General features: G+C 74.4%; 47 protein-coding genes and 1 riboswitch (2 of these 48 only partly in view). Of the genes, 27 read left to right on the forward strand and 20 right to left on the reverse strand.

Annotated elements, in window-relative coordinates:
• The 6 genes from FJQ57_RS04955 to FJQ57_RS04980 form a co-directional block, all read right to left on the reverse strand.
• A protein-coding gene (locus FJQ57_RS04955) for an acyltransferase family protein (protein WP_139978073.1) crosses the window boundary here: on the reverse strand, positions 1-303 show its start. 1,944 nt of this gene lie to the left of the window's left edge; the window shows 303 of its 2,247 coding nt (coding positions 1-303); the start codon lies at positions 301-303; the stop codon falls past the left edge of the window.
• A 71-nt stretch (positions 304-374) separates the two neighbouring features.
• A complete protein-coding gene (locus FJQ57_RS04960) occupies positions 375-2,123 on the reverse strand; it encodes an ABC transporter ATP-binding protein (protein WP_246081587.1) in 1,749 nt (582 codons plus the stop codon).
• Positions 2,120-3,838 (reverse strand): ABC transporter ATP-binding protein, encoded by a 1,719-nt coding sequence (locus FJQ57_RS04965; protein WP_211348747.1) that lies wholly within the window; start codon positions 3,836-3,838, stop codon positions 2,120-2,122. Before FJQ57_RS04965 ends, FJQ57_RS04960 begins: the two co-directional genes overlap by 4 nt.
• Before the next feature lie 70 nt (positions 3,839-3,908).
• Complete coding sequence (locus FJQ57_RS04970) at positions 3,909-4,448, reverse strand: YbaK/EbsC family protein (RefSeq protein WP_139978074.1); 540 nt, start codon at positions 4,446-4,448, stop codon at positions 3,909-3,911.
• Entirely contained in the window at positions 4,445-4,747 is a 303-nt protein-coding gene (locus FJQ57_RS04975) for a hypothetical protein (protein WP_139978075.1), read from the reverse strand. The genes FJQ57_RS04970 and FJQ57_RS04975 overlap by 4 nt, the downstream gene beginning before the upstream one ends.
• Positions 4,747-5,916: a PspC domain-containing protein gene (locus FJQ57_RS04980; protein WP_170219275.1), complete on the reverse strand. Its 1,170-nt coding sequence runs from the start codon at positions 5,914-5,916 to the stop codon at positions 4,747-4,749. Before FJQ57_RS04980 ends, FJQ57_RS04975 begins: the two co-directional genes overlap by 1 nt.
• Positions 5,917-6,074: 158 nt before the next feature.
• Between FJQ57_RS04980 and FJQ57_RS04985 the strand changes: the two genes are divergently transcribed.
• From FJQ57_RS04985 to FJQ57_RS04995, 3 genes are read left to right on the forward strand one after another with little or no spacing between them, the layout of a single operon-like run.
• Positions 6,075-7,364: an ATP-binding protein gene (locus FJQ57_RS04985; RefSeq protein ID WP_139978077.1), complete on the forward strand. Its 1,290-nt coding sequence runs from the start codon at positions 6,075-6,077 to the stop codon at positions 7,362-7,364.
• Complete coding sequence (locus FJQ57_RS04990; RefSeq protein WP_139978078.1) at positions 7,361-8,011, forward strand: LuxR C-terminal-related transcriptional regulator; 651 nt, start codon at positions 7,361-7,363, stop codon at positions 8,009-8,011. Before FJQ57_RS04985 ends, FJQ57_RS04990 begins: the two co-directional genes overlap by 4 nt.
• Positions 8,008-8,892, forward strand: a complete 885-nt coding sequence (locus FJQ57_RS04995; protein ID WP_170219276.1) for a M15 family metallopeptidase — start codon at positions 8,008-8,010, stop codon at positions 8,890-8,892. Before FJQ57_RS04990 ends, FJQ57_RS04995 begins: the two co-directional genes overlap by 4 nt.
• On the opposite strand, the gene FJQ57_RS05000 is transcribed toward FJQ57_RS04995, so the two are convergent.
• Positions 8,873-9,976, reverse strand: a complete 1,104-nt coding sequence (locus FJQ57_RS05000; protein WP_139978079.1) for a DNA glycosylase AlkZ-like family protein — start codon at positions 9,974-9,976, stop codon at positions 8,873-8,875. The genes FJQ57_RS04995 and FJQ57_RS05000 overlap by 20 nt on opposite strands.
• Before the next feature lie 36 nt (positions 9,977-10,012).
• Between FJQ57_RS05000 and FJQ57_RS05005 the strand changes: the two genes are divergently transcribed.
• Positions 10,013-10,369, forward strand: coding sequence for a hypothetical protein (locus tag FJQ57_RS05005; RefSeq protein ID WP_139978080.1), 357 nt, complete (start codon positions 10,013-10,015; stop codon positions 10,367-10,369).
• Positions 10,370-10,445: 76 nt separating this feature from the next.
• Positions 10,446-12,878, forward strand: a complete 2,433-nt coding sequence (gene pcrA / locus FJQ57_RS05010) for a DNA helicase PcrA (protein ID WP_139978081.1) — start codon at positions 10,446-10,448, stop codon at positions 12,876-12,878.
• A gap of 447 nt (positions 12,879-13,325) precedes the next feature.
• On the opposite strand, the gene FJQ57_RS05015 is transcribed toward pcrA, so the two are convergent.
• Positions 13,326-14,285, reverse strand: coding sequence for a M23 family metallopeptidase (locus FJQ57_RS05015; RefSeq protein WP_170219277.1), 960 nt, complete (start codon positions 14,283-14,285; stop codon positions 13,326-13,328).
• A 450-nt stretch (positions 14,286-14,735) separates the two neighbouring features.
• Between FJQ57_RS05015 and sucC the strand changes: the two genes are divergently transcribed.
• Both sucC and sucD read left to right on the forward strand, forming a co-directional pair.
• Positions 14,736-15,902: an ADP-forming succinate--CoA ligase subunit beta gene (gene sucC, locus FJQ57_RS05020; protein ID WP_139978083.1), complete on the forward strand. Its 1,167-nt coding sequence runs from the start codon at positions 14,736-14,738 to the stop codon at positions 15,900-15,902.
• 38 nt (positions 15,903-15,940) lie between these two features.
• Complete coding sequence (sucD, locus tag FJQ57_RS05025) at positions 15,941-16,834, forward strand: succinate--CoA ligase subunit alpha (protein WP_139978084.1); 894 nt, start codon at positions 15,941-15,943, stop codon at positions 16,832-16,834.
• A 75-nt stretch (positions 16,835-16,909) separates the two neighbouring features.
• On the opposite strand, the gene FJQ57_RS05030 is transcribed toward sucD, so the two are convergent.
• Both FJQ57_RS05030 and FJQ57_RS05035 read right to left on the reverse strand, forming a co-directional pair.
• Positions 16,910-18,202, reverse strand: coding sequence for a hypothetical protein (locus FJQ57_RS05030; protein WP_139978085.1), 1,293 nt, complete (start codon positions 18,200-18,202; stop codon positions 16,910-16,912).
• A 69-nt stretch (positions 18,203-18,271) separates the two neighbouring features.
• Positions 18,272-20,140, reverse strand: coding sequence for a SigE family RNA polymerase sigma factor (locus FJQ57_RS05035; protein ID WP_139978086.1), 1,869 nt, complete (start codon positions 20,138-20,140; stop codon positions 18,272-18,274).
• A 102-nt stretch (positions 20,141-20,242) separates the two neighbouring features.
• On the opposite strand from FJQ57_RS05035, the gene FJQ57_RS05040 reads away from it, so the two are divergent.
• The 6 genes from FJQ57_RS05040 to FJQ57_RS05065 all read left to right on the forward strand — a co-directional run bounded on the left by FJQ57_RS05040 (position 20,243) and on the right by FJQ57_RS05065 (position 27,274).
• On the forward strand, positions 20,243-21,514 hold the full coding sequence (locus FJQ57_RS05040; protein ID WP_139978087.1) for a cell division protein PerM: 1,272 nt from the start codon (positions 20,243-20,245) through the stop codon (positions 21,512-21,514).
• A gap of 171 nt (positions 21,515-21,685) precedes the next feature.
• Complete coding sequence (gene purN / locus FJQ57_RS05045) at positions 21,686-22,294, forward strand: phosphoribosylglycinamide formyltransferase (RefSeq protein ID WP_139979053.1); 609 nt, start codon at positions 21,686-21,688, stop codon at positions 22,292-22,294.
• Between the two features lie 5 nt (positions 22,295-22,299).
• A riboswitch (ZMP/ZTP riboswitch) is annotated at positions 22,300-22,376 on the forward strand.
• A gap of 17 nt (positions 22,377-22,393) precedes the next feature.
• Positions 22,394-23,965 (forward strand): bifunctional phosphoribosylaminoimidazolecarboxamide formyltransferase/IMP cyclohydrolase, encoded by a 1,572-nt coding sequence (purH, locus tag FJQ57_RS05050; RefSeq protein ID WP_139978088.1) that lies wholly within the window; start codon positions 22,394-22,396, stop codon positions 23,963-23,965.
• Positions 23,966-24,735: 770 nt separating this feature from the next.
• Positions 24,736-25,977 (forward strand): MFS transporter, encoded by a 1,242-nt coding sequence (locus FJQ57_RS05055; protein WP_139978089.1) that lies wholly within the window; start codon positions 24,736-24,738, stop codon positions 25,975-25,977.
• Positions 25,978-26,012: 35 nt separating this feature from the next.
• A complete protein-coding gene (locus FJQ57_RS05060; protein WP_139978090.1) occupies positions 26,013-26,858 on the forward strand; it encodes a bifunctional methylenetetrahydrofolate dehydrogenase/methenyltetrahydrofolate cyclohydrolase in 846 nt (281 codons plus the stop codon).
• Between the two features lie 5 nt (positions 26,859-26,863).
• Positions 26,864-27,274 carry a DUF3017 domain-containing protein gene (locus tag FJQ57_RS05065; RefSeq protein ID WP_139978091.1) on the forward strand — a complete coding sequence of 137 codons (411 nt, stop codon included), beginning with the start codon at positions 26,864-26,866 and terminating at the stop codon, positions 27,272-27,274.
• A 97-nt stretch (positions 27,275-27,371) separates the two neighbouring features.
• Here FJQ57_RS05065 and FJQ57_RS05070 read toward each other — a convergent pair whose 3' ends face one another.
• On the reverse strand, positions 27,372-28,358 hold the full coding sequence (locus FJQ57_RS05070) for a malate dehydrogenase (protein ID WP_139978092.1): 987 nt from the start codon (positions 28,356-28,358) through the stop codon (positions 27,372-27,374).
• Between the two features lie 77 nt (positions 28,359-28,435).
• Here FJQ57_RS05070 and FJQ57_RS05075 point away from each other — a divergent pair, with 77 nt between their 5' ends.
• On the forward strand, positions 28,436-29,053 hold the full coding sequence (locus FJQ57_RS05075) for a hypothetical protein (protein ID WP_139978093.1): 618 nt from the start codon (positions 28,436-28,438) through the stop codon (positions 29,051-29,053).
• Positions 29,054-29,078: 25 nt separating this feature from the next.
• On the opposite strand, the gene FJQ57_RS22260 is transcribed toward FJQ57_RS05075, so the two are convergent.
• Positions 29,079-30,236 (reverse strand): MIP/aquaporin family protein, encoded by a 1,158-nt coding sequence (locus FJQ57_RS22260; RefSeq protein ID WP_170219278.1) that lies wholly within the window; start codon positions 30,234-30,236, stop codon positions 29,079-29,081.
• Positions 30,237-30,409: 173 nt separating this feature from the next.
• On the opposite strand from FJQ57_RS22260, the gene FJQ57_RS05085 reads away from it, so the two are divergent.
• From FJQ57_RS05085 to FJQ57_RS05095, 3 genes are all read left to right on the forward strand, one after another.
• Positions 30,410-32,608 (forward strand): NADP-dependent isocitrate dehydrogenase, encoded by a 2,199-nt coding sequence (locus FJQ57_RS05085; RefSeq protein WP_139978094.1) that lies wholly within the window; start codon positions 30,410-30,412, stop codon positions 32,606-32,608.
• Between the two features lie 183 nt (positions 32,609-32,791).
• Positions 32,792-36,355: an ATP-binding cassette domain-containing protein gene (locus tag FJQ57_RS05090; RefSeq protein WP_139978095.1), complete on the forward strand. Its 3,564-nt coding sequence runs from the start codon at positions 32,792-32,794 to the stop codon at positions 36,353-36,355.
• Positions 36,356-36,604: 249 nt separating this feature from the next.
• Positions 36,605-37,024, forward strand: coding sequence for a hypothetical protein (locus tag FJQ57_RS05095; RefSeq protein ID WP_139978096.1), 420 nt, complete (start codon positions 36,605-36,607; stop codon positions 37,022-37,024).
• On the opposite strand, the gene FJQ57_RS05100 is transcribed toward FJQ57_RS05095, so the two are convergent.
• Complete coding sequence (locus tag FJQ57_RS05100; RefSeq protein ID WP_139978097.1) at positions 37,008-37,715, reverse strand: SDR family NAD(P)-dependent oxidoreductase; 708 nt, start codon at positions 37,713-37,715, stop codon at positions 37,008-37,010. The two genes, FJQ57_RS05095 and FJQ57_RS05100, sit on opposite strands and share 17 nt — an antisense overlap.
• Before the next feature lie 106 nt (positions 37,716-37,821).
• Between FJQ57_RS05100 and FJQ57_RS05105 the strand changes: the two genes are divergently transcribed.
• Together FJQ57_RS05105 and FJQ57_RS05110 are read left to right on the forward strand one after the other, a co-directional pair.
• A complete protein-coding gene (locus FJQ57_RS05105; protein ID WP_139978098.1) occupies positions 37,822-38,286 on the forward strand; it encodes an SRPBCC family protein in 465 nt (154 codons plus the stop codon).
• A gap of 120 nt (positions 38,287-38,406) precedes the next feature.
• On the forward strand, positions 38,407-39,660 hold the full coding sequence (locus tag FJQ57_RS05110) for an MFS transporter (RefSeq protein WP_139978099.1): 1,254 nt from the start codon (positions 38,407-38,409) through the stop codon (positions 39,658-39,660).
• Here the strand turns inward: FJQ57_RS05110 and FJQ57_RS05115 are convergent.
• Together FJQ57_RS05115 and FJQ57_RS05120 are read right to left on the reverse strand one after the other, a co-directional pair.
• The gene (locus FJQ57_RS05115; protein ID WP_139978100.1) at positions 39,609-40,730 is read right to left on the reverse strand and encodes a GNAT family N-acetyltransferase; all 1,122 of its coding nucleotides are present in this window, start codon (positions 40,728-40,730) and stop codon (positions 39,609-39,611) included. The two genes, FJQ57_RS05110 and FJQ57_RS05115, sit on opposite strands and share 52 nt — an antisense overlap.
• Complete coding sequence (locus tag FJQ57_RS05120) at positions 40,727-41,485, reverse strand: maleylpyruvate isomerase N-terminal domain-containing protein (RefSeq protein WP_246081588.1); 759 nt, start codon at positions 41,483-41,485, stop codon at positions 40,727-40,729. The genes FJQ57_RS05115 and FJQ57_RS05120 overlap by 4 nt, the downstream gene beginning before the upstream one ends.
• Before the next feature lie 43 nt (positions 41,486-41,528).
• Here FJQ57_RS05120 and trpS point away from each other — a divergent pair, with 43 nt between their 5' ends.
• From trpS to FJQ57_RS05135, 3 genes are read left to right on the forward strand one after another with little or no spacing between them, the layout of a single operon-like run.
• Positions 41,529-42,596: a tryptophan--tRNA ligase gene (gene trpS / locus FJQ57_RS05125; RefSeq protein WP_139978101.1), complete on the forward strand. Its 1,068-nt coding sequence runs from the start codon at positions 41,529-41,531 to the stop codon at positions 42,594-42,596.
• Positions 42,597-42,606: 10 nt separating this feature from the next.
• A complete protein-coding gene (locus tag FJQ57_RS05130; RefSeq protein WP_139978102.1) occupies positions 42,607-43,122 on the forward strand; it encodes a 2'-5' RNA ligase family protein in 516 nt (171 codons plus the stop codon).
• Position 43,123: 1 nt separating this feature from the next.
• On the forward strand, positions 43,124-44,131 hold the full coding sequence (locus FJQ57_RS05135; protein ID WP_139978103.1) for a YihY/virulence factor BrkB family protein: 1,008 nt from the start codon (positions 43,124-43,126) through the stop codon (positions 44,129-44,131).
• A gap of 14 nt (positions 44,132-44,145) precedes the next feature.
• On the opposite strand, the gene FJQ57_RS05140 is transcribed toward FJQ57_RS05135, so the two are convergent.
• Positions 44,146-44,706 (reverse strand): isochorismatase family protein, encoded by a 561-nt coding sequence (locus FJQ57_RS05140; protein WP_139978104.1) that lies wholly within the window; start codon positions 44,704-44,706, stop codon positions 44,146-44,148.
• Positions 44,707-44,724: 18 nt separating this feature from the next.
• Here FJQ57_RS05140 and FJQ57_RS05145 point away from each other — a divergent pair, with 18 nt between their 5' ends.
• Positions 44,725-45,738 carry a helix-turn-helix transcriptional regulator gene (locus tag FJQ57_RS05145; protein ID WP_170219279.1) on the forward strand — a complete coding sequence of 338 codons (1,014 nt, stop codon included), beginning with the start codon at positions 44,725-44,727 and terminating at the stop codon, positions 45,736-45,738.
• Here the strand turns inward: FJQ57_RS05145 and FJQ57_RS05150 are convergent.
• The 4 genes from FJQ57_RS05150 to FJQ57_RS05165 all read right to left on the reverse strand — a co-directional run bounded on the left by FJQ57_RS05150 (position 45,708) and on the right by FJQ57_RS05165 (position 50,378).
• A complete protein-coding gene (locus FJQ57_RS05150) occupies positions 45,708-46,451 on the reverse strand; it encodes a succinate dehydrogenase/fumarate reductase iron-sulfur subunit (RefSeq protein WP_139978106.1) in 744 nt (247 codons plus the stop codon). The genes FJQ57_RS05145 and FJQ57_RS05150 overlap by 31 nt on opposite strands.
• Positions 46,451-48,475, reverse strand: a complete 2,025-nt coding sequence (locus FJQ57_RS05155; RefSeq protein WP_139978107.1) for a fumarate reductase/succinate dehydrogenase flavoprotein subunit — start codon at positions 48,473-48,475, stop codon at positions 46,451-46,453. The genes FJQ57_RS05150 and FJQ57_RS05155 overlap by 1 nt, the downstream gene beginning before the upstream one ends.
• Positions 48,476-48,487: 12 nt before the next feature.
• Positions 48,488-49,228, reverse strand: coding sequence for a succinate dehydrogenase cytochrome b subunit (locus FJQ57_RS05160; protein WP_246081589.1), 741 nt, complete (start codon positions 49,226-49,228; stop codon positions 48,488-48,490).
• A 94-nt stretch (positions 49,229-49,322) separates the two neighbouring features.
• Positions 49,323-50,378, reverse strand: a complete 1,056-nt coding sequence (locus FJQ57_RS05165; protein ID WP_139978108.1) for a glycosyltransferase — start codon at positions 50,376-50,378, stop codon at positions 49,323-49,325.
• Positions 50,379-50,504: 126 nt separating this feature from the next.
• On the opposite strand from FJQ57_RS05165, the gene FJQ57_RS05170 reads away from it, so the two are divergent.
• The 4 genes from FJQ57_RS05170 to FJQ57_RS05185 form a co-directional block, all read left to right on the forward strand.
• On the forward strand, positions 50,505-52,220 hold the full coding sequence (locus FJQ57_RS05170; protein WP_139978109.1) for a methylmalonyl-CoA mutase family protein: 1,716 nt from the start codon (positions 50,505-50,507) through the stop codon (positions 52,218-52,220).
• Positions 52,217-54,391, forward strand: coding sequence for a methylmalonyl-CoA mutase (scpA, locus tag FJQ57_RS05175; RefSeq protein WP_139978110.1), 2,175 nt, complete (start codon positions 52,217-52,219; stop codon positions 54,389-54,391). Before FJQ57_RS05170 ends, scpA begins: the two co-directional genes overlap by 4 nt.
• Positions 54,392-54,455: 64 nt before the next feature.
• Complete coding sequence (gene meaB / locus FJQ57_RS05180; RefSeq protein ID WP_139978111.1) at positions 54,456-55,445, forward strand: methylmalonyl Co-A mutase-associated GTPase MeaB; 990 nt, start codon at positions 54,456-54,458, stop codon at positions 55,443-55,445.
• Positions 55,446-55,796: 351 nt separating this feature from the next.
• Positions 55,797-56,968, forward strand: partial view of an amidohydrolase gene (locus tag FJQ57_RS05185; protein ID WP_139978112.1) — the 5' portion only. The gene runs 28 nt beyond the window's last position; 1,172 of the gene's 1,200 nt are visible here — the first part of the coding sequence; it begins with the start codon at positions 55,797-55,799; the stop codon falls past the right edge of the window.

Below are 56,968 nucleotides of genomic sequence, written 5' to 3' on the forward strand. Positions count from 1 at the left end.
CAGGTAGATGACCGAGGCGACCATCGTGACCGCCAGCACGACCGTCGCGGCCGGGACGATCCGGCGGGCCCGCCGCGCGTAGAACGCCCCGATGCGGAAGCGGCCGTCGGTCTCGATGCTGCCCAGGATCAGCCGGGTGATGAGGTAGCCGGAGATGACGAAGAAGACGTCGACGCCGACGAACCCGCCGCCCATCCCGGGCACCGCGGCGTGCGCCGCGATGACCGCGAGCACGGCGACAGCCCGCATTCCCTGGACGTCGGTCCGGAACGCGGGAGCGGCGTCGGTCGTCCCCATGGTCATGGTGGGCGGAAAATACCAAGGGACACCCCCCGAGGTGGCATTGCGGGCCACGGGCCGGGCGGGCGAGTCCCTCAGCCCGTGTGCCACGACCTCCACAGCGCGGCGTAGGACCCGCCGGCGGCGACGAGCTCGTCGTGGGAGCCGAGCTCGGCGACCTTGCCGTCCTCGACCACGGCGACCCGGTCGGCGTCGTGGGCGGAGAAGAGGCGGTGGGCGATCGCGATGACCGTGCGGCCCTCCAGCACCGCGGCCAGCGACCGCTCGAGGTGCCGTGCGGCGCGGGGGTCGATGAGCGAGGTGGCCTCGTCGAGCACGAGGGTGTGGGGGTCGGCCAGGACCAGGCGGGCCAGCGCGACCTGCTGGGCCTGGGCGTCGGTGAGGGTGTGCCCGCCCGAGCCGACCACCGTGTCGAGGCCGTCGGGCAGGACGTCGACCCAGTCGAGGGCGTCGACGGCGTCGAGGGCGCCGCGCACGTCGTCGTCGGTGGCGCCGGGCGGGGCGGCGAGCGCGAGGTTCTCCCGGAGGGTGCCGACGAAGACGTGGTGCTCCTGGGTCACCAGCGCCACGTGGCCGCGCAGGTCGCCCAGGGGCAGCTCGACGAGCCCGACCCCGCCGACGGTGACCGCGCCGGTGCGGGGCGGGTGGATGCCGGCGAGCAGGCGGCCCAGGGTCGACTTGCCGGCGCCGGACGGGCCGACCATGGCCAGCCGCTCGCCGACCCCGACCTCGAGGTCGACGCCGTGCAGCACGTCGCGGCCCTCGACGTAGGAGAACCGCACGTCGGAGGCCACGAGGTCCTCGCCGGTCGGCTCGCGGCCGCTGACCTCGCGGTCGTCGGGCACCTGGGCGACGCCGAGGAGCCGGGCGAGGGAGGCGGCGCCCATCTGCAGCTCGTCGAGGATGGAGACGATCCGGTCGACGGGGTCGATGAGCATCTGCACGTACAGCGTCGCGGTGGTGACGTCGCCCAGCGAGACCGAGCCCTGGGTGTAGAGGTAGCCGCCGAGCAGCAGCGTGGCCACCACGGGCAGCAGGTAGCTGATCTCCATGCTCGGGAAGAACACCGTGCGCAGCCGCAGCGTGTAGCGCTCGGCGGCGAACGACTCGCGCACGTCGTCGTCGATCGCGGCGACCCGCTCGCGGCCCAGGCCGAGCGCCTCGACCGTGCGGGCGCCCTCGACGGTCTCGGTCAGGGTGGCGTTGATCTGGCTGTACGACGCCGACTCGCGCAGGTAGCCGTCCTTGGCGCGGGCGAGGTACCACCGCAGGCCGACGACCAGGGGCGGCACGCCGAGCAGGCACGGCAGCACGACCCACCAGCCCACGCTGAGCGCGGCGGCGAAGGTGAGCACGGCCGTGACCACGGCGATGGTCCACTCCGGCAGCGCCCAGCGCACCGACCAGCCGAGCTGGTCGACGTCGCGGCTGGTGCGGGTCAGCAGGTCGCCCGACCCGGCGGACTCGACCGTGCCCACGGGCAGGGCGAGGGCGTTGCCGACGAAGTCCTCGCGCAGCTCGGCCAGCACCTGCTCGCCCAGCACCTGGCTGACCAGGCGGGCGAACCGGGTGAGCAGCGTCTGCACCACCAGGAACCCGGCCAGCAGCAGGATGATCCGGTCGACGTGCTGGGTGGTCGTGCCGTCCTCGACCGCCTCGACCAGGTTGCCGAGCAGGCGCGGCGCGGCCAGGCCGGCCACGGCGGCCAGCACGTGCAGGCCCAGCGCGCTCCAGAGCAGGCGCGGGTGGCGGCGGGCCAGGTCGACGGCGTACCGGCGCAGCGCGGGTCCGTCGGCGACGGGCAGGGTGGTGCGGGCGCTCACGAGGTCGCCACCGCCTCGCGGGTCACCAGCGCCCGGTACGCCGGCTCCGACCGCAGCAGGTCGGCGTGGGTGCCGGTGGCCACGACCACGCCGTCGCGCAGGAAGGCCACCTCGTCGACCGCGTCGAGCAGCAGCGGGCTGCTCGTGGTCACGACGGTGGTGCGACCGGCGCGCGCCTGCCGCAGCCGGGCCGCGACCCGGGCCTCGGTGTGGGCGTCGACGGCCGAGGTCGGCTCCACCAGCACCAGCACCTCCGGGTCGGCGGTCAGCGCGCGGGCCAGCACCAGCCGCTGGCGCTGGCCGCCGGAGAAGCTGCGCCCGCGCTCGGTCACCTGCGTGTCGAGCCCGTCGGGCAGGGCCTGGAGGATGTCCTCCGCGCTCGCGGTGCGCAGCGCCTCGACCACCCGGTCGCCGCCCTCGCCCGTGGTGTCGAGCCGGTCACCCAGCCGCCCGGAGAACAGGGCCGCGCCGGTGTCGGAGACGACGACCAGGCGGCGTACGTCGGCGCGGCGCATCGCGGTCAGCGGCACGCCCCCGAGGCTCACCTCGGCGGTGGGCTCGGGGTCGCACATGCCGAGCCGGTCGGCCAGGCGCACGGCGTCCTCGCTGGGCTCGGTGACCACCGCGACCATCCGGCCCGCGGGGACCCGCAGGCCCGAGCGGGCGTCGAGGAGGTCGGCGCCGGTGGCGGGCGGGTCGGCCGGCTCGGCCGGGTCGTGGGTGTCGGGCTCGATGGCCAGCAGGCGGCACACGCGGGTGGCCGAGACCTTGGCCCGGATGAACTTGTTGGCGAACTCGGTCGCCGTGCGCAGCGGGATCATCAAGAACGCGGAGTAGCCGTAGAAGGCGACCAGGTCGCCGGCGCTGATGCGGCCCTCGACGGCGTACCGCGCGCCCAGCCAGACCACCGCGACCACGAACAGTCCGGGCAGGAAGACCTGCAGCGCGTCGAGCACCGACTGCAGCCGGGCCACCTCGACGCCGGCGCGGCGGGTGGCCTGCGACTCGCGCTTGTAGCGGTCGAGGAAGACCTGCTCGCCGCCGATGCCGCGCAGCACCCGCAGCCCGCCCACGATGTCGGTGGCGGTGTTGGACAGGTCGCCGAGCAGCTGGCGCTGGGCGGCGCTGCGGCGCTGCAGCGGGGACAGGAGAGGCCCGATCAGCAGCATCAGGCCGGGCACCCCGAGCAGCACGAGCAGGCCCAGGGTGGTGGAGGTCTGCAGCAGGATCACCGCGACGAGGACGAAGGAGACGATCGCGCCGGAGAAGCGGGCGCTGACGTCCATCACCTGGCCCAGGTGGGAGATGTCGCTGTTGCCGATGGCCACGACCTCGCCGGTCGAGACCTTGCGGGGCAGGGTGCCGCCGAGGTGGGTGGCGTGGCGGCCGGTGAGCTGGACGGTGCGGTAGGCCGCGACCAGCCAGTTGGTCACCGCGAACCGGTGCCGCATGATCCCGGTGAAGGCCTGCAGCAGCCCGATGGCCAGCATCAGCCCGGCGAAGGCCACCAGCGCGGAGGTGTCGCGGGCGGCGACGCCGCGGTCGATGGCCCGGCCCAGGACGGCCGGCAGCACCGCCTGGCAGCTCATCCAGACGATGCCGAACGCCATGCCGCCGGCCAGGGTGCGCCACTGGCCCCTGGCCATCCACCACAGGAACCGCAGCGGGGTGCGGTGGTCGGCGGTCCCGGGGTGGGCGAGGGGGAGCGCGATCACCGATCGAGGCTACGGAGCGCGGCGCCCCGTGATCCACTCGTTATCGCTGCGGCGCGGCCGCTGCGGCGGATCAGCCCGCGAGGCCCTCCACGACCTCCGCGCCGGGCAGGTCGGCGGTGGTGCGGCCGGGCAGGAGCAGCTTGGACCGGCGCACGCCGGAGCCGATGACCACCACGTCGGTGGTGGTGACCCGGGCGTCGACCAGCAGCCGCCAGCCGGTCGGCAGGCCGACGGGCGTGATGCCGCCGTGCTCCATGCCCGACTCCTCGACCGCCCGCTCCATCGGCAGGAACGAGCACTTGCGCACGTCGAGGAGCCGCTTGACGACCCCGTTGACGTCGGCACGGGTGTCGGCGCGCACCAGGCAGGCCGCGACCCGCTCCTCGCCGCCGCGGCGCCCGGCGACCAGCACGCAGTTGGCGCCGGTGTCCATGCCGAGGTCGTACGTCGCGGCGAGGGTCGCGGTGTCGGCGAGGTCGGGGTCGATCTCGACCACACCGGTGGCGGCCGCGTGCTCCCAGGAGGTGAGCGCGGCCGCCACCGGCGGGGCCAGCAGGTCGGTGCGGTCGAGGGCCGGCACCGTGGTCAGGGCTCCGAGGGAGGGCGTCACGCCTCCATGGTCCCAGCCCGGCGGCGTGCGGCCCGGCGGCGGTCGGCGGCGACCAGGCCGACGAGCCCGGCCGCGCCGGCGAGCACCCACGGCACGGGCAGCAGCCACCGGATGTCGTCGTCGGCGACGACGTCGAAGGCCACCAGCGCCCACACGACGGTGAGCCCGGCCAGGGCGACGCCCATGACGAGGTGGCCGACGTTGACGGGGTGGCGGGCGGGCAGGGTGGTGCCCGGGTCGCCGGTCGGGTCGGTGGTCGGGCCCGGTGCGGGGGCGGTCTCGAAGGTCTCGGTGCCCATCAGCTCTCTCCTGCGCGGTCGACCCGGATCTCGCCGAGGGCGACCCGGGTGTCGAGGGTCAGGCGGGGCGCGTCGGTCCCGCCGTCGACGGTGGTGGTCCGCTGCCCGTCGGCGAGGCGGTCGCCGAGCACGGTGACCCCGCCCTCGTCGAGGTCGGAGCGCACGACGACGTCGACGTCGTCGGGCACGGTGACCTGGATCCGTCCGGCCACCTCGACCTCGACCTCGACGGTGCGGCCGTCGAGCGCCTCGGGGTCGGTGACCTGCGACAGGTCGAGGTCGATCTCGCCGAACGTCAGCGCGTAGCGGTCGGAGACCGCGGCCGTGGTCGTCGGTGTCGCAGCCACCCGGCCGGCGTCGACCCGGTCGGCGGCGGTGGCGCCGGCGGTGGCCACGGCGGCGAGCAGGCCGAGGGCGATGAGTCCGCCCGCGCGGCCCCAGAACGCCCCGAGCAGGAGCAGGCCCGCGCAGGTGCCCAGCGCGAAGGCCGGGTACGCCGAGCCCGGCACGTCGGCGCCGGCGAGGTCGGCGATGCCGAGCACGCCGACGCCGAGCGCGATGACGGCGAGCGCGTAGGGGAGGAGCAGCGGGCCACCGCGCCGCGGGCGCGCCGGCGGCACGGGTGCGGGCTTGGCGGCGCCGTACGCGGGCGGGGGTGCGGTCCACGTCGGGGGCGGGGTGCCGGCGTCGTCGGTCCGGCGCAGCCACGGGTGGGTGCGGCGGTGCTCGGTCGAGAGCGCGAGCACGACGACCAGGCCGACGACCAGCACGGGCCACGGGACGTCCCACCCGCCGACGGTGTCGCCGACGAGGGACAGCCCCGCGAGGACGAGGCCGACGAGGAGGATCGCCGAGCGGCTGCGCTCGTCGGTCCGCACCACCGCCACCCCGGTCGCCTCCTCGGGCACGACGAGCCAGCACACGGCGTACAGCACCAGGCCGGCGCCGCCGAAGAGGACGAGCACGGCGAGGACGACCCGCACGACGAGCGGGTCGAGGTCGAGGTGGCGGGCCAGCCCGCCGGCGACGCCGGCGATCTTGCGGTCGTGGGCCGAGCGGCGCAGGCGGCCGAGGTCGCGGACCTCGTCGCGGGTGGTGCGGGGACCGGTGTCGGGGCCGTCGGCTCCGGGGTCGGGTCCCGGTGGGGCCTCGGGAGGGGTGGTGGTCATGGCTCCAGCCTGGGCGTCGGGGGCGTGCCGCACCATCGGGGAGACCCCTGGTCCGGGTCCGGTGGGCCGGGGTCGCTGGGCCGGGGTCGGGCTCAGGGTCGAGCCGGGGTCGCGCCCCCTGGGGAGCGTCCCCGCCCCGTGCCACGATGGGCGGCGCGATGACCACCCTGCCCCCGCCGCCCGCCCGCCCCGTGCGGCGGGCCTACCGCGACCTGCGCGAGCCCGTGCTCGGTGGCGTCGCGGCCGGCCTGGCGCGCCACCTAAGGGTGACGGTGCTGTGGGTGCGGGTCGGGTTCGTCGTGGCGACCGCGCTGAGCGGCCTCGGCCTCGCCCTGTACGCCGCGCTGTGGGTCTTCCTGCCCGCCGGCCACGGCTTCGTGCACGCCGCCCCGGGCCTGGAGGGAGCGAGCCGTGACGGCCGTCGGCCCGGCGTGCAGCGCCGCTTCGCCGACGCCGGCCCGACGATCGTCCTCGGGGCCCTGGGCGTCGCGGCGGTCCTCTCCGTCGAGGCCCTCCTGGGTCGCGGCGCGGTGTTCTGGCCGCTGGCCATCGCCCTGGCCGGCGTCGCGCTGCTGTGGCGGCAGGCCGACCAGGCGCAGCGCGACCGGTGGTTCGACCGCACCGCCCGGATCGACCCGGTCCGTCTCGTGCTCGGCCGCGGCGGGCTGTCCTCGTGGCTGCGGGTCGGGGCCGGGGTCGCGCTGCTCCTGGCGGCCCTGTTCATCGTCGGGTTCGACGCCGGGTCGTGGGGCCAGGCGCAGGGCGCGGTCGTCGCGGGCCTGCTCGGCGTCGCCGCCCTCGCCGTGGTCCTCGGACCCTGGATCTGGCGGCTCGCGTCCGAGCTCTCCGACGAGCGGGCCGAGCGCGTGCGCACCCAGGAGCGTGCCGACGTCGCCGCCCACCTGCACGACTCGGTCCTCCAGACCCTGGCCCTGATCCAGAAGAACGCCGCCGACCCCACCACCGTCGCCCGGCTCGCCCGCTCCCAGGAGCGCGACCTGCGCGCCTGGCTGTACGCCGCCGAGGCCACCGACGACGCCACCGTGGCCAGCGCGCTGCGCGGCGTGGCGGCCGAGGTCGAGGACGCCCACGGCATCTCCGTCGACGTGGTCACGGTCGGCGACGCGCCGATGGACGAGACGCTGCGCCCGGTCGTGGCCGCCACCCGCGAGTCCCTCACCAACGCCGCCAAGCACGCCGGCACGCCCCGCGTCGACGTGTACGCCGAGGTCACCGAGACCGCGGTCGACGTGTTCGTCCGTGACCGCGGCGCCGGGTTCGACCCGGCCGCCGTGCCCGAGGACCGGCACGGCGTGCGCCACTCCATCGTCGACCGCATGGAGCGCCACGGCGGGTCCGGCGAGGTGCGCTCCGAGCCCGGCGCCGGCACCGAGGTGCGTCTGCACCTGCCGCGCGTCCCCAGCCCCGCCGAGGAGGCAACCGCATGACCGAGCCCACCACCGTCGTCCTGGTCGACGACCACGCCATGTTCCGCCGCGGGGTGCGCGCCGAGCTCGAGTCCGCCGGCGCGGGCGTCGTCACCGTCGTGGCCGAGGCCGCCGACGTCGACGAGGCCGTCCGCGCCGTCGAGCAGCACGTCCCGGCCGTCGTGCTCCTCGACGTGCACCTGCCCGGCGGCGGCGGCGCCGAGGTCATGCGGAGGGCGGCGGCTCCCGAGACCCGCTACCTCGCCCTGTCGGTCAGCGACGCCGCCGAGGACGTCATCGGCACCATCCGCGGCGGCGCCCGTGGCTACGTCACCAAGACCATCACCGGCCCCGAGCTGGTCGCCGCGATCCGGCGGGTCGCCGAGGGCGACGCGGTGTTCTCGCCGCGGCTGGCCGGGTTCGTGCTCGACGCGTTCGCCGGCTCCATCGAGGTCTCCGCCGTCGACGAGGACCTCGACCGGCTCACCGAGCGCGAGCGGGAGGTGATGCGGCTCATCGCCCGCGGCTACGCCTACAAGGAGGTCGCCAAGGAGCTGTTCATCTCCATCAAGACCGTCGAGACCCACATGTCCTCGGTGCTGCGCAAGCTGCAGCTGTCCTCCCGGCACGAGCTGACCCGCTGGGCCTCCGACCGCCGGCTCCTGTGACCCGCCCGGCCGTCGCTGCCCTCCTGGCGGCGCTGCTCGTCCTGGCCGGCTGCGGGTCGTCCGAGCCGGCCGCCGCCCCGACCTCCCCGCCGTCGGCACCCTCGGCGAGCGCCCCCGCCCCGACCCCGTCGGCCACCGCCCCGAGCACCGCGCCGCCCACGCGCGCCCCCGCGCCGGCGTACTCCACGTGGCCGCTGGGGGAGCGCACGCTGCCGCTGCGCCCCGACGGGTACGGCGAGGTGCGGCCCACCCCGCCGACGTTGCGCGACCGCCGCTACCCGACCCGCGACGTGCTGCCGCCCCCGCCGGGCGGTCGCTGGCGCGGCACGGTGGGCCCGGTCACGCCCGCGCTGGCGTCCCGCCTGGCGTGGGAGCCGGGGTGCCCGGTCGCGCTGGCCGACCTGCGCTACCTCACCGTCTCCTTCCGCGGGTTCGACGGCGCGCCCCACACCGGCGAGCTCGTCGTCGCCGCCTCGGTGGCCGACGACGTGGTCGAGGTCTTCCGCACGGCCTACGCCGCCGGCTTCCCGATCGAGGAGATGCGGCTGACCTCGCCGGCCGAGCTCGACCTGCCCCCCACCGGCGACGGCAACAACACCAGCGCCTACGTCTGCCGCCCCACGACCGGGCAGACCAGCGGCTGGTCGGCCCACGCCTACGGCCTGGCCATCGACGTCAACCCGTTCCAGAACCCCTACGAGAAGGGCGACCTCGTGCTGCCCGAGCTCGCGTCGAGCTACCTCGACCGCGACCGGCGCCGGCCCGGCATGCTGGACGCCGACGACGTGGTGGTGCGCGGGTTCGAGCGCGCCGGGTGGACCTGGGGCGGGGAGTTCCGCACCCTGCTCGACTACCAGCACCTCAGCGCGACCGGTCGCTGAACCCCACCTCGAGGCCCAGCCGTGCGGCCTCCTCGCCGATCGCGTCGTCGGGTCGCGGCCCGTCGTCCCACCAGGAGACCTCGAGCGCCCCACCCCGACGCACCGTCGTGCCGCGCACGACGCCGCCCCGCACCACCAGGCCCGCCTTGCGGGTCACCGCCTCGCGCAGGGCCGGCGGCACGACGTGCTCGTCGGCGGTGCCGACCCCCATCACCCACTGGTCGTGGCCGGGCAGCAGCCGGACGGCGTCGGAGGGCTCGCAGCCGAGCAGGGCGTCGAGGTCGTCACGCGCGACGTGGGCCGGGGTGCCCTCCACCTCGACGGCGGCGAGCTCGTCGGCCAGCCCGGTCCACCAGCGGTCGAGGCGCGCCCGGCCCGCGCTCAGGCCGCCGCCGAGCCAGTGGTGGACGTGGTCGGTGGTCACCGGCCCGTAGTCGCGCACGAAGTCGAGGACCGCGCGCGGACCGGCGTCCTCGAGGTCGGGCACGCCGCCCCAGCGCGGGTTGAGCTCGGGGAGCTCGAACCGGGGCCGTCCGTCCGGCGAGGTGGGGGCGATCCACAGGTCGCCCTGCCAGCACAACGGCTTGAGGAGCGTGCCGGCGCCGTCGTCGAAGACCGGCCGCAGGTGCCGGTAGGCCGCGTGGGCCGTCACGGCCGCGCCGAGCTCGCCCACGGTCAGCGGGCCCGCGGCGAGGGCCCCGCGCACGGCCGCGCGGAACGCCGGCCAGTCCTCGGCCCGCAGCCCGTAGTGCTCGACCCAGCTGCGGCGCTCCCACTGCCGGCCCGCCGCCCGCAGGGCCAGGTGCACGCCCACGTCCTCCGGCGTCGCGAGGTGCAGCGACCCGCGGAAGGAGAAGACGGTGACGACCGACCCCTCGGCGCGGGCGGCCGCCAGGTCGCCCGGCGCGCCCGCCGTACGACGCGCGGCGACGGCCTGCTCCGCGAGCCCGGTGTCGAGCGCGAGCACCGCACCGAGCCGACGTACGACGTCGGCGGGCGTCGTGCCCGCCGGGCCGACCGGGTCGAGCAGGTGCCGGCCCAGGCGCCAGGCCAGCGCGCGGTCCCACGTGCACGAGGGAGTCACGGCCGAGAGCCTGCCACTGGTCGCTACCCTCCGGCCATGGAGACGGTCCGGCTGGTCCTGCTGGTGGTGCACATCCTCGGCTTCTCGGCGCTCATCGGCGGGCTGCTGGCCCAGGCCGGGCCGGGGGAGAAGAGGGTCAACGCCGCCATGCGCGACGGCGTCGGCACCGCCTTCGTCGCCGGCCTGCTCCTCGTCGGGGTGCTCGAGGGCCTCGACGAGTCGATCAACTACGCCAAGATCGCGGTCAAGACCGTCGTCGGCCTCGTGCTGCTGGTGCTGGTCATGGCCAACGTCCGCAAGGAGCGCATCCCGCAGGGCCTGTGGGCCGGGATGCTGGCGCTCGCGGTGCTCAACGTGTGCGTCGCGGTCCTCTGGGCCCCCGCCCACACCTGAGCGCTCGACCTCCCGGGCCACCGCCGGCGGCACCGTGGCCCGGACTGTCCGTGGGCCGCCGTAGGCTGGGACCCACATGAGCGCACAACCTTTCCTGGACGGTCTCGGGGTCGAGGGCACGGCCCCCGAGGAGGCCCGCGCGACCCGGCGCGGCCCCTCGCCCGAGGAGCTGCTCGAGGGCCTCAACGAGCCCCAGCGGGCGGCCGTCGTCCACGCCGGCGCGCCCCTGCTCGTCGTGGCCGGTGCCGGGTCGGGCAAGACGCGGGTGCTCACCCGCCGCATCGCCTGGCTGATCTCCGAGCGCAAGGCCCACCCCGGCTCGATCCTGGCCATCACCTTCACCAACAAGGCCGCGGCGGAGATGAAGGAGCGCGTCGAGGAGCTGGTCGGCAAGCGCGCCCGCATCATGTGGGTCAGCACCTTCCACTCCGCGTGCGTGCGCATCCTGCGCAAGGAGATCACCCACCTGGAGAAGGAGGGCCGGGAGCTCCGGTCCAACTTCTCCATCTACGACGCGCAGGACCAGAAGCGCCTGATGACCCTGGTCATCAAGGACCTCGACCTCGACCCCCGGCGCTACCAGCCCGGCCCGGTGCTGCACTGGGTCAGCAACCACAAGAACGAGCTGCGCGACGCCGAGACCGTCGCCGCCGACGCCCGCAACGGCATCGAGAAGACCTTCGCCTCCTGCTACACGCTCTACCAGCAGCGCCTGCGCGAGGCCAACGCGCTCGACTTCGACGACCTCATCATGACCACGGTCCACCTGCTGCAGGCCTTCCCCGACGTGCGCGAGGCCTACCGGCGCCGCTTCCGGCACGTGCTGGTCGACGAGTACCAGGACACCAACCACGCGCAGTACGCCCTGATCCACCAGCTCTGCGCCGACGACCCCGAGCTGACGGAGAAGGAGCGCGTCGAGCCGGCCGAGCTGATGGTGGTCGGCGACGCCGACCAGTCGATCTACGCCTTCCGCGGCGCCAACATCCGCAATATCCTCGACTTCGAGCAGGACTTCCCCGACGCCACCTCGATCCTGCTGGAGCAGAACTACCGCTCCACCCAGACCATCCTGAGCGCGGCCAACGCGGTCATCGGGCACAACCGCGACCGCAAGGAGAAGCGGCTGTGGTCGGCCGCCGGCGACGGCGACCGCATCGTGGGGTACGTCGGCGACGACGAGCACGACGAGGCGCGGTTCGTCTCCGACGAGATCGACAAGCTCACCGACGACGGCGCCCGTGCCGGCGACGTCGCGGTCTTCTACCGCACCAACGCCCAGTCGCGGGTGTTCGAGGAGGTGTTCATCCGCACCGGCCTGCCCTACAAGGTCGTCGGCGGGGTGCGCTTCTACGAGCGCCGCGAGGTCCGCGACGCGCTGGCCTACCTGCGGATGCTGGTCAACCCCGACGACTCGGTCTCGCTGCGCCGCATCCTGAACGTGCCCAAGCGCGGCATCGGCGACCGGGCGGTGGCCTGCGTCAACGAGCTCGCCGAGCGCGAGCGCATCACCTTCTGGTCGGCCCTGCAGCGGGCGTCGGAGGCGCCCGGGCTGGCCACCCGCTCGCTGACCAACATCCAGGGCTTCGTCGCGCTCGTCGAGGAGCTGCAGGGCTTGGTCGAGGCCCGCGAGCGGCCCGACGTCGTCCTGCAGACCGCGCTCGACAAGTCCGGCTACCTCGCCGAGCTCGAGGCCTCCGACGACCCGCAGGACGAGACCCGCGTGGAGAACCTCGGCGAGCTCGTCGCCGTGGCCCGCGAGTTCTCCGACGACCCGGTCGCCGGCCCGTCGGTCGACCCCGCCGACGTCGACGCCGAGGCCCTCGAGCCCGGCCTCGGCGACTTCCTGGAGCGGGTCGCCCTGGTCGCCGACACCGACCAGATCCCCGACGACGACGGCGGCACCGGCGTCGTCACCTTGATGACGCTCCACACCGCCAAGGGCCTGGAGTTCCCGACGGTCTTCCTCACCGGCATGGAGGAGGGCGTGTTCCCGCACTCCCGCTCCCTCGGCGACCGGCCCGAGCTGGAGGAGGAGCGACGCCTGGCCTACGTCGGCATCACCCGGGCCCGCGAGCGCCTCTACCTCTCCCGCGCGGTCGTCCGCTCCTCGTGGGGCGCGCCGTCGCACAACCCGGCCAGCCGGTTCCTCGACGAGCTGCCCGTCGACCTCGTCGACTGGCGCCGCACCGAGGCCGCCCAGACGCGTTGGGGCCGCCCCGACCTGGCCTCGTCCTCACCGGCGTCGTCCGGCTTCGGCCAGCCCACCGCCGCCGGCCGCCGCAACTTCTCCGCCGCCGCGGCCCGGGCCGACGCCCGGTCCAAGTCGACCGTGCGCCGCGAGGTGCCCAGCCTCGAGCCGGGCGACCGCATCACCCACGACTCCTTCGGCCTCGGCACCGTCGTCGCGGTCGACGGCCAGGGCGAGAAGGCCATCGCCTCCATCGACTTCGGCAACGGCCCCGTCAAGCGCCTCCTCCTCCGCGTCGCCCCGGTCCAGAAGCTCTGACTCGTCCGGTCGGCTCCGCCGGCCCCGCGTCCGTCCCGCGCTGGCGTCGGGGCGCCCGTGCCGGGTTGCTTGGTCTGGTCGGCCCCGCCGGCCCCGCGTCCGCCCCGCGCACGCGCCTGGCCACGCTGCCCGACCCACGGTGGTCGAGGAGGTTCCGCTGGGAACCGTCTCGAGACCGCGCGACCACGCCTGGCCCGCCCGGGCCGGCCGGTGGCCTCGAGCAGGCGCCAGTACGCCTTCCTCGAGCACCGTGGGTCGGGGGATCGGGGGGCGCCGCAGTCGACCAGCGGGACCACAGCGAGGCGCCCGGGCCACCGCGCGACCGGGCCACGGGGCGCACGGCGCGGCCGGTGGGCTCAGGGCCGGGTCGGGCCCGCGGGGCCAGGCTGCGGCAGCCCTACGAGAGCGGCGCGGGTCCGCCGGGCAGGCCCGCCGGTCCGCGCCCGATCAAGGCTGTACGCCGTGGACGACGAACGCGGCGTACGGGTCGACCGGGTCGCCGCCGCCGGGGCGGACCTCGACGTGGAGGTGGGAGCCGGTGACGTTGCCGGTGGAGCCGACGGTGCCGATGACCTCGTTGCCGGTGACGACGTCACCGACGGAGACGTACTGGGTGGTCTGGTGGGCGTACCAGATCTCGGTGCCGTCCTCGAGGGTGACGACCGTCTTGTTGCCGTAGGAGCCGTCGTACCCGACGAAGGTCACGACGCCGTTGGCGATGGCGTGGATGGGGTCGCCGTTCTCGCCGTTGAAGTCGAGGCCGGTGTGGGAGCTGGCCCACAGGCCGTACTGGCCGAAGGTGGCGGTGATGATCGAGGGGTTGAGCGGGAGGACCCAGCGGTTCTCCTTGATCTTGGCCGCCTGCTTCTCGGCCTGCGCGGCGAGCGTGCTGAGGGCGGCGTTGCGCTCCTGGGCCTGCGCCTCGGCGGCGGCCACGAGCTCGTCCTGGCCGGAGGCCTGGGCGAGGGTCTGGCGGTCGTTGCTGCGGCTGAGGGTCTGGCGGTCGCTGCCCACCGTGGCGATGCCGTCGCTGCCGGACAACGCGGTGGCCGGCCGGACGTTGTTGACGACCGTGCCGGCGAGGGCCGGCCCGTCGTCGTCGGGGGCGACCATGACGCCGCCCACCGCGACGGCCATCGTGGCCAGGCCCAGCAGGACCGGCGGCGACGGGAGGCCGCGGAAGAGCGGGCCGCGCGAGCCGGCGTGCTTGACGGCCTTGCGCTTGCCCGGCGTCTGCGCCCGGGCCAGCGGCAGCTCGGCGGTGTGGTCGAGGTCGCCGACGTAGTGGGTGCCGGTCGACGGCGACAGCGTCTCGCGGGAGACCGGGCCGGAGGTCGACGAGGACGCCGGGTGGACGGCGGCCTCGACGGCCGCCGGCTCGGGACGCAGGGCGCGGCGGCCGGGCACGGCCGTCGTCCTGGTCTCCGAGGGTCGGCGGCGAGGGCCGCGGCGTTCCGCTCGGTGGTTTCCCATGGGGCAGACGGCTCCGTGTGGTTGGCATCGGTGGTCGCTGGCACTGCGTGCACGCACCAGCCGAGGGGGCGGGGGCGCAGGGCGGCTTCGACTGTAACGGACCGGTCGCTGGGCCACCCAATCGGGTGCGCCACCCATCCTGGCCCACCCGGTGCGGTCCGCACAGCCCGGGCACGCTTTCCTCACAGGGCCCCGCGCCGGGCCGCAGCCTGCGCGCCGGTGTGACGCGCGGCCGAGACGTGGCTCACGTCGCCCACGGCTGCACCCGCCCGTCCGGCGGGTCTAGTGTGCCGAAGGAAAATGCCGTGCGCCCGGACGCGTCCCGACCTGTGACCGCGGGCGCGCAGGCGCCGAGACCACAGACGCGAGAGAACTGGTGGACCAGTGGACCTGATGGAGTACCAGGCGAAGGAGCTCTTCGCCAAGCACGGTGTGACGACCACCCTCGGCACGGTCGTGGAGACCGCCGACGCGGCCCGCGCCGCGGCCGAGGAGATCGGCGGCGTCACCGTCATCAAGGCACAGGTCAAGGCCGGTGGACGCGGCAAGGCGGGCGGCGTCAAGCTCGCCAAGACCGCCGACGAGGCGTTCGAGCACGCCAGCAACATCCTCGGCATGGAGATCAAGGGCCTCACGGTCAACCGGGTCCTGGTCACGCCGGCCACCCCGCCGCAGGAGGAGTACTACTTCTCCTTCCTGCTCGACCGGGCCAACCGGCAGTACCTCTGCATCGCCTCTGTCGAGGGTGGGGTGGAGATCGAGGAGGTCGCGAAGACCAACCCCGACGCCGTCAAGCAGATCCCCATCGACCCCGGCACCGGCGTCGACGCCGCCAAGGCCCGCGAGATCGCGACCGAGGCCAAGTTCCCCGAGGCCGTCTTCGAGCAGGCCGTCACCATGATCGAGGCCCTGTACACGGTCTTCGTCGAGGAGGACGCCACCCTGGTCGAGGTCAACCCGCTGGCCCGCCTCGAGGGCGACAAGCTCGAGGCGCTCGACGGCAAGGTCTCCCTGGACGACAACGCCTCCGAGTTCCGCCACGAGGACCACGAGGCCTTCGTCATCCGTGACGAGGAGGACCCGCTCGAGGCCAAGGCCAAGGACAAGGGCCTCAACTACGTCAAGCTCGACGGCCAGGTCGGCATCATCGGCAACGGCGCGGGCCTGGTCATGTCGACCCTCGACGTCGTCGCGTACGCCGGCGAGGCGCACGGCGGGGTCAAGCCCGCCAACTTCCTCGACATCGGCGGCGGCGCCAACGCCCAGGTCATGGCCGACGGCCTCGACGTGATCCTCGGCGACGAGCAGGTCAAGAGCGTGTTCGTCAACGTCTTCGGCGGCATCACCGCCTGCGACGAGGTCGCCAACGGCATCAAGGGCGCGCTGGAGATCCTCGGCGACGCCGCGACCAAGCCGCTGGTCGTCCGCCTCGACGGCAACAACGTCGACAAGGGCCGCGCGATCCTCGACGAGCTGGACCACCCGCTCGTCACGCAGGTCGACACGATGGACGGCGCGGCCGACAAGGCCGCCGAGCTGGCCAACGCCTGAGCGCCCGAGACGACGAGAACGAAAGAGACAGCGAAGCCATGTCGATCTACCTCAACAAGGACTCCAAGATCATCGTCCAGGGCATCACGGGCGGGATGGGCTCCAAGCACACCACCCTGATGCTCCAGGCGGGCAGCAACATCGTCGGTGGTGTCAACGCCCGCAAGGCCGGCACGACCGTGACGCTCGACGACACCGAGCTCCCCGTCTTCGGCACCGTCGAGGAGGCCATGAAGGAGACCGGCGCCGACGTGTCGGTCGCCTTCGTGCCCCCGGCCTTCACCAAGGCCGCCTGCCTCGAGGCCATCGACGCCGGCATCGGTCTGCTGGTGGTCATCACCGAGGGCGTGCCCGTCCAGGACACCGCCGAGGTGTGGTCCTACCTCAAGAGCGAGGCCAACAAGGCCGGCACCCGGATGATCGGCCCCAACTGCCCCGGCATCATCACGCCGGAGGAGTCGCTGGCCGGCATCACGCCGCACACCATCGCGGGCAAGGGCCCCATCGGCCTGGTCTCGAAGTCGGGCACGCTGACCTACCAGATGATGTACGAGCTGAAGGACTTCGGCTTCTCCACCGCCATCGGCATCGGCGGCGACCCGATCGTGGGCACCACCCACATCGACGCCCTCGAGGCGTTCGAGGCCGACCCGGAGACCCAGGCCATCGTGATGATCGGCGAGATCGGCGGCGACGCCGAGGAGCGCGCCGCCGCGTACATCAAGGACCACGTGACCAAGCCGGTCGTCGGGTACGTCGCCGGCTTCACCGCCCCCGAGGGCAAGACCATGGGCCACGCCGGTGCCATCGTCTCCGGCTCCGCGGGCACCGCGGCCGCCAAGAAGGAGGCCCTCGAGGCCGTCGGCGTCAAGGTCGGCAAGACGCCGTCCGAGACCGCCGCCCTGATGCGCGAGATCATGCAGTCCCTCTGAGTCGACCTCGGAGGCCCTCCTCCCCAGCTCCACCACGCTGACCCGTCGTCGATCGACGACGGGTCGGCGTGTCTTTCAGCAGCCGGCCTCGGTCCACGCGCACATCGCGGCGACGAGGTCGGCGGAGTCGGTGGTCATCCGCTCGACCTGGCGGCGTGCCTGCACCCCACGGGGCTCCGCGCCGGCCCCACCCTGGTCGGACGTCGAGTCGAGCAGGACCGAGCGGCCGACCCGCACCACGTGCAGGGCGACGAGCCCGGGGACCGGGCTGCCGTCGACCTCGGTGAAGGCCACCACGGAGAAGGACTGGCCGCCGACCGGGGAGTCGGCGACGACCAACGGCCGGTCGAAGCCCTGGTCGCTCTGCGGCGGGCAGCCCTCCCAGAACGACCGCACGGCCGCCACGTGCGCGGCCGCCGCGTCGGCGTCGGGGAAGACGCGCATCGAGCGGGAGCGGCGGTCCTCGACGTCGGTGAAGGTCGCGTCGACGCGCTCGGCGCCCCGCGGACGCGGGCCCGGACCGCACACGTACGCCGACATGATCGGCTCGGACCGCGGGGCCGGGGAGACGACGCCGTCCTGGCCCGGCTCCGCCCGCTCCGGCCAGCCCGACGCCAGCGGCAGCGAGGCGGGGTCGGTGGGCGAGGCGCCGCCGGCGAAGACCGACATGGCCTCCACGACGGGCCGGGACGCGTCGTGGGCGAACGCCACCTGGGCCGCGATGCTCTCGGGGCTCCCGCCGCCCTCGCCGTACGTCGAGGTGAGCAGCACCGCGGTCCCGACGGCGCGCACCTCGATGACCTCGAGGCCGGTGTCGAAGCGGCCCTCGGAGCGGTAGCGGTGGGTCACGGTGATCGCGTCGGGCTCGTCCTCCACCACTTCGTAGACCTGGTCGGTACCGCCCTCCTCGGCCTGCGGGCAGTCGGAGTAGGCGCGCCGGAGCGCGCCGAGCACGGACGTGGCCTCGGCGTCGGTGCCGTGGACGGCGAGCACGCGGGAGCGGACGTCCTCCGCCTCGCCCGTGTACGTCGCCCCGGCGGTGTCGCGCTGCGCGACCGGTGTGCCGGCCGACCACGCGGTGCGGCCGCACAGCTCGACGCTGGTCCACGTCGGCCGGTCGGTGACGGTGACCGGGCTGCCGTCGCCGTTGCGGCGGGGGAGGCCGGCCGCGAGCGGGAACCCGTCGGGCACCTCGGTCGGGCCGCTCGCGGTGGCCGGCACGACGTCGGCGACGGCGGCCGACGCCTCGGTGGGTGGCGCCGGGGCTGCCGTGGGGGTGCGGTCGCCGCAGCCGGCGCCGAGGAGGGCGACGGCGCCGAGCAGGGCGAGCCCGGTCACGGGCGTGGTCAGGCGGGGGAGGGGGCGCATCGGAAGGCCTTTCGTCGCGGGAGGTGTGCTCCTGTGACGCGGCGCCCGGCCGGCGGGTTGTGGGAGGTCTCAGCCCGTGGCCGGCGGCGGCATCTCGGCGAGCCGGGCCCGGGCCCGCTCGGCCAGGGCCACGAACGCGCCGTCGGCCAGGGTCGCGTCGGGTGCCGGCACGAACCCGAGCTGGGCGACCGCGGTGCCCACCCGGGCGACGGCCATCCAGAAGACGACGGTGCGCTCGTCGGTGACCCGCACCTCGAGGCGCCACGCGTCGAGCGAGGAGCCCTCGCCGCCCTGCTCGGTGACCCGCTCGACCTCGGTGCTGAGGTCGCGGTCGGGGCAGGAGGCCATCCGGTCGCGCACCTGCTGCACCAGCGCCTGCGCCTTGCGCGGGGGCAGGGCTCCGACGGTCTCGGTGACCCCGAACTCCTGCGGCAGGTCGGCCTCGGGCACCAGGAAGGTGCGGGTGAAGGCGCGCGAGATCCGGGTGCCCTCGAAGGGGCTCGCGAAGGTCGTGCGGTCGCAGCCGGTCGCCGCGGCGTTGGTGGTCGGCCGGCTCGGCTCGGTGCCCACCCAGGGCTGGTCGACGCCGTTGACCGGGGGCAGGTCGAGCTCGGAGAGCAGTGCGGGGCGCGTGCCGGTCGGGACGGGCGCGCGGTCGACGAGCTCCGGCTGCGCCTCGGCGCAGGCGCCTGCACCGGGCTCGGCGCACAGGCCGGTCACACCGGCGGCCAGGAGGGCGGCCGCCGGGCCGGTGCCGGGGGCGTCCGAGCCGGGCAGGGCCACCGATGTCGTGGTGGTGAAGCTGCCGGTGCGGGCCACGCCGACGACGTACGTCGTCACGGGCGCGGCCCAGCTGCGCAGCACCAGCTGCACCGACTCGTCGGCCACGCCGCCCGGGGTGCGGGTGCCGAGCAGCTGGACCCGCGGCGTGGCGCAGCCAGCGAACCAGCCGACCGTCGTCTGGAAGGCCCGGGCCGCGGCCCGCTCGGAGGCCGAGGCCTCGGAGAGCTGCACGACGGTGGCCTTGGGGGCCCCTCCCTGGCGGGGGAGGCCGTCGAAGGTGCGGACGAGCGCAGCCCGGCCGCGCGGGTCGGCGTACCGGTCCTGCTGGCACGGCAGGACCAGGCCGTTGCCGCTGCTGTTGTCGTTGGTGCGGACCTGGGTCCAGCGCCGGCCCGGGTAGCTCGCGTCGAGGGCGGCGGCGTCGAGCAGGGTCGTGTCGGGGAGCGTCACGACGGCTTGGATCGCCGACCCGCTCCCGTCGCCCCCGAGCGGGAGCGCGACCGGCGGCTGGTCGAGGCGCGGGGCCACGCCGTCGGTGGCCGTGACCGCGGAGCCGCTGACCACGACGGCGGCGACCGCCACGGCCGCGCCGACGACGGTGTGGACGCGGCGCCGGGCCGCGCCCTGCCGGCGGATGATGGTGGTGCGCGGCCAGCGCCCGGCCCCACCGACCGAGCCCGCGAGCCGGTCGAAGGCGGTGCGCAGGCCGAGCGCCTCGGTGTCGAGGGCCAGGGCGAGCGCGGCGGCGCCCGCCTGGAGCTCGCGCTCGGCCTGCTCGCGGGGCAGGCCGACCTCGCGGGCCATCTGGTCGAGGCTCACCGGCGCGAGCTGGGTCAGCACGAGGACCCGCCGCCGCACCGGCGAGAGCCCGTTGAGGGCGTCGAGGGTGGCCCGGACGTCGTCGGGGACGTCCTTCTCGCGGTGCCACACGCGCGCGGTGTGACGACGCTGGGCGAGCCGCCACGCGTGGGGACGCACGACGGACTCCGGGTCCTCCAGGCGCGAGAGCTTGCGCCACCGGTGCCAGGCCACGACGAACGCGTCGCGGACCGCCCGCCGCGACGCCGCCAGGTCGCCGGTGAGGGCGTAGGTCTGGGCCAGCAGTCGCTCGCGCGCGTCGACGTAGAACGCGTCGAAGTCCTCGGGGTCTCTCATCGCGGCGACCACGGTAGACGAACGGGCCACCCCGCCCCGACTCGGCGGCGCCCGGCGTGGGAGCGCCACCGCGGTCGGCCCGGGGGCCACGATGGGTGGGCCATGACCTCCGTGCTTCCGCCCGCCACCACGAGGAACCGCTCGGCCGACCAGGTCCGCCATGACCTCGAGACCCGTCGTCCCCTGGCTCTGGTCGCCACCGGGGCGGGCGTCGTCGCCGCCCTGGCGACCCTGACGGTGTGCCTGGCCGTGGGCGTCGCCGGGTGGTACCTCACCGACGGCGGCGCGCACGGCGCCCCCCGCGACGCGCTGCGCGTCGGCGCGCTCGGCTGGCTGACCGCCCACGGGTCGGGCGTCCGCGTCGAGGGGGTCCTGGTCACCGCGGTGCCGCTGGGGCTGACCCTGCTGTGTGCCTGGACCGTGTGGCGCCTCGCGCTGCGCGTCGGCACCTCGGTGTCCGGCCACGGACCCGACGCCACCGACCTCGCCGACGGCCGCCGCGACCTCGTCGTGCCGACGGCCACCCTCCTCTTCACGGTCGGGTACGCCGCCACCGCGGTCGTCACCGCCGCCCTGGCCGCCACGCCGGCCACCCAGCCCAGCGCCCCCCGCGTGGGTGCCTGGTCGGTGCTGCTGTGCCTGCTCGTCGCGATGCCCGCCATCGCCGCCGGGTCCGGCCGCGCCGCGGTGTGGACCGCCGGGCTGCCGGTCACCCTGCGCGCCTCGCTCCACGTCGCCCGGCGGGTGCTGCTCGCCTGGGGCGCGCTGGCCGCGGCGTTCCTCCTGGTCTCGCTCGCCCTCGACCTCTCGACCGCCGCCAACGTGATGAGCCAGCTCGGCGGCGGGGGCGGGGCCGTCGCGCTGGTGCTGCTCCTCTCGGTGCTGCTGGTGCCCAACGCGCTGCTGTTCAGCAGCGCCTACCTCGCCGGGCCGGGGTTCACCGTCGGCACCGGCACGCTCGTCACCTCCGGCTCGGTCGTCCTCGGCCCGCTGCCCGCCTTCCCGCTGCTCGCCGCCCTGCCCGACGCCGGCTCCGGTCCCGCCTGGGGCGGCTGGCTGCTGCTGCTCGCGCCCCTGGTCGCGCTGCTCGCCGCCGCCCGCTCCCAGTGGGTCTGGCCGACCGCCTACTACGTCGAGGGCGCCGTCCGCGGCGCCGCCGGCGGGGTCACCGCCGGCGTGCTGCTCGGCCTCACCACCGCCCTCGCCGGCGGAGCCGTCGGACCCGGCCGGATGCGCGACGTGGCGCCGTACTCCTTCGAGGTGGCGCTGCACGCCGTCACCGCCTTCGGCCTCGGCGGTCTCGTCGGCGGGCTCGCGGTGACCTGGTGGCAGCGCCGGACCATGCCCGTCGAGGTCTCCCTCGACCAGTCCTGATGGTCGCCTCCGGGCGCGCCAGCGGCCGTCGCCCGCACCGGCCTGGCGCGGCTGCCGCGGGTCTGGGCGGCGGGCGCCCGGCCGCCGGGCCCACCCTGCGGCTCCGTGCACGCCGTGGCCGGCCTGGCCGCGGGTCGGGGCGCCCGCGACAAGGCCAGTAGGGTCCACGCCGTGACCGCCCGGCTCGTCGTCCTCGTCTCCGGCAGCGGCACCAACCTGCAGGCGCTGCTCGACGCCTGCTCCGACCCGGCGTACGGCGCCGAGGTGGTCGCCGTGGGCGCCGACCGGCCCGGCATCGAGGGGCTGGCCCGCGCCGAGCGCGCCGGCGTGCCGACGTTCGTGCTCCGCGTCGCCGACTGCGAGAGCCGCGCGGCCTGGGACGCCGAGCTCAGCCGGCAGGTGGCCGAGCACCGGCCCGACCTCGTGGTGCTGGCCGGGTTCATGAAGCTGGTGGGGGAGGCATTCCTGGCCGAGCACGGCGGTCGGGTGGTCAACACCCACCCCGCGCTGTCGCCGTCGTTCCCCGGCATGCACGGGCCGGCCGACGCGCTCGCCTACGGCGTCAAGGTGACCGGGGCGACGCTCTTCGTGGTCGACGCGGGCGTCGACACCGGGCAGATCGTGGCCCAGACCGTCGTGCCCGTCGAGGACGACGACACCGTCGGGGCCCTGCACGAGCGCATCAAGGTCGCCGAGCGGGCGATGCTGGTCGAGTCCGTCGGGCGGATGGCCCGCGAGGGCTTCACCGTCGATGGGCGTCGGGTCCGCCTCGGTCGATAGAGTCGGGTCACCGACACGACTGGCGCAGGTGGGTGACCACCGGGGAGTGACGTCGGCAGCATCGTCCGCCTGGGTGCTGCCCGCCCTGCAGGAGCAGCCATGCCCGACCAGATCCCCGTCCGCCGCGCCCTCGTCTCCGTCTACGACAAGACCGGCCTCGAGCCGCTCGTCCGCGGCCTGCACGACGCCGGCGTCGCGCTCGTCTCGACCGGCGGCTCGGCCGCCCTCATCGAGGGCCTGGGTCTCCCCGTGACCAAGGTCGAGGACCTCACCGGCTTCCCCGAGTGCCTCGACGGCCGCGTGAAGACCCTGCACCCGCGGGTGCACGCCGGCATCCTGGCCGACCGGCGTCTCGAGAGCCACGTGCAGCAGCTGGCCGACCTCGAGGTCGAGCCCTTCGACCTCGTCGTGGTCAACCTCTACCCGTTCACCCAGACCGTCGAGTCCGGCGCGACCCCCGACGAGTGCGTCGAGCAGATCGACATCGGCGGCCCGTCGATGGTGCGCGCCGCCGCCAAGAACCACCCCTCGGTCGCCGTGGTCACCTCGCCCGCGTCGTACGACGCCGTGCTGGAGGCGGTGCGCGGCGGCGGGTTCACCCTGGCCGCCCGGCGGCAGCTGGCCGCCGACGCCTTCGTGCACACCGCGACCTACGACGTCGCGGTGGCCTCCTGGATGGGCAACGTGCTCACCGACTCCTCCGGCGGCGACGGGTTCCCGGCGTGGATGGGCGCGACGTGGACCAAGTCGGCCTCGCTGCGCTACGGCGAGAACCCCCACCAGCCCGCCGCGCTCTACACCACCGGGCACGGCCCCGCCGGGCTCGCCCGCGCCGAGCAGCTGCACGGCAAGGAGATGTCCTACAACAACTACCTGGACACCGACGCCGCCCGCCGCGCGGCCTACGACTTCGACGAGCCGGCCGTGGCCATCATCAAGCACGCCAACCCGTGCGGCATCGCCGTCGGCGCCGACGTCGCCGAGGCCCACCGCCGCGCCCACGAGTGCGACCCGGTCTCCGCCTTCGGTGGCGTCATCGCCGCCAACCGGCCCGTCTCGGTCGCCATGGCCGAGCAGGTCGCCGAGGTCTTCACCGAGGTCATCGTCGCCCCGGCGTACGACGAGGGCGCGGTCGAGGTGCTGCAGGGCAAGAAGAACATCCGGGTGCTGGTCGCCGAGCCGCTGCAGCGCGGCGGCGTCGAGACCCGTCCCGTCTCCGGCGGCCTGCTGGTCCAGCACCGCGACGCCATCGACGCCGTCGTCGACGGCGGCGGTGACGACCCGTCGACCTGGACGCTGGCCACCGGCGAGGCCGCCTCGCCCGAGGTCCTCGCCGACCTCGCCTTCGCCTGGCGCGCGGTGCGGGCCGCGAAGTCCAACGCCATCCTGCTGGCCAAGGACGGCGCCTCCGTCGGCGTCGGCATGGGCCAGGTCAACCGCGTCGACTCCTGCCGCCTCGCCGTCACCCGCGCCGGCGACCGGGCCGCCGGCTCCGTCGCCGCCTCCGACGCCTTCTTCCCCTTCGAGGACGGCCCGCAGATCCTCCTCGACGCGGGCGTCGCCGCCATCGTGCAGCCCGGCGGGTCCGTGCGCGACAACCTGACCATCGAGGCCTGCGAGAAGGCCGGCGTGACGATGTACTTCACGGGAACCCGCCACTTCGCGCACTGACCTCTTGGTCCTGCGGACGGGGCGGGCCCGGAGCTCGTCCGGGCCGCGTCGGGGCGTTGGGCGCACGGCGCCGACGGCGCTCAGTCGACCTGGTGCTTGGGTCGAGCGAGCCGTCGGCACCGCGCACCCGGACACGCCCCGTCGCGACCGACGGCCCCGGGCGCCGACCCGCCCCGCCGCAGGACGTGTCGCGCTCCGCGCGACGCGCACGCCTGTTCCCGACGTCGTGCGGGGCTGGTGTGGGCGGCCGCGCGCGTGGCAGGCCGCGTCTCGGCGTCAAGGACGCTCGCTGCGCTCGCGCCGGCTCCGCCGGCCGCCTGCGGCGGTCCCTGACCCCGAGCCTCGCGCGGCCTGCCGGCCCGCGCGCTGTCGGCGACGCCTCGTGCCCCGTGCCCGGCGCGCCGCCGCTGGCGCGGCCACCCGCCCCACCAGCACCAGCCACCCCACTCCTGGCGGGAACCTCCCTCTCCTGGTCGGTGACTACCTGCCAGGAGTGGGAGTTGCGTCGCAGGAGTGTCACGGGTGTGACGGATGGGGCGGCCGCGCCAGCGGCGGCGCGGGCGGAGCCCGTGCCGTTGAGCGCGCCGTCAGTCGATCGGGCGAGGCTCCGGGTCAAGGACGACCGAAGGTCGCCGCGCAACGGCGCGAGCGCAGCGAGCGTCCTTGACGCGGAGACCCGATCGACGACGCGCGCGGCCGACCACACCGACCCCGTCGTGCCCGCCACAACCCGTTCGACCCCGACGCCCACCGGTTGGGATGATCATCCAGTGGCGGTGTTCTCCAAGGTGCTCCCGCCGACCAGGCTCGAGCGCGACCTCGCGCTGCAGTGCGTGCTGTCGGCGTTCGCGACGGGGTCGTTCCTGACCGGGACGGCGGTGTTCTTCACCCAGGTCGTGGGTCTCAGCGGTGCGCAGGTCGGGCTCGGCATGTCGATCGCGGCGGCGGTGAGCCTGGCGCTGTCGATCCCGCTGGGGCGGCTCGCCGACGCGGTGGGGGCCAAGCCGCTGTGGGTGGTGACCTCGCTGCTCGAGGCCGGGCTGTACTTCGTGTGGCCGCTCATCGGCACGTTCTGGGCGTTCGTGCTCATGCTGGCGGTGCTGGCCTCGGTGGAGACCGCGGCGCGCTCGGCGCGGGAGGTCTACCGGATCGCGGTGTTCCCGCGCGACCAGCGGGTCCGCGCGTCGGCGTACATGCGGGCCGCGCGCAACGTGGGCTACACCCTCGGCGCCGGGGCCGGTGGCGTCGCGCTCGGCCTGGGCAGCCGGGAGGCGATCATCGCCGTGCCGCTGCTGACGGGCGCCCTGCTCGTGCTCAACGCGGTCATGGTGGCGTCGCTGCCGGCCGTGGCACGCTCGACCAAGGTCGCCGACGCCCTCGAGCAGGCCAGCGGGGGAGCGGCGCTGCGCAACCCCGGGTTCGTGCTGCTCTCGCTGTGCAACGGCGTCCTCGGCTCCAACCAGGTGCTGCTCAACGTCGTGGTGCCGCTGTGGCTCGTGGAGCGCACCGACGTCCCGCACGTGCTGCTGGCCTGGCTGTTCGGCACCAACACGGTCCTCGCCGTCCTGCTGCAGGTGCGCGCCTCGCGGGGCTCGGAGACCGTGCCCGGGGCGCTGCGGGCGGTGCGGTGGTCCGGGTACGCGTTCATCGTGTCGTGCGTGCTGCTCGCCGTCACCCACGAGACCGTCGGCTGGATCTCCGTCGTGCTCGTCTGGGCCGGGCACATCACGATCACCGGCGCCGAGCTGTGGCAGTCGGCCGCCGGCTGGGGCCTGGTCGCCGAGCTCTCCGACCACCGGCGGCTCGGCGACTACCAGGGGGTGTGGTCGATGGGGCACCAGGTCGAGTCCATCGTGTTCCCGGCGCTGTTCACCTTCCTCGCGCTCGAGTGGGGTGCACCCGGCTGGGCCGTCATCGCAGCCGTCGCGGTGGCTGCCGCCGCCGCGTCCCATCCCGCCGCGCGGCTCGCCCAGCGCCACCTGGAGAAGGTCGGAGCGCCGGTCGGGGTGTGAGCGTCCCGCGCGCGGGCGTCCCTAGACTGGCGCCCGTGACTGCGCAGCGGCTCGACGGCACCGCCACCCTCAAGACCATCAAGGCCGAGCTGACCGAGCGGGTCGCGGCCCTGCACGAGAAGGGCGTCGTGCCCGGGCTCGGCACCGTGCTCGTGGGCGACGACCCCGGCTCGCACTGGTACGTCGGCGCCAAGCACAAGGACTGCGCCGAGATCGGCATCGAGTCGATCCGCGTCGACCTGCCCGCCACGGCCACCCAGGCCGAGGTCGAGGCCGAGATCGACCGCCTCAACGCCGACCCCGCGTGCACCGGGTTCCTCGTGCAGCAGCCCACCGGGCTCGACGAGTTCCGCCTGCTCTCGCGCGTCGACCCCGACAAGGACGTCGACGGCCTCCACCCGGTCAACCTCGGCAAGCTCGTCCTCGGCGAGGACGGGCCGCTGCCCTGCACCCCGATCGGCGTCATCGAGCTGCTCCGCCGTCACGGCGTCGAGCTGCGCGGCGCCGAGGTGGTCGTCGTCGGGCGCGGCCTCACCGTCGGCCGGCCGCTCGGCCTGCTGCTCACCCGCCGCTCCGAGAACGCCACGACCACGCTGTGCCACACCGGCACCCGCGACCTGGCCAAGCACGTGCGCGAGGCCGACGTGGTCGTCGCCGCCGCCGGCGTCCCCGGGCTCATCACCGCCGACATGGTCAAGCCCGGCGCCGCGCTGCTCGACGTCGGCGTCTCCCGCGTCGACGGCAAGATCGCGGGCGACCTCGCCGACGACGTCTGGGACGTCGCGGGCTGGGTCTCGCCCAACCCCGGAGGCGTCGGGCCGATGACGCGGGCGATGCTGCTGTCCAACATCGTGCTGCGCGCCGAGCAGGAGGCGTCCTGATCCCGGTGCCCGAGCCCACGCCGACCGACGACGGACCCGAGCCGGACCCGGACACCGACCCGGACACCGGTCCGGACACCGACCCGGACGTCGACCCCGACCTCGACCCGGACCTCGACCCGGACCCCGCCGACGGGCGGCGCTACCCGTCGACGATCGGCGGCACCCTCTACCTCGGCATCCTCATCGCCGCAGCCGCGGGGCTCGGCATCGTCGCGGGCGGCGACTGGCGCGTCGGGGTCCGGGTGGTCGCGGTCGGCCTGGCCGCCGCCGGGGCCTTCCGGCTGGTGCTGCCGGAGAAGGAGGCCGGCATGCTCGCCGTACGCCGGCGCGCGACCGACGTCGTCATGCTGGCCGTGGTGGCGGGGTTGCTGTGGTGGCTCGCGGGCGACATCCCCGACCAGCCGATGATGTGAGCCCCAGGACGACCCCGGGGACGACCTGACGCCGACGGCCCGCCGCCCCCGGAGGGGCGACGGGCCGTCGGCGGTCGTGCGGGTGCGGGTGCCGGCCTCAGATGAGGCCGAGCCCGGTGACCGCGGCGCGCTCCTCGTCGAGCTCGGCGGTCGAGGCGTCGATGCGGGCGCGCGAGAAGTCGTTGACGTCCAGGCCCTCCACGATCGTCCAGTCGCCGTCCTTGGTGGTGACCGGGAACGAGGAGACCAGGCCCTCCGGGACGCCGTAGGAGCCGTCGGAGACGACCGCCATCGACACCCAGTCGTCGTCGGCGCTGCCGTAGAGCCAGTCGCGGGCGGCGTCGATGGTGGCGGAGGCGGCCGAGGCGGCCGAGGACGAGCCGCGCGCCTCGATGATCGCGGCGCCGCGCTTGGCGACGGTCGGGATGAAGGTGTTCTCCAGCCAGTCCTGGTCGTCGACGGCCTGCGCGGCGTTCTGCTCGCCCACCTTGGCGTTGAACAGGTCGGGGTACTGCGTGGCCGAGTGGTTGCCCCAGATCGTCATCTTGGTGATGTCGGTGACGGGGGCGCCGGTCTTGGCCGCCAGCTGCGAGATGGCGCGGTTGTGGTCGAGCCGGGTCAGGGCGGAGAACCGCTCGGCCGGGATGTCCGGAGCGTTCTTGAGCGCGATGAGGGCGTTGGTGTTGGCCGGGTTGCCGGTGACGCCGATGCGGACGTCGTCGGCGGCCACCTTGTTGAGCGCCTTGCCCTGGGCGGTGAAGATGGCGCCGTTGGCCGAGAGCAGGTCGCCGCGCTCCATGCCCGGGCCACGCGGCCGGGCGCCGACGAGCAGGGCGAGGTTGACGCCGTCGAAGATCTGCTCCGCGTCGTCACCGATCTCGATGCCGGCGAGGCCGGGGAACGCGCAGTCGTCGAGCTCCATGACCACGCCCTCGAGGGCCTTGAGGGCCGGCGTGATCTCGAGCAGGCGCAGCTCGATCGGGCGGTCGCCGGTGAGCGAGCCGCTCGCGAGGCGGAAGAGCAGGCTGTAGCCGATCTGGCCGGCGGCGCCGGTGACGGCCACCTTCAACGGAGCAGAGCTCACGTGGACTCCTGGTGAGAGGGAGGATGCTGACGGCTCCCGACGCTAGCAGCGGGCGCGCCGTGCGCGACCATGGGTCCGTGCGCCTCCCAGCCCCGTCCCGGCGCCTGCTCCCCGCCCTGGTGCTGGCCCTGGCCGTCGCCGGCGGCGCCGCGGGCTGCGGGAGCTACTCCGACCCCGCCCCCGAGACCGGGATCGACGGCCTGGAGATCCCCACCCCGGTGCCCGACCCGGCCGACTTCGTCGCGGAGGTCGACAACCCCTGGTTCGTCCTCGACGACGCGTCGTACGACGACGGGGCGGGCGGGCAGGTGCGCCGCACCGTCGCGCCCGGACCGACCGTGCTCGGCGTGGCCACGACCACCGTCACCCTCGACGGGCAGACCGACCTGTACGCCCAGGACGTCGACGGCAACGTGTGGTGGTTCGGGCGCGCGGGGGAGTGGGAGGCCGGTGAGAGCGGCGCCGAGGCCGGGTTGGTCATGCCGGCCGAGCCGCGCGTCGGCGACGGGTTCCGGCGGGCCGAGGTGCCCGGCCGCAGCCTGCGGGCGCAGGTGCTCGAGGCCGACGGCGAGGTCGTCGTGCTCGCCGTGGTCGGCGACGGCACCACCACCGAGCAGCGCTACGGCCGCGACGTCGGCCTGGAGGCGGAGACGACGACGGCGGGCGAGGTGCTCCTCGCCCGCCGTCCCGGGTAGCTCGACGGCCTGGCGGCCGCGGGGGTCAGGCGCCGTCGGGCGGACGGACCTGGGTCTGCTCGCTGGTCGCAGCGCCCCAGCCGCCCTGCTGCGCGGAGGGTGCCTGCTGCTGTGCCGGGATCCACTGCTGCGCCTGCGGGTCCCACTGCCAGCCGTCCTGGATGATCGGCTGCTCGGCCTGCTGGCCCTGGCCCGCCTGGGCGGCGTGGCCGCCGTGCTGGCCTGCCTGGCCGACCTGGCCGACCTGGCCGACCTGGCCGTGCTGCCCGGCCTGCGCGGACTGGCCCACGGCGGGGGCCTGGCCGGTCTGGGTGACCGGCGGGGCGTAGGACTGCTGCTGGTAGCCGCCGGCGCCGTAGCCGCCCGCGGCCGGCTGGCCCCACTGCTGCGCGGCGTACCCGGCGGGCGCGCCCTGGCCGGCGGGCTTGGAGAAGTTGAGGCCCGCGCCGGGCACCGGGTCGCGGTCGGCGCCGAACAGGGCCGGGTAGAGCGCGCCGGCGCCGGCGGCGCCGAGGACCATGCCGATGATGAGGACGATGCCCTGGACGAGGGGGTCGACACCGGAGATGAGGCCGAGGCCCAGGCTCTGGGCCGGGTTGACCGAGCCTCCCGTGACCGCCGAGGTGGCGCTCAGGGTGGCAAAGGTGGCCAGACCGATCCCGATCGGGGCGAAGGCGACCTGCTCGTTGCGGCGGTCGGTGAGGGCGAGGAAGACCAGCACGAGGGCGGCGGTGGCCACGAGGGTGACCAGGATGGCAGCCCAGAAGGCGAAGCCGGTGGCGTCGTCGCCGTACCCGTTGCCCCCGAGCCCGGTCTCGAAGAACTCGTAGCTGTCGCTGCCTCCGAAGGCGGTGACGACGGTGAGGACGGCCGCGACGAGGGCGCCCGCGACCTGGGCGCCGACGAGGAGCCCGGCCTCGGCCCAGGCGGTGCGCCCGGCCAGCGCCGAGCCGAGCGAGAGGGCGGGGTTGAAGTGGCCGCCCGAGAGCCGCCCGAAGGCGTAGGTGACGGCGACGACGGCGAAGGCGACAGCAGTGGTGTTGACCCCGACGCCGTCGCCGAACGCACCGAAGCCGGCGACCGCCGCGGCGACGACGACGAAGGTGCCGATCGCCTCGGCGGCGAGCTTGTGGGCGGTGGTGGGGGGAGCGGTGCTGGCGCCGGTGGCGGCGGTGGAGGACATGAGCGCGGACCTGCCCTTCGTGCGTGGGGGCGAAACGTGAGGTGCGCCGCACTCTAGACCGGCGCCGGACTGGCCCGGGTCACCCCCGACTGCCAGCATGAGCAGCACGACGAGCGTCGGGTATCTTGACGTCGAGACACTTCACCGCGAGCAGCAGGAGCTGACCAGCACCCATGGCAACGACCGCGAAGATCATCTACACCCACACCGACGAGGCACCGCTGCTGGCGACGTACTCGTTCCTCCCGATCATCGCGGCGTACGCCGCCAAGGCCGGGGTCGACGTCGAGACCCGCGACATCTCGGTGGCGGCGCGCATCCTGGCCCAGTTCGGGCTGGCCGACGACGCGCTCGGCGAGCTCGGCGAGCTGGCCACGCAGCCCGAGGCCAACATCATCAAGCTGCCCAACATCTCCGCCTCCGTGCCGCAGCTCAAGGCCGCGATCAAGGAGCTGCAGCAGCAGGGCTTCGACCTGCCCGACTACCCCGAGAGCCCCTCGACCGACGAGGAGCGCGAGATCGCGGCGAAGTACGACAAGGTCAAGGGCTCCGCGGTGAACCCGGTGCTGCGCGAGGGCAACTCCGACCGCCGCGCCCCCGCCGCGGTCAAGGCCTACGCCAAGAAGTACCCGCACCGCATGGGCGCCTGGTCGGCCGACTCCAAGACCGACGTCGCCACCATGGGCGAGCACGACTTCCGCTCCAACGAGAAGTCGGTGATCATCCCCGCCGACGACACCCTGACCATCAAGCACGTCGCGGTCGACGGCACCGAGACGGTCCTCAAGGACGACGTCGAGGTCCTCGCCGGCGAGGTCGTCGACGCCACCTTCATGGACGTCGCCGCGCTGCGCCGCTTCCTCACCGAGCAGATCGCCCGGGCCAAGGCCGAGGGCATCTTGTTCTCGGTGCACCTCAAGGCCACGATGATGAAGGTCTCCGACCCGATCATCTTCGGCCACGTGGTGCAGGCGTTCTTCCCCACGCTCTTCGAGCAGTACGGCGAGCAGCTGCGCGCCGCCGGCATCTCGCCCAACGACGGCCTGGGCGCCCTGCTCTCCTCCGTCGAGTCGCTGCCCGAGGGCGAGGCCATCAAGGCCGCCGTCGCGCAGGGCCTGGCCGACGGCCCCGCGATGGCGATGGTCGACGACCGCAAGGGCATCACCAACCTGCACGTGCCGAGCGACGTCATCATCGACGCCTCGATGCCGGCCATGATCCGCACCTCGGGCCACATGTGGGACCCCCAGGGCAAGGAGGCCGACTGCCTCGCGGTCATCCCCGACTCGTCGTACGCCGGGGTCTACCAGACCGTCATCGACGACTGCCGCGCCCACGGCGCCTACGACCCGGCCACCATGGGCTCGGTGCCCAACGTCGGCCTGATGGCCAAGGCGGCCGAGGAGTACGGCTCGCACAACAAGACCTTCGAGGCGCCCGCCGCCGGCACCATGCAGGTCGTCGACGGCTCGGGCCAGGTGCTCCTCGAGCACGAGGTGCAGCCCGGCGACATCTGGCGCGCCTGCCAGACCAAGGACGAGCCGATCCGTGACTGGGTCAAGCTCGCCGTCACCCGCGCCCGAGCCACCGGCGCGCCGGCGGTCTTCTGGCTCGACGAGACCCGCGCCCACGACGCCAACCTGATCGGCCTGGTCAAGACCTACCTCGCCGACCACGACACCGACGGCCTGACCATCGAGATCATGGCGCCCGCCGCGGCCTGCCAGTACTCCGTCGAGCGCATCCGCCGCGGCGAGGACACCATCTCGGTCACCGGCAACGTGCTGCGCGACTACAACACCGACCTGTTCCCGATCCTCGAGCTCGGCACCTCGGCCAAGATGCTCTCGATCGTCCCGCTGATGAACGGCGGTGGCCTGTTCGAGACCGGCGCCGGTGGCTCCGCCCCCAAGCACGTGCAGCAGCTGGTCGAGGAGAACTACCTGCGCTGGGACAGCCTGGGTGAGTTCTTCGCCCTGGCCGCCTCCTTCGAGCACCTCGCCGGGTACGCCGACAACAAGGGCGCCCAGGTGCTGGCCGACACCCTCGACAAGGCCACCGGCACGTTCCTGGAGAACGACAAGTCCCCGACCCGCAAGCTGGGCGGCATCGACAACCGCGGCTCCCACTTCTACCTCGCCCTGTACTGGGCCCAGGAGCTCGCGCAGCAGACCGACGACGCCGACCTGGCCGCGACCTTCACGCCGCTGGCCGAGTCGCTGGCCGCCGACGAGGAGAAGATCGTCGCGGAGCTCAACGGCGTCCAGGGCAGCCCCGCCGACATCGGTGGCTACTACCGCCCCGACGAGGCCAAGGCCGACGAGGTCATGCGGCCCTCGGCCACCCTGAACGCGGCGCTCGCCGCGCTCTGACCCGCTGATCGACGCGCCCCCCTCGACCACGCCGTGGTCGAGGAGGGCGCGCTGCGTACGGGCCCCACGGTGGTCGACGAGCGCGTCGCGGCGGCCGTCCCGGGGCCGTCCCCGGCCTGCCGGGCCAGGGTCTCGGAAACCCGGGTGAGAACTGTCCGTGGTCAGGCGTAGCGTCGTCCCACGATGACCACCACCGCCGAGCGCCCCACCCGCCACGACCCGCCCGGCGGCAGCCCCGGCAGTGACCAGACCGACCCGGCCCGCACCGTCGACTGGCGGCGCCTGCGGCAGCGCGCCGTCCCGTGGGCGCTCGGGGCGTCGTTCCTCGGCGCGCTCGGCAAGACCCTCGGGACCGTCCTGGCCGGTGCCCTGGCTGAGGGCCCGACCCGCACGCTCGTGTGGCTGCTCGCGCTCGCCGTCGTCGGGGGTGCGGTGCTCGACACCGTCGGCCGCACGGCGTGGTACGCCGTGGTCGACCGCGCGGAGGGCCGGCTGCGCGGTGACCTGCTCGAGGCGGCCCTGCGCCAGCCGCTCGCCCACCTGCACGAGCAGGCCGTCGGCGAGGTGCTCGACCGCGTCGACGACGACACCCACGAGGTCGGCGCGCTGCTGCGCCGCCAGGTCTGGGACGCCCTGCGCACGGTCTTCGCCGCCGTGCCGATGTGGGTCGTCGCCGGCCTGACCTGGTGGCCGGCCTGGTTCTTGTTCCCCCTCGTCGGCTACGCCGTGTGGCGGGTCATGCGGCCGCTGCTGCCCGAGGTCCGTGACCTGACGGTGCGCGAGGAGATGGCCTGGACCGACCACGCCGCCGCGATGGAGGAGGGCGTGAGCGGCCGCGACGACCTGCGCACGAGCCTGGGCCAGGCCCACGCCGTACGCCGGCTGGCGGCGCTGTCGGGCGAGGTGCATCGGCGGTTCTCGCGGCTGTTGGCGGTGCAGACCGGCATCACGCTGCGCACCGGCCTCATCCTGCACGCGCTGCTCGCGGGCGTCGCGGTGGGCGGCGTCGCGCTGGCCGTCTCCGACGGCCTGTCGGTCGGTCGCCTGGTCACGCTCTTCCTCGTCACCAGCACGTTCGTCGGCCAGATCGACCAGATGGCCCGGCACCTGCCCGACCTGCAGGCCGGGCTCGGCGCCGTCGTGCGGCTGCGCCAGCTGCTGGACTCCGAGCCCGAGCCGGTCGGCGGGCGGTCCGTGCCCGAGGGTCCGGTCTCGGTCGAGTTCCGCGACCTGCACTTCGCCTACGAGGAGGGCACCTTCGCCCTGCGCGGCGTCGACCTCCACGTGCCCGCGGGCCAGACCGTGGCGCTCGTCGGCCGCACCGGTTCCGGCAAGTCCACCCTGGCCTCGCTCGTCTCCCGCGCCGTCGACCCCGAGCCCGGCTCCGTGCTGGTGGGCGGCACCGACGTCCTCGGCCTCGACCTGCAGGGGCTGCGGTCGGTCGTCGGCGTCGTCACCCAGCGCACCGAGATCATCGCCGGCTCGCTCGCCGACAACATCACGCTGTTCACCGACGTGCCCCGCGCCGAGGTCGAGGCCGCGGTGGCCGAGCTCGGGCTCGACGCGTGGGTCGCGGGCCTGCCCAGCGGCCTCGACACCCTCCTCGGCCCCGGCGGCACCACGCTCTCGGCCGGCGAGGAGCAGCTCGTCGCGTTCGCCCGGCTGCTGGTGCGCCACGTGCAGGTCGTCGTCCTCGACGAGGCGACCGCCCGCATGGACCCGCTCACCGAGTCGCTCGTCGTGCAGGCCTCCGACCGGTTGCTGCGCGGGCGCACCGGCCTCCTCGTCGCCCACCGGCTCTCGACCACGCGCCGCGCCGAGCTGGTCGCCGTGCTCGACGCCGGACGGGTCGTGCAGGCCGGTCCGCGCGCCGCGCTGGCGGGCCGGCCCGGACCGTTCCGCTCGCTGCTCGAGGCCAGCCACGGCGACGAGCTCGACGAGCTGGCCGACGCCGACGCGGCGGCCGCGGGGGAGCCCGCGGCCGAGGTGCCGGCGGGCGCCGTCGGCGGCGCCCGCCGCACCGGCCCGCCGCCGGCCCTGCCCGAGGTCGGGCACGGACCCAGCCTGGCCCGCGGCATCACGCACGCGCTGCTCATCCGGCCCTGGTGGGGGGCGTTCGCGGCGCTCCTCTTCCTCGTCTCCGCCCTCGTCGGCGCCTTCGGGGCGCTGACCGGCTGGGCGTGGGGCTCGCTGGTCCAGCACCTCTCCGACGGCGGCAGCGCCGGCGCCGAGACCTGGCTGCTGCTCGTCGGGGTCGCGGCCTCGGTGATGGCCGCGCCGCTGCTGCTGACCGCAGCCATCCGGCGCTACCCGCGCTGGTGGGTCGAGGTCATGCTCCGGGTGCGGATGTCGATGCTCGCCGGTCAGACCGAGCAGCACCGCCTCACCCGCACCCCGCCCGGCGAGGTCGTGGCCCGGTCGATGGACGCCGACCGCTACGCCCGGTACGCCGACCGCTGGGTCGACTTCACCAACGGCCTCGCCATCGTCGTGGTCACCACCATCGCCGGCGGCAGCCTGCTCGCCGGCGGGGTGCTGCTGGGCGTGATGGTCGCCTCCGCCGCCGCGTCGTCCCTCGGCCGGCCGATCGCCGGGCGGTCGGCGGCCGAGTCCTCCGCGGCCCGGGCTCGGTTCGGCCGGTCCCTCGTCTCCGCGCTCGACGCTGCCCGCACGGTCAAGCTGGCCGCGGCCACCCCGGCTGTGCACGGCCACCTCAAGCAGGTCGACCAGGGGCGCGTCGAGGCGGCCGTCTTCGAGCACCGCGTGCAGGCCGTCCTCGACGGCGTACCCGTCGTGATGGTGCAGTGCGGGGTGGTGGCCGCCTGGGCGACGTACTTCCTCGGCGGGTGGGACCTCGCCACCGCCATCCTGGTCTCGGGCGCGGTCAACGGCTTCGACTGGTTCGGCCGGGTCGCCGGCGCGGTCGTCACCGAGGCGCCGGGCGTGCGCGCGTGGCAGCAGGCCTCGAGCCGGCTGGCCGGCGGCGTCGACCTGGTCTCCCAGCGTCCCGGCGTCGACCTGGTCGCCGGCACCGCCCCGGCCCCGCAGCCCGCGCCGCGCACGCCGCTCCAGCGCCTGGTGCTCAGCGACCTGGCGGCCGTCCACGACGACGGCACCCGCGGCGTGGTCGGCGTCGACCTCGAGGTCGACCGCGGCGAGCTCGTGCTGCTGCTCGGCCAGGTCGGCTCGGGCAAGTCGAGCCTGCTCTCGGCGCTGGCCGGCCTCGTCGAGCACACCGGGTCCCTGCGGTGGAACGACGTCGAGGTCGGCGACGCCCAGGTGTTCCTCCGTCCGGGCCAGGTCGCCCACGTCGCCCAGGTGCCGCGGGTGCTCTCCGGCACCTTCGCCGACAACGTCCTGCTCGGCCACGAGCGCGACCTCGAGCACGCGGTCGCCGACGCCCGCCTCGGGCCCGACCTCGCCGACGCCGGTGGCGTCGACGCCGTCGTCGGCCACCGCGGCGTCCGGCTCTCCGGCGGCCAGGTCCAGCGCCTCGCCCTGGCCCGTGCGCTGGCCACCGACGCCGAGCTCCTGCTGGCCGACGACGTCTCCAGTGCTCTCGACGCCGCCACCGAGGTCGAGCTCTGGTCGGCCCTGCGCGCCCGCGGCACCACCGTCCTCGGCGCGACGTCCAAGCGGGCCGCCCTCGAGCAGGCCGACCGCGTCGTGGTCCTCGTCGACGGCGAGGTCGCCGCCACGGGCCCCTGGTCCGACCTGGCCCCCCGCTGGTCCCACCTCGCCGGCTGACCCGCCGGCTCGGCTTGCGCCGGGTCGGCCCGGGTCGGACGTCATACGACCTGGTTGTCCGAGCCGCCCGCTCGTCTGACGTCTCACCCGCCCTTGGGCGCAGCTCGTCCTTGAGCGGCGCGTCGAGGACCACCCCGCCCCTCGCGTCGAACCGTCTCGCTCGCCGGCACCGGTTCGAAGGACGTCCCGCCTCGACCACCGCCACTGACGGGCGGGCAGGGCCGCACGACCGTCTGGCACCATCGCCGCATGCGTCGTTCTGTCCTCGCTGCCGCCGCCCTGACCGCCACGACCGCCGCCACCGCGCTGACCGGGTGCGACGCGGTGGAGGACACCGCCAAGCAGGCGGCCAACGACGCGGCGTGCGAGACGGCGCGGCAGACGGCCGACCAGGCGAGCCAGGCGGCGTCCAACGCCGCGGACTCGATCGGGGCCGACCCGCAGGCGGCCAAGCAGGACCTGCAGGCGGTCAGCAGCGCGCTCGGGGTGGCGCAGACGGCGACGTCGGGTCAGCTCGGGTCCGACGTCGACCAGGCCAAGACGGCCATCGACACCCTGCTCAGCCAGGCCACGGCCGCGGCGGCGGGCGACCTGCTCGACACCAACGCCGTCGAGGCCGCCCGGCAGCAGCTCGAGACGGCCGTGACCGACATCAAGCAGATCTGCTGACCAACGCCCCGGCCTTCGGGTCCCAGCCGAGCACCCGTCCGTCCGCGGCGATCGCGGCGAGCACAGCCTCGACGACGTCGGCGGCCGGCACCGGACCGGGCAGGGACGGAGGCTCGCCCGCGAGGGCGCGCGTCTCGAGACCGGTGTCGAGGTGCGGCGGACGGACGTCGAGGACCGAGAACGACCGCCGGTTCTCTCGGCGGAGCACGTCGAGCCACGCCGACAGGGCGGCCTTGGTCGCGGAGTACTCCGCCATCTGGTTGGTCGGCAGGTCGGCCAGGATCGCCGACAGCACCGTCACCTGACCGCGGTCGCCCTCGGCCAGCGACGGCGCCGCGGCCCGCACCAGCGCCATCGGCCCGAGCACGTTGACCGCGAACAGCTCGTCGACCACCGCGGGGTCGGCCTCCACGGCCGGCCCGAAGGCCGCCACCCCCACCGTCACGACCAGCAGGTCGAGCCCGCCGAGCTGCGTGACCGCCGCGCGCACGGCCTCGGCACACGCGTCGGCGTTGACGGCGTCGAAGAGCACCGCCTCCGTCCCGACGTACGACGCCACGTCGGCCAGCGGCCCGGGGCGGCGGCCACCGACGACGACCCGGGCGCCCCGGTCGTGCAGGCCGCGCGCGAGCGAGCCCCCGAGGGCACCGCTCGCGCCGGCCACGAACGTGCGGGCCCCGTCCAGCTCCATGCCTCGATCATCGGCAACCGGGTCGGCCGGCTGCCTCACCCCCGGCGAGCCCCGGGCGACCCGGGCGGGTGAGGGACGGCGCGGCCGGGCCACGCACAGTGGGGGCATGACCGACGAGAAGAGGATCCAGGTCCAGCGCACCATCGACGCCCCCACCACGGCGGTGTTCGACGTGCTCTCCAACCCCGCCCGCCACGCCGAGCTCGACGGCTCCGGCTTCGTCGTCTCCGACGACCGGACCGACCGCATCACCGGCACCGGGCAGACCTTCCGGATGAACATGACCGGCGACCACATGGGCGGCGACTACCAGACCGACAACACCGTCACCGGCTACGACGCCAACAAGCTGCTGGCCTGGCAGACCGCGCCTGCCGGCACCGAGCCGCCGGGCTGGGAGTGGGTGTGGGAGCTCGAGGCCGACGGGTCCGACGCCACGACCGTGACCCTGACCTACGACTGGGCCAAGGTCACCGACCCCGACATCCTGAGCAAGGTCTCCTTCCCGCTCGTCACCCAGCAGCAGCTCGACGACTCGCTCGGCAACCTCGCCTCGGCCGTCGCCGGCTGACCGACCCGGAGCCTCCCGGAGAGGCTCGTCACAGCACGTCCTGCGGGGGCGGTGCGGAATAGGTCCGCGCCGCCCCCGGGTTCACGATGGAGGACCGACAATCCCGACCCGAGAGACGTGATGACCTCCACCGCCGCCCGACCCGACGTCGAGACCACGGGCCGCGACCCTGGTGCCGCTCGGTTCGGCCTGGCCGTGCTGGCCCTGGCCACCGGCGGGTTCGCGATCGGCACCACGGAGTTCGTCACGATGGGCCTGATCCGCGAGATCGCGGCGGGCGTCGAGGTGTCGATCCCGAGCGCGGGCCACGTCATCTCGGCCTACGCGCTCGGGGTGGTCGTGGGTGCCCCGCTCATCGCCTACCTCGGGGCCCGGTGGCCGCGGCGAGCGCTGCTCGTCGGGCTGATGGCCGTCTTCGGCCTCTTCAACGTGATGACCGCGGTCGTGTCCAGCTTCCACTGGCTGGTGCTGGCCCGGTTCCTCGACGGTCTCCCGCACGGCGCCTACTTCGGCGTCGCGTCGCTGGTCGCCGCCGACCTCGCCCCCGTGGGCCGCAAGGGCCGGGCGGTCGCCTCGGTGATGCTCGGCCTGTCGGTTGCCAACGTCGCCGGCGTCCCCGTCGCCACCTGGCTCGGCCAGCACCTGGGGTGGCGATCGGCGTACTGGACCGTCGCCGTGCTCGCCCTGGTCACCGTCGCGATGATCCTGGCGTTCGTGCCCCGCTTCGCCCCCGACCGCACCGCGACCGGACGCACCGAGCTCAGCGCGTTCGCCAAGCCCCAGGTCTGGCTGACGCTGCTGGCCGGCGCGGTCGGCTTCGGTGGCATGTTCGCCGTCTTCTCGTACGCCGCCCCGACGATCACCGAGGTCGGTGGTCTCGGCGACGGCGCGGTGCCGGTGCTGCTGCTGGTCTTCGGCCTCGGCATGGTCGTCGGCACCTGGCTGGCCGGGACGCTGGCCGACTGGTCGGTCATCGGGTCGCTGGTCATCGGCTCCGCCGGCATGGGCGTGGCCCTGCTGCTCTACTGGCTGGCCGCCCCGGGTGGCTGGACCCTGCTCCCGGTGGCGTTCCTCGTCACCGCGCTCGGCTCGGTCCTGGTGGTCAACCTGCAGCTGCGGCTGATGGACGTCGCGGGCGACGCCCAGACCCTCGGCGCCGCGATGAACCACGCCAGCCTCAACGCGGCCAACGCGCTGGGCGCCTGGCTCGGCGGCGTCGTCATCGCGGCCGGGGCCGGCTACCGCGCCCCCGCGCTCGTCGGCGTCGGGCTCTCGGTCGTGGGCCTCGCGGTCATCCTGGTGGCCGCCGGGCTGCACCGCCGTCAGGCGCCCGAGCCGGTGTCCGTCGGCCACTCCTCGGCCGGCACGTCGTAGCGGACGATGTCGGCGAGCCCGTCGCGCAGCTCGGTGCCGAGCCGCTCCCTGCCGGTGCCGCGGTAGCCGCAGGCCTCGGCGACGCGGCGCGAGGCCACGTTGTCGACCGCGCAGACGATCCGCACCCGGCGCAGCCCGAGCTCGGCGAAGGCCCACCCCGTGACCAGCCGCACCGCCGCGGCCACCGCTCCCCGTCCGCGCGCCGCTGGGTGCGACCAGTAGCCGATCTCGGCGTGCCGCTCGGTGATGTCGAAGAGGTTGACCGCGGCCAGCAGGTCGTCGGTGTCGGCGGCGGCCACCGCCCACGTGACCGCGGTGCCGGTGGCCAGCCGCTCGGCGTGGGTCGCCATCCAGGTCCGCGCGTCGTGCTCGTCGTACGACGCCGGCATCCGCCCCAGCCAGTGCTGGGTGACCGGGTCGGTGCAGGCCTCGACCACGCGGGGCACGTCGCGCTCGGCCACCGCGCGCAGTCGCACTCCGTCGCCGCTGAGCTCGGGCAGCACGAGCCAGCGACCCGCCGGCTCACGCGGCTCGTCGGCCAGCAGGGTGCCCACCCAGGCGTCGACGAGCCGGCCGCGGGAGGGGTGGGAGTGCCGCAGCACGCCGTCGACGGTGAACCCGACCCGCCAGGCCAGCTTGCGCGAGGCCCAGTTGCCGGCCTCGCAGCGCCACACCACGGTCTCGACCCCGCGCTCGGCGAAGGCCCAGTCCAGCAGCAGCCGGACCGCCCGCTCGAGGACGCCGGTGCCCCGGGCGGCCGGGTGGGCGCCGTACGAGACCGAGGCCCGGCCGTGGCCCTCGTCGACCAGCGCGACGGTGCCGGCGTAGCGACCGCCCGCGAGCACGGCGAAGAAGGCCTGCGACCCGTCGGCCCACATCGCCGGGACGATGTCGCGCACCAGCTCGAGCGCCTCGACGGGTCCGAACGGCACGGGCGCCGGTGTCCACCGGGCCGTCACCGGGTCGGCGAACTGCTCCAGCACCCCGGCGAGGTCGTCCAGACCGGGCGCGCGCAGCACTACCTCGCCGTCGGTGAGCACCGGCGCCGAGCCGCCCACCAGGCCCGTCATCCCACCGCGCTCAGGTGCCACAGGGGCCAGACGTCGGAGGCGGGCTCGTCGACGCGGTGCCACAGGGCGAGGTAGAGCTCGGCGGCCGAACCGGTCAGCACCCGGTCGCCGTCGGCGACGCCGTCGACGCGGGTGGCCACCGGTGGGGCCTCGCCGACCTCGACCCGCCACGAGTGGTCGGCGTCGGTCGGCACGACGGCCACCGCGACCGGCTCGGGGGAGCGCAGCCGCGAGCGTGAGCGAGGCACGAACCCCAGCAGCAGCTCGTCGAGGCCGTCGAGGGCGAGCGCGCGACCGGTGTCGTCGGTCAACCAGGTCTCCGCGACCCGTGGGCGGCGGCCGAGCGAGGCCGCCAGCGCGTCGACGGCGTGCACCGTGGTCTCGTGGCACTGCCGCCGGGCCCAGAACCGGCGGGGCGGCGGCGCGTCGTGGAGGAACGTCGGGGCGTCGACGTCGTCGGGGGCCGCCACCAGGGCCTGCACCAGCGCGATCGCCCCGTCGCGCAGCCACTCCACCGGGTCGTCGTTGCTGCGGCCCGCCTTCTCGACCGCGACCTTGTCGAGGTCGCGGCCCTGGAGGGCCGCCGTCGCCCACCGGTGGACGGCGCCCTGGTGGCCGACCAGTCGCCGCACCGTCCAGTCGGGGCAGGTCGGCACGGGGACGTCGAGGCCGGCGGTGCCGGCGTACCGGGCGAAGGCGGTCATCGCGCCGTGGAGGCCGGCGAGGTGCTGCTCCAGGCTCAGGTCGGTGGGCACCCGCAGCATCCTGCCACCGGGGGCGTCGGCAAGAATGGCGCCCATGTCCGCCACGGCCCACCCCGAGCCCCAGGTCGGTGTCCCCGCGCAGGTGGGTGCCGGCGCCCGACCCCGGGTCCTGTCCGGCATCCAGCCCACGGCCGACTCCTTCCACTTCGGCAACTACCTCGGCGCGCTGCGCCAGTGGGTCGACCTGCAGCGCGACCACCAGCCGTTCTTCTTCATCGCCGACCTGCACGCCATCACCGTCGAGCAGGACCCCAAGGTGCTGCGCGAGCGCACCCTGCGCGCCGCCGCCCAGCTGCTCGCGATGGGCGTCGACCCCGCGCGCTCAGCGGTCTTCGTGCAGAGCCACGTGCCCGAGCACGCCCAGCTCGGCTGGGTGCTGCAGTGCCTGACCGGGTTCGGCGAGGCGCGGCGCATGACGCAGTTCAAGGACAAGTCGGCCAAGGGCGGCGAGGGCGCGGCGTCCGTCGGCCTGTTCACCTACCCCGTGCTGCAGGCCGCCGACATCCTGCTCTACCGCCCCCACTACGTCCCGGTCGGCGAGGACCAGCGCCAGCACCTCGAGCTCACCCGCGACCTCGCCCAGCGGTTCAACCACCGCTACAAGAAGACCTTCCGGCTGCCCGAGCCCTACATCCTCAAGGCCACGGCCAAGATCGCCGACCTCCAGGAGCCGACGGCCAAGATGTCCAAGTCGGCGTCCTCGCCCGCGGGCATCATCGAGATGCTCGACCAGCCCTCGGCGAGCGCCAAGAAGGTCCGCTCGGCGGTCACCGACTCCGAGACCGAGGTGCGCTTCGACCCCGAGGCCAAGCCCGGCGTCAGCAACCTGCTGACCATCTTCTCCGCCCTCACCGGCACCGGCGTGGCCGACCTCGTCGAGCAGTACGCCGGCCAGGGGTACGGCGCGCTCAAGGGCGACCTCGCCGACGCCGTCGTCACCTTCGTGACGCCGTTCCGCGACCGCACCCTCGAGCTGCTCGACGACCAGGCCCACCTCACCGAGGTGCTGCGCCAGGGCGCCGAGCAGGCCGGCGAGGTCGCCCGCGGCACCCTGCGCGACGTGTACCAGCGGGTGGGATTCGTCGCTCCCGCCGCCCGATAGGGTCACGGGCATGCCGACGATCGGGGTGGCCGTCTCCATCCCGGAGCCCTGGGCCACCGAGCTGCAGGACTACCGCGCCGGCGTCGGCGACGCGATGGCGGCGACGATCCCGACCCACATCACCCTGGTCCCGCCGACCGAGGTCGAGGGTGACCTCGACGAGGTCGAGCGCCACCTCGCCTCCTCGGCCGGCCACGTCGAGCCGTTCGAGGTCCACCTGCGCGGCACCGGCACGTTCCGGCCGGTCTCGCCGGTCGTCTTCGTCACCCTCGTCGAGGGCATCTCGCAGTGCGAGCAGCTCGCCGACGCCGTACGCCGGGGGCCGCTCGACGTCGACCTCGCCTACCCCTACCACCCGCACGTGACGGTGGCCCACCACCTGCCAGACGACCGCCTCGACCGGGCCTTCCGCGAGCTGGCCGACTTCGAGTGCCAGTTCACCGTCGACGACTTCCACCTCTACGTCCACGACGAGCGGCGCGGCTGGCGCACCTGCCGCGACTTCGCCCTCGGCGAGGGGGAGTAGCGTGCCGTCGGTCAAGGAACGCCTCGCGCAGGAGCGTTCGCACCGCCCGTGGCTCGACCACGTGCTGTCGATGAACGAGCACTACGGGCGGGTCAAGGGCGGCCAGCAGGCGGGCGCGGTCACCTACTTCGCGTTCTTGTCCTTCTTCCCGATCCTGGCCCTGGCCTTCTTCGCCGTCGGGGTCATCTCCTCGGTGTACGCCGACGCGCAGCAGAACGTGGTCAGCGCCATCGACTCCGTGCTGCCCGGCATCCTCGGCTCCGGCGACAACCAGATCTCGATCGACCAGGTCCAGGACTTCTCGGGCCTCGCCGGCGTCATCGGCCTCCTCGGCGTCCTGTACGCCGGCCTCGGCTGGGTCTCGGCCCTCCGCGAGGCGCTGGTGGCGGTCTTCGAGACCCCGCAGCGGGAGCAGCCGTCGTTCGTCAAGGGCAAGCTGCGCGACCTCGTGGCCCTGGTCGTCGTCGGCCTGGTGCTCGTGGTCGCCGTCGCCGTCGCCGGCCTGCTCTCGCAGTCGTCGACGGCGCTGCTCGAGCTCGTCGGCCTCGGCAGCGAGCTGGCCTGGCTGGTCGTCGTCATCGGCATCGTCCTCGGCCTGGCCGCCAACGCCGTGCTGTTCTACGTGCTGTTCAAGCTCCTCGCCGAGCCGCACACCCCGGCCCGGGCGCTGCGGTCGGGTGCGCTGCTGGGGGCCGTCGGGTTCGAGGTGCTCAAGCAGCTCTCGGGCCTGCTGCTCTCCTCGACCCAGGGCCAGCCGGCCTTCCAGGCCTTCGGCATCGCGCTGATCTTGCTGGTCTGGATCAACTACTTCTCCCGCCTCGTCCTGTACGCCGCCGCGTGGTCCTTCACCGACCCCGACGCGGTCGCCGCGCGGCGGGCCGAGCCGGCCGACCCGGTGCACGGGCCGGCCACGCCCGACCTCTCCGAGCTCACCCGGGTCGAGGCGGACGAGGCCGACGACCGCTCGCTCGGGCAGCGGGTCAAGGACGCGGTCTCGCGCAGGCGCTGAGACCACCCGGGCGACTACCAGGTGACCTCGGCGGCGGGGACGACCTCGGTGGTGACACCGGGGTACTCGGTGTCGGCGACGGTGAAGTTGGTGTAGGCGATCATCTCCTTCGCGCCGACCGCCACGGGCGTGCCGTCGGGCAGCGGCAGCTCCCACGGGCCCTCGGCGGTCGTGTGGCCGTCGGCGACCAGCACGACGTCGTAGCCCTCGACCTGCGCGCGGGCAGCGGTGGTGCGGATGCAGGCGTCGGTGGCGGCGCCGCAGAGCACGAGGCGGCCGGCGCCCAGGGTCTCGAGCCGCTGCTTGAGGTCGGTCTCGGCGAAGGCGTCGAGGTACTGCTTGCCGATGACCGGGTCGCCGTCGCCCGGCCGGACCTCCTCGACGATCTGCCACGGGTCGGAGCCGGGCTTGAAGGGACCGGCCTCGTGCTGGACCCAGAGCACGGGCACGCCGTCGGACTGGGCCCGGTCGATCAGCCCGCGGATGCGGCCGACCACGCCGTCGCGGTCCCAGGCCTCGGCGGTGTTGCCCTGCTGGACGTCGATCACGAGGAGTGCGGTGGTGTCTGTCGTCATGCGGCGTACGCTACGACGGTGACCGGACAGTTCTCGACCGGACAAGGGGGCAATCCGGCCGGACGCGTGCTCGCCCTGCTCGAGCGCGTCCAGGAACGTCCCGGTCTCACCGCAGCCCAGCTCGGCGCCGAGCTCGGGGTGGGGGAGCGCACCGTGCGCCGCTACGTCGCCACCCTGCAGGAGCTCGGCATCCCGGTCACCGCCCGCCGCGGCCGCGCGGGCGGGTTCCACCTCGAGGCGGGCTACCGGATGCCGCCGCTGATGCTGTCCACCGACGAGGCCGTCGCCCTGACCCTCACCCTCGCCGTGCTCGCGGGCCGGGCCGGCCCGACCGACGACGCGCCGACCGCAGCCGCGCTCGGCAAGCTGCGCCGGGCGCTGCCCCGGTCGGTGGCCGAGCGGGTCGACGACGTGCTCGCCGTCGTCGTGCCCCCGGAGCGCAGCGACCGCCTCGCCGCCGGCGCCGCGCCCGACCCCGCCCTCCTGGCCACCCTCGCCGCCGGCGTGGTGGGGGAGCGCACCTGCCGGGTGCGGCACCGCTCGCGTGGTGGCAGCACCGAGCGCCTGGTCAACCCGTACGGCGTCGTCGTGGTCCGCGGCCACCTCTACCTGCACGGGTGGTGCCACCTGCGGCGGGCCCGCCGGACCTTCCGGCTCGACCGGCTGCAGGCGGCCGAGCTGACCGACGCCACGTTCCGGGCCCCGGCGGGCCTGGAGGTGGCCGAGGCGGTCGAGACGTCGCTGGCCACGACGTGGAGCGGGTGGCGCGTCAGCGTGGTGCTCGAGGCGCCGCTGGAGGAGGTGCGCCGCAGCGTGCCCCGCTGGATCGGGGTGGCCGAGGCCGTCGACGAGTCGACGACCCGGCTGCGGCTGACCACCGACAACCTCGACGCGACGGTGATCCGGCTCTCCGACCACCCGTTCGCGATGCGGGTCGAGGAGCCCGCTGAGCTGCGGCAGGCCTTCGCCCGGAGGGCGGCCTGGTGGGACCCTGAGCCGGGTCAGGACTTGGCGCGAAGCGCGGTGCGGTAGTCCTTGTTGAGCTGGGAGATCACGTCGAGCGGGATGCCCTTGGGGCAGGCCGCGGTGCACTCGCCGATGTTGGTGCAGCCGCCGAAGCCCTCCTCGTCGTGCTGGGCGGTCATGCCGAGCACGCGCTGGTTGCGCTCGGGCTGGCCCTGCGGGAGCTCGCCGAGGTGGGTGATCTTGGCGCCGAGGAACAGCGAGGCCGAGCCGTTGGGGCAGGCGGCGACGCAGGCGCCGCAGCCGATGCACGTCGCGACGTTGAAGGCGCGCATGGCCTTGTCGCGCTGCGCGGGCACCGAGTTGGCCTCGGGAGCGGAGCCGGTGTTGGCCGAGATGTAGCCGCCGGCCTGGATGATGCGGTCGAAGGCGCCGCGGTCGACCACGAGGTCCTTGACGACCGGGAACGCCTCGGCCCGCCACGGCTCGATGGTGATGGTCTGGCCGTCGGAGAACGACCGCATGTGCAGCTGGCAGGTCGTGGTGACCTCGGGGCCGTGGGCGTAGCCGTCGATCATCAGCGAGCAGCTGCCGCAGATGCCCTCACGGCAGTCGTGGTCGAAGGCCACGGGCTCCTCGCCCTGCTCGTTGAGCTGCTCGTTGAGGATGTCGAGCATCTCGAGGAAGCTCATGTCCTCCGAGACGCCGTCGACCTGGTAGGTGTGGATGCCGCCCTCGGACTCGGGGCCGGCCTGGCGCCATACCTTCAGAGTCAGGTTCATTACTTGTACGACCTCTGCTTCATCTCGATCGCGGTGTAGATCAGGTCTTCCTTGTGGAGCGTGGGCTGGCCCTCGTCGCCACCCCACTCCCACGCGGCGACGTAGGAGAACTCGTCGTCGTGGCGCAGGGCCTCGCCCTCGTCGGTCTGCGACTCGGCACGGAAGTGGCCGCCGCAGGACTCGCGCCGGTTGAGGGCGTCGATGCACATGAGCTCTCCGAGCTCGATGAAGTCGGCCACGCGGCCGGCCTTCTCCAGTGACTGGTTGAGGTTGTCGCCGGTGCCGAGGACGCGCAGGTCGGACCAGAAGGCCGCCTTGAGCTCGCGGATCATGTCGATCGCCTTGCGCAGCCCGTCCTCGCTGCGCTCCATGCCGCAGTACTCCCACATGATGTGGCCGAGCTCGCGGTGGAAGCTGTCGGCCGAGCGCGTGCCGCCGATGGAGAGCAGCTTGGCGACGCGGTCCTCCACGGACGTGCGCGCGGCGACGACCTCGGGGTGGGACTCGTCGATGGGCTCGAAGGGCCCGTCGGCGAGGAAGTCACGGATGGTGTTGGGCAGCACGAAGTAGCCGTCGGCCAGGCCCTGCATCAGCGCCGAGGCGCCGAGGCGGTTGGCGCCGTGGTCGGAGAAGTTGGCCTCGCCGGTCACGAACAGGCCGGGCACGTTGGACTGCAGGTGGTAGTCGACCCACAGGCCGCCCATGACGTAGTGCACGGCGGGGTAGATGCGCATCGGCACCTGGTAGGGGTTCTCGCCCGTGATCCGCTCGTACATGTCGAAGAGGTTGTCGTACTTCTCGCGCACCGCGTCCTCGCCGAGGCGCTCGATGGCGTCGGCGAAGTCGAGGTAGACGCCCCGGCGGAAGTCACCGACCATCGGGCCCACGCCGCGACCCTCGTCGCAGACGTTCTTGGCCTGGCGGGAGGCGATGTCGCGGGGGACCAGGTTGCCGAACGACGGGTAGATCCGCTCCAGGTAGTAGTCGCGGTCCTCCTCGGGGATGTCGCGCGGGTCCTTGTCGCAGTCCTCGCGGTTCTTCGGCACCCAGATGCGGCCGTCGTTGCGCAGCGACTCCGACATCAGCGTCAGCTTGGACTGGTGCTCGCCGGAGACCGGGATGCAGGTGGGGTGGATCTGGGTGTAGCAGGGGTTGGCCATGTAGGCGCCCTTGCGGTGCGCCCGCCACGCCGCGGTGACGTTGCTGTTCATCGCGTTGGTCGAGAGGAAGAAGACGTTGCCGTAGCCGCCGGAGGCGAGCACGACGGCGTCGGCGAGGTGGGTCTCGATCTCGCCGGTCACGAGGTCGCGGGCGATGATGCCGCGCGCCTTGCCGTCGACGACGACGAGCTCGAGCATCTCGTGGCGGGTGAACTGCTGCACGGTGCCGGCCGCGACCTGTCGCTCCATGGCCTGGTAGGCGCCGATGAGCAGCTGCTGGCCCGTCTGGCCGCGGGCGTAGAAGGTGCGGGAGACCTGCACGCCGCCGAAGGAGCGGTTGTCGAGCAGGCCGCCGTAGTCGCGGGCGAAGGGCACGCCCTGCGCGACGCACTGGTCGATGATGTTGGCCGAGACCTCGGCGAGGCGGTAGACGTTGGACTCGCGCGAGCGGTAGTCGCCGCCCTTGACGGTGTCGTAGAAGAGGCGGAACGTCGAGTCGCCGTCCTCCTTGTAGTTCTTGGCCGCGTTGATGCCGCCCTGGGCCGCGATGGAGTGGGCCCGGCGCGGGGAGTCCTGGTAGCAGAAGGACTTCACGTTGTAGCCGGCCTCGCCGAGCGTGGCGGCCGCAGCGCCGCCGGCCAGGCCGGTGCCGACGATGATGACGGTCAGCTTGCGGCGGTTGGCCGGGTTGACCAGGCGGTTCTCGAACCGACGGGTCGTCCACCGGTCGGCGATCGGACCGGTGGGGGCCACCGGGTCGACGATCGGCTCGCCCGGCGTGTAGTAGCCGTGGGCGTCGTCGGAGGTCTGGGTCGAGGGTCCGTTGAGCGGGGTGAGCCCGTCGTGGAGCGTGGAGCCGGCCATGGTGGACCTTCCTTACTTCTCGATGATGCCGAGCAGGACGGACAGCGGGATGAGGGCGAAGCCGCCCGCCACGACGACGGCGAGCACGCCGCCGGCCGCCTTGGCGGTGCGCCGGGCCTTCGCCGTCCCGGTGAGGCCGAGCGTCTGCGCGGCGCTCCACGTCCCATGGTGCAGGTGCAGCGCGAGCGCCACCATCGCCACGAGGTAGATAGCGGTGAGCCACCAGACCTCGAAGCTCTGCACCATCACGGTGTAGGGGTCGCCCGCGGCCGAGCCGGTCTCGCCGGTCTTCACGTTGACCTTGCCGAAGCTGAAGTTGAGCAGGTGCCAGATGAGGAAGAGCAGGATCGTGATGCCGCCCCAGCGCATCCAGTGCGACGAGAAGCTCGAGTTGCGGTTCTTGGTCACGACGTACTTGACCGGACGGGCCTTGCCGGCGCGTCGCCACAGCACGATCGCCGACGCCACGTGGACCACCAGCGAGAGCAGCAGGACGGCGCGGGCGATCCAGAGGAAGCCCTCGTGGGGGAGCAGCGGCTCACCGAGCTCGCGCAGGTGCTCGGCGTAGCCGTTGAACGACTCCGGACCGGCGAAGGCCTTGAGGTTGCCGTACATGTGCGCCAGCACATAGCCGATGAAGATGAGGCCGCTGACGGCCATCGTGAGCTTCAGCAGGATCGTCGTGCGCGGCGACTTGGCCTTCTTGGCCTGGGCGGCCTTGGCCTTGGCGGGAGAGCGCGTCGTGGTTGCCACGACTGGCAACTGTACGTCGGCGGAAAGCTCCGCCGTCCACCTGGCCGGGTCCCGGTGTGTGAGAAATCCCCCAGAAGTCGCGCGACCGGGAACTTCAGGGCGCCGCCGGGAGTCTGGTCAGCCCCGCGTAGTGGCTCACCAGCTCGTCGACGGCGTCGGCCCAGCCGCGCCGGGAGGCCACCTCGCGGCCCCGGGCGCCGAGCAGGCCACGGTGGCGGTCGGCGACGACCGCCTCGACGGCCCGGCGCAGCGCGTGGGGCCGGCCGGGGTCGTAGAGCAGGCCGGTCTCGAGGTGGGTCACCACGTCGAGCGCGCCGCCGGCCCGCGGCGCGACGACGGGCACACCCGCCGCCGCGGCCTCGCGCAGCGCATGGGCGCAGGTCTCGTGCTCGCCGGGGTGCACCAGCACGTCGAGCGTGGGGACGGCGACGGTCAGGTCGCCGGTGCACAACGGCCCGGTGAAGCGGGCGCCGGGCAGCCGCGACTCGAGCCAGCCGCGCTGCGAGCCCCCGCCGACCACCACGGGACGGCAGCCGGGCACCTGCGCGAGGTCGGCGAGGCGGCGTACGCCGTGGCGACGGTGCAGGCCGCCGACGTACCCGACGACGACGCGGGGCCCGCCGGGGGTCCGCGCCCGCGACCACGACTCGTGCAGCCACTGGTCCCGCAGGGCCGGGGTGAACGCGGCGGCGTCGACCCCGGGTCGCCACAGGCCCGCGTCGACGCCGAGCTCGCCGAGGCGGTCGACCATCCAGGTCGAGGTCACCAGCACCCGGTCGGCGCGGTCGGCCACTTTGGTGCGCCAGTAGTCGGCGGCCTGGTCGAGCACGGCCGACTGCTCGACCACCAGCGACGGCACGCCGGTCCGGCTGGTGTGCTTGAGGGCCTTGCGGCCCAGCGCGCCGGGGGAGGTGACGTGCACCAGGTCGGGCGCGAACTGCTCCAGCGCCGCCCGCACCTGCGGCCCGGCGGGCTCGAGGGGGCGCACCCGCACCACCGGCGAGGTCCGGTACGTCGCCAGGCCAGGCCCCGGCGCGATGATCCGCACCGTGTGGCCGAGGTCGACGAGCCGGTCGGCGACGGCCTTGAGGGTCGTCGTGGTGCCGTCGACGGCGGGGTAGAACGTCTCGGTGACCAGCGCGATCCGCATGGGTCCACCGTGTCCCGGCCGGGGAACGCGACCCCCAGGACCGGGTGGCGCCTGCATGAACGGTCGGTGTGGGAGGGGCATCACACTCGGTGGCACCGGTCACGTCGCGTCCCTATCGTGCCCACCATGACGACCGAGCAGACCGCCGTCGAGGGCGGGCTGGACGAGCCGACCGAGCTGGAGCCCGAGCAGGGCTCGCTCGACCTGGCGCAGCCGGAGGACCGGCACACCCGCGCCGACTGGGAGCGGGAGACGGCGAAGGTGCTCCGCAAGGCGCGCCGGATGACCGACGACGACCCCGACGACCTGGTGTGGAGCATGCTCACCCGCACCTCGCTCGACGGGATCGCGCTGCCGCCGCTCGGCACCCCCGACCTGCTCGACGACCTGGCGACATCCGGCCGCCCGACCCGGCAGGGCCCGTGGGACGTGCGCACCTTCGCCGCCGCGGGGGAGGAGAAGGCGGTCCACGAGGAGCTGCTCGCCGACCTCGAGGGCGGCGCGACGTCGGTCTGGGTCGAGGTCGGCCCCGACACCGACCTCGCCACGCTGCTCGAGGGCGTCTTCGTCGACCTCGCGCCCGTCGTCCTGCAGCCGACCGGTGACCCCGCCGCCACCGCCGCGGCGTTCCTCGACTGGGCCGGCGACCTCGAGCTGCACCCGGGCACCCAGCTCGGCCTGCCGGCGTACGACGCCGGGCTGGCCGCCCGGGCGGCCGAGCGTGGCGTGCTCGGGTTCGTGCTCGACGCGACACCGGTCAACGACCGCGGCGGGTCCGACGCGCTCGAGCTCGCGGCCCTCCTCGCCCAGGGCGCCACCTTCCTGCGCGCCGCCGAGGAGGCCGGCTCGTCGGTCGCCGACGCGGCCGCGCTCGTCGAGGTGCGCCTCGCGGTCACCGACGAGCAGCTGCCCGGCATCGCCAAGCTCCGCGCGGCGCGGCGGCTGTGGGCCCGCCTGCAGGAGCTGTGCGCGGCCGAGCCGGTGCCGATGCGGCTGCACGCGGTCACCAGCCGGCCGATGATGACGCGCTACGACCCCTACGTGAACATGCTGCGCACCACCGTCGCCGCGTTCGCCGCGGGTGTGGGCGGCGCCGACGCGCTCACCGTGCTGCCCTTCGACTCCGCACTGGGTCGGCCCGAGGGCTTCGGCCGCCGCATCGCCCGCAACACCTCTCACCTGCTGGTCTCGGAGTCCCACGTCGCGCGGGTCGCCGACCCGGCCGGCGGCTCCTACGCGGTCGAGAAGCTCACCGACGACCTCGCCGTCGAGGCCTGGCGCCTGTTCGGCGAGCTCGAGGACGGCGCCGACCTCGACGACCTCGTGGCCGCGGTGGTCGAGGCCCGCGAGCAGCAGGTGCGCACCCGCAAGCGACCGCTCACCGGCCTCACCGAGTTCCCGCACCTGGCCGAGACGCTGCCCGAGCGGTCGGGGCCGGGGCTCGGCGTGACGTCGTACGGCGCGAGCTTCGAGGCGCTGCGCGACGACCCGCCCGCGGCCCACGTCCTCCTGGCCACCCTCGGCCCGGTCGCCGCGCACACCGCCCGCGCCACCTTCGCCACCAACCTGCTCGCCGCCGGGGGCGTCGCGGTCGACGTGGCCGGCGCCACCGAGGGCGTCGACGACCTCGTCGCCACCCACGACGGCCAGCGGGTCGCCTGCCTGGCCGGCACCGACGCGGCCTACGCCGAGTGGGGCGAGGCCGCGGCCGCCGCCCTGCGTGAGGCCGGCGTGGCCCACGTGGTCGTGGCCGGCAAGCCCGCCGAGTGGGCCGACGACTCCTGCGCGATGGGCGTCGACGCCCACGCGTTCCTCACCCGCACGAGAGAGGCGCTGGCATGAGCGTCCCCAGGTCGTTCTCCGGGCTGCCGCTCGACGGTGGTCGAGGGGCGAGCGCAGCGAGCCCCGATTCCCCGGCAGCCGAGCCGTGGGCCAGCCCCGAGGGCATCGGCGTGCTGCCGGTCTACGGCCCCGAGCACCTCGAGGGCCTCGACGCGCTCGAGACCTGGCCGGGGCTGAGCCCGTTCCTGCGCGGGCCCTACCCGACGATGTACACCACCCAGCCTTGGACGGTCCGGCAGTACGCCGGGTTCTCCACCGCCGAGGAGTCCAACGCCTTCTACCGGCGCAACCTCGCGGCCGGCCAGAAGGGCCTCTCGGTCGCCTTCGACCTGGCCACCCACCGCGGCTACGACTCCGACCACCCGCGGGTGCGCGGCGACGTCGGCATGGCGGGCGTGGCCATCGACTCCATCTACGACACCCGCACGCTCTTCGACGGCATCCCGCTCGACGAGATGTCGGTGTCGATGACCATGAACGGCGCCGTGCTGCCGGTGCTCGCGCTCTACATCGCCGCCGCCGAGGAGCAGGGGGTGAAGCCGGAGCAGCTCGCGGGAACCATCCAGAACGACATCCTCAAGGAGTTCATGGTCCGCAACACCTACATCTACCCGCCGGCGCCGTCGATGCGGATCATCTCCGACATCTTCAGCTACACCTCGGCCAAGATGCCGCGCTTCAACTCCATCTCGATCTCCGGCTACCACATCCAGGAGGCCGGGGCGACCAACGACCTCGAGCTGGCCTACACCCTGGCCGACGGCGTCGAGTACATCCGGGCCGGGCTCGAGACCGGCATGACGATCGACCAGTTCGCGCCGCGGCTGAGCTTCTTCTGGGCCATCGGGATGAACTTCTTCATGGAGGTCGCCAAGATGCGCGCGGCCCGGGCGCTGTGGTCGCGGCTGGTCCGCCAGTTCGACCCGCAGAACCCCAAGTCGCTCTCGCTGCGCACGCACTCCCAGACCTCGGGGTGGAGCCTGACCGCGCAGGACGTCTTCAACAACGTCCAGCGCACCTGCATCGAGGCGATGGCCGCGACCCAGGGCCACACCCAGAGCCTGCACACCAACGCCCTCGACGAGGCCATCGCGCTGCCGACCGACTTCTCGGCCCGCATCGCCCGCAACACCCAGCTGCTGCTGCAGCAGGAGAGCGGCACCACCGGCACCATCGACCCCTGGGCCGGCTCCTACTACGTCGAGCGCCTCACCCACGACCTCGCCGAGCGCGCCTGGGCCCACATCCAGGAGGCCGAGCGGGCCGGCGGCATGGCCAGGGCGATCGAGCAGGGCATCCCCAAGATGCGCATCGAGGAGGCCGCGGCCCGCACCCAGGCCCGCATCGACTCCGGCGCGCAGCAGGTCATCGGCGTCAACACCTACCGGCTGGCCGCCGAGGACAAGCTCGACGTGCTCAAGGTCGACAACGACGACGTCTACCGCCAGCAGGTCGCCAAGCTGGAGCGGCTGCGCGCCGAGCGCGACGACGACGCGGTGCGCCGGGCGCTCGAGGCGCTCACCGGCAGTGCCGAGCGCGGCCCGGAGAAGGGCTCGCTCGACGGCAACCTGCTCGCCCTGGCCGTCGACGCCGCCCGCGCCAAGGCGACGGTCGGGGAGATCTCCGAGGCGCTGGAGAAGGTCTACGGCCGGCACCAGGCCGTCATCCGTACGATCTCCGGCGTGTACCGCGACACGGCGAGCGAGAGCGACGGCACCCTGCTCCAGCAGGTGCTCGACGCGACCGCCGCGTTCGAGGAGGCCGAGGGCCGCCGCCCGCGCATCCTGGTCGCCAAGATGGGCCAGGACGGGCACGACCGCGGCCAGAAGGTCATCGTCTCCGCCTTCGCCGACCTCGGCTTCGACGTCGACGTGGGGCCGCTGTTCTCCACGCCCGAGGAGGTCGCCCAGCAGGCGGTCGACGCCGACGTGCACATCGTCGGCGTCAGCTCGCTCGCGGCCGGCCACCTCGTGCTGCTGCCCGCGCTCAAGGAGGCGCTGGCCGAGCAGGGCCGCGACGACATCATGACCGTCATCGGCGGCGTCATCCCGCCCGACGACGTCCCGACGCTGCAGGAGATGGGCGCCGCCGCGGTGTTCCTGCCCGGCACGGTCATCGCCGAGTCAGCCCTCGACCTGCTCGCCAAGCTGCGCGAGCAGCTGGGCCACTGATGGGTCGACCGCGCTCCACGGTGGTCGAGGAAGGCGCCCTGGCGCCTGTCTCGAGACCACTCCCGTGACCCCCGACGTCGACACGCTCGTCGAGGGCATCCGCGACGGTCGTCGCGCGGCGGTGGCGCAGGCCATCACGCTGGTCGAGTCCGGCAAGCGTGAGCGCCGCGAGGCCGCCCGCGAGCTGCTGACCCGGCTCACCTCCGCCGAGGAGTCCGGGGTCCACTCGCCCGCGGTGCGGGTCGGCATCAGCGGCGTCCCCGGCGTCGGCAAGTCCACGTTCATCGAGGCGCTCGGCTCGCGGCTCACCGCCGCCGGCCACCGCGTCGGGGTCCTCGCCGTCGACCCCAGCAGCGTGCGCACCGGCGGGTCGGTCCTCGGCGACAAGACCCGGATGGCCCGCCTCGCGGCCGACCCGGCGGCATACATCCGGCCCTCGCCGTCGGCCGGCACCCTCGGCGGCGTCGCCCGCGCGACGGTGCAGGCGATGGCGGTGCTCGAGGCGGCGTCGTACGACGTGGTGCTGGTCGAGACCGTCGGCGTCGGGCAGAGCGAGGTGACCGTCGCCGGGATGGTCGACACGTTCCTCTTCCTGACCCTGGCCCGCACCGGCGACCAGCTGCAGGGCATCAAGAAGGGCATCCTCGAGATCGCCGACGTCGTCGCGGTCAACAAGGCCGACGGCGACCACGAGGGCGAGGCCCGGGTCGCGGCCCGCGAGCTGGCCGGGGCGCTGCGCCTCGTGCGTGGCCACGGCGAGTGGGCCCCGCCCGTCGTCACGTGCTCGGCGCTGCACGACGCCCGCGTCGACGACGTCTGGGACCGGGTGCACGCCCACCGCGACCACCTCGGCCCCGACGGCCTCGCGGCCAAGCGCGCCGACCAGCAGCTGGACTTCACCTGGGCGCTCGTGCGCGACGAGCTCGACCAGCGCTTGCGGCACTCGCCCGGGGTCCGCGCCATCCGCGACGACGTGCGGCGCGAGGTGCTCGCCGGCGACCTGCCCGCCACCGTCGCGGCCGACCGGTTGCTGGCGGCGTACGACGGCGGCTGAGGCCCCCCGCGGGCGCGGCCCGTCCCGGTCAGCCGGTGCGCCGCCGTGTGCGCCGCCGTGCCGCCGCCCGGCGCGCTGCTCGCGACCCCATCCCGCGTGCCGCGGGCAGGAAGGCGGTCAGGACGAGCACCAGCACGAGGGGCAGGTTCCACGTCGCGCCCCGGAACACCGCGAGGGCCGCGACGATCCGGCCGCGACCATCCCGACCGCGAGGTGCCGGACGAGGGTGCGGCGGTCGTCCGGCGGGGTCTTGCTGCCGTCCATCCGGCAATCCCACCAGGGCCACCGAGGGCCCGGCCACCCCTGCGAGGGCCGCGAGGGAGCGGGCGGGCCGAGCAGTAGCCTGGACCGGTGCCCGACCACTCCTCCCTCCTCGCCGAGGTCGTCGCCAAGTACGACGCCGAGCTGGTCGACCTCCGCCGCGACGTGCACGCCCACCCCGAGCTGTCCTGGTCCGAGCACCGCACCACCGACCTGGTCGCCCAGCGGCTCGAGGCAGCCGGCTGGCGCGTGACGCTGCCGGCGCCGACCGGGGTCGTGGCCGAGCTCGGTGGCGAGGACGCCGGCTCGGGCGGCCGGGTGCCGACCGTCGCCCTGCGCGCCGACATGGACGCGCTGCCGGTGCAGGACGCGTGCGGGCAGCCGTGGGCCAGCACCGTCGACGGGGTCGCGCACGCCTGCGGCCACGACGTGCACACGATCAGCCAGCTCGGCGCGGCGCTCGCGCTCGCCGAGCTGCACGAGCGCGGCGAGCTGCCGGGGCGCGTGCGGCTGTTCTTCCAGCCCGCCGAGGAGGTGATGCCCGGGGGTGCCAAGCACCTCATCGCCCACGGCCACCTCGAGGACGTCGACCGCATCTTCGCGCTGCACTGCGACCCCGCCGTCGACGTCGGCCGCGTCGGCCTGCGCTCCGGTGCGCTCACCAGCGCCGCCGACAAGATCGAGGTGCACCTCGAGGGCACCGGCGGACACACCTCCCGCCCCCACCTGACCGGTGACCTCACCTTCGCCCTGGCCAAGGTGACCAGCGAGCTGCCGGCCGTCCTCAGCCGCCGGATGGACCCCCGTGCCGGCGTCAGCGTGGTGTGGGGCGTGGTCCACGCGGGCGCTGCGGTCAACGTGATCCCCGACCGGGGCACGGTCGCCGGCACCGTGCGCATCCTCGATGCGGTCGCCTGGGCCGGGTGCGAGCCGATCATCCGCGAGGCCATCCACGACATCGTCCGGCCCTACGGCGTCACCGCCACCGTCGACTACCTCCAGGGCGTCCCGCCCGTGGTCAACGACGCCGCCGCCAACGCCGTCCTCGCCGCCGCCGCCCGTGAGGTCCTCGGCGTGACCGGCCAGACCACCGTGCCGCAGAGCCTCGGGGGAGAGGACTTCGGCTGGTACGTCGACCAGGTGCCCGGCGCGATGTTCCGCCTCGGCACCCGGACGCCCGGCGGCCCGACGTACGACCTGCACCAGGGCAACCTGCGCGTCGACGAGCGCGCGGTCGGCATCGGCGCGCGGGTGCTCGCCGA

Source organism: Nocardioides litoris, from assembly GCF_006346315.1.
Taxonomy (GTDB): domain Bacteria; phylum Actinomycetota; class Actinomycetes; order Propionibacteriales; family Nocardioidaceae; genus Nocardioides; species Nocardioides litoris.

Bases quoted from the DNA above. Each gene is read 5' to 3' on its own strand.
- FJQ57_RS04975 (WP_139978075.1), bottom strand. From the start codon at position 4,747: ATGGGCACCGAGACCTTCGAGACCGCCCCCGCACCGGGCCCGACCACC.
- FJQ57_RS04980 (WP_170219275.1), bottom strand. From the start codon at position 5,916: ATGACCACCACCCCTCCCGAGGCCCCACCGGGACCCGACCCCGGAGCC.
- FJQ57_RS04985 (WP_139978077.1), top strand. From the start codon at position 6,075: ATGACCACCCTGCCCCCGCCGCCCGCCCGCCCCGTGCGGCGGGCCTAC.
- FJQ57_RS04990 (WP_139978078.1), top strand. From the start codon at position 7,361: ATGACCGAGCCCACCACCGTCGTCCTGGTCGACGACCACGCCATGTTC.
- FJQ57_RS05005 (WP_139978080.1), top strand. From the start codon at position 10,013: ATGGAGACGGTCCGGCTGGTCCTGCTGGTGGTGCACATCCTCGGCTTC.
- pcrA (WP_139978081.1), top strand. From the start codon at position 10,446: ATGAGCGCACAACCTTTCCTGGACGGTCTCGGGGTCGAGGGCACGGCC.
- sucD (WP_139978084.1), top strand. From the start codon at position 15,941: ATGTCGATCTACCTCAACAAGGACTCCAAGATCATCGTCCAGGGCATC.
- FJQ57_RS05030 (WP_139978085.1), bottom strand. From the start codon at position 18,202: ATGCGCCCCCTCCCCCGCCTGACCACGCCCGTGACCGGGCTCGCCCTG.
- FJQ57_RS05035 (WP_139978086.1), bottom strand. From the start codon at position 20,140: ATGAGAGACCCCGAGGACTTCGACGCGTTCTACGTCGACGCGCGCGAG.
- FJQ57_RS05040 (WP_139978087.1), top strand. From the start codon at position 20,243: ATGACCTCCGTGCTTCCGCCCGCCACCACGAGGAACCGCTCGGCCGAC.
- purH (WP_139978088.1), top strand. From the start codon at position 22,394: ATGCCCGACCAGATCCCCGTCCGCCGCGCCCTCGTCTCCGTCTACGAC.
- FJQ57_RS22260 (WP_170219278.1), bottom strand. From the start codon at position 30,236: ATGTCCTCCACCGCCGCCACCGGCGCCAGCACCGCTCCCCCCACCACC.
- FJQ57_RS05085 (WP_139978094.1), top strand. From the start codon at position 30,410: ATGGCAACGACCGCGAAGATCATCTACACCCACACCGACGAGGCACCG.
- FJQ57_RS05090 (WP_139978095.1), top strand. From the start codon at position 32,792: ATGACCACCACCGCCGAGCGCCCCACCCGCCACGACCCGCCCGGCGGC.
- FJQ57_RS05095 (WP_139978096.1), top strand. From the start codon at position 36,605: ATGCGTCGTTCTGTCCTCGCTGCCGCCGCCCTGACCGCCACGACCGCC.
- FJQ57_RS05100 (WP_139978097.1), bottom strand. From the start codon at position 37,715: ATGGAGCTGGACGGGGCCCGCACGTTCGTGGCCGGCGCGAGCGGTGCC.
- FJQ57_RS05105 (WP_139978098.1), top strand. From the start codon at position 37,822: ATGACCGACGAGAAGAGGATCCAGGTCCAGCGCACCATCGACGCCCCC.
- FJQ57_RS05110 (WP_139978099.1), top strand. From the start codon at position 38,407: ATGACCTCCACCGCCGCCCGACCCGACGTCGAGACCACGGGCCGCGAC.
- FJQ57_RS05115 (WP_139978100.1), bottom strand. From the start codon at position 40,730: ATGACGGGCCTGGTGGGCGGCTCGGCGCCGGTGCTCACCGACGGCGAG.
- trpS (WP_139978101.1), top strand. From the start codon at position 41,529: ATGTCCGCCACGGCCCACCCCGAGCCCCAGGTCGGTGTCCCCGCGCAG.
- FJQ57_RS05130 (WP_139978102.1), top strand. From the start codon at position 42,607: ATGCCGACGATCGGGGTGGCCGTCTCCATCCCGGAGCCCTGGGCCACC.
- FJQ57_RS05140 (WP_139978104.1), bottom strand. From the start codon at position 44,706: ATGACGACAGACACCACCGCACTCCTCGTGATCGACGTCCAGCAGGGC.
- FJQ57_RS05150 (WP_139978106.1), bottom strand. From the start codon at position 46,451: ATGAACCTGACTCTGAAGGTATGGCGCCAGGCCGGCCCCGAGTCCGAG.
- FJQ57_RS05155 (WP_139978107.1), bottom strand. From the start codon at position 48,475: ATGGCCGGCTCCACGCTCCACGACGGGCTCACCCCGCTCAACGGACCC.
- FJQ57_RS05165 (WP_139978108.1), bottom strand. From the start codon at position 50,378: ATGCGGATCGCGCTGGTCACCGAGACGTTCTACCCCGCCGTCGACGGC.
- FJQ57_RS05170 (WP_139978109.1), top strand. From the start codon at position 50,505: ATGACGACCGAGCAGACCGCCGTCGAGGGCGGGCTGGACGAGCCGACC.
- scpA (WP_139978110.1), top strand. From the start codon at position 52,217: ATGAGCGTCCCCAGGTCGTTCTCCGGGCTGCCGCTCGACGGTGGTCGA.